At 37.7% G+C, this 57,671-nt stretch carries 50 protein-coding genes and 1 pseudogene (1 of these 51 cut by a window edge); 24 read left to right on the top strand and 27 right to left on the bottom strand.

Annotated features, from left to right (window positions below; genetic code table 11):
- Positions 1 to 722: the 3' portion of an ABC transporter substrate-binding protein gene (locus MMY79_RS07270; RefSeq protein ID WP_252612719.1), read on the top strand. 301 nt of this gene lie to the left of the window's left edge; the window shows 722 of its 1,023 coding nt (coding positions 302-1,023); its start codon lies beyond the left edge, outside the window; it ends in the stop codon at positions 720 to 722.
- Here the strand turns inward: MMY79_RS07270 and MMY79_RS07265 are convergent.
- The gene (locus MMY79_RS07265; RefSeq protein ID WP_252613469.1) at positions 715 to 801 is read right to left on the bottom strand and encodes a hypothetical protein; all 87 of its coding nucleotides are present in this window, start codon (positions 799 to 801) and stop codon (positions 715 to 717) included. The genes MMY79_RS07270 and MMY79_RS07265 overlap by 8 nt on opposite strands.
- Before the next feature lie 553 nt (positions 802 to 1,354).
- Between MMY79_RS07265 and sbnA the strand changes: the two genes are divergently transcribed.
- From sbnA to accC, 11 genes are all read left to right on the top strand, one after another.
- On the top strand, positions 1,355 to 2,359 hold the full coding sequence (gene sbnA, locus MMY79_RS07260; RefSeq protein ID WP_252612718.1) for a 2,3-diaminopropionate biosynthesis protein SbnA: 1,005 nt from the start codon (positions 1,355 to 1,357) through the stop codon (positions 2,357 to 2,359).
- A gap of 21 nt (positions 2,360 to 2,380) precedes the next feature.
- Positions 2,381 to 3,394, top strand: coding sequence for a 2,3-diaminopropionate biosynthesis protein SbnB (gene sbnB / locus MMY79_RS07255; RefSeq protein WP_252612717.1), 1,014 nt, complete (start codon positions 2,381 to 2,383; stop codon positions 3,392 to 3,394).
- A 71-nt stretch (positions 3,395 to 3,465) separates the two neighbouring features.
- Positions 3,466 to 5,106: an IucA/IucC family protein gene (locus MMY79_RS07250; RefSeq protein WP_252613466.1), complete on the top strand. Its 1,641-nt coding sequence runs from the start codon at positions 3,466 to 3,468 to the stop codon at positions 5,104 to 5,106.
- Positions 5,107 to 5,109: 3 nt separating this feature from the next.
- Positions 5,110 to 6,315: an MFS transporter gene (locus tag MMY79_RS07245; RefSeq protein WP_252612716.1), complete on the top strand. Its 1,206-nt coding sequence runs from the start codon at positions 5,110 to 5,112 to the stop codon at positions 6,313 to 6,315.
- Positions 6,312 to 9,839, top strand: a complete 3,528-nt coding sequence (locus tag MMY79_RS07240; protein ID WP_252612715.1) for an IucA/IucC family protein — start codon at positions 6,312 to 6,314, stop codon at positions 9,837 to 9,839. Before MMY79_RS07245 ends, MMY79_RS07240 begins: the two co-directional genes overlap by 4 nt.
- Positions 9,832 to 10,602 (top strand): aldolase/citrate lyase family protein, encoded by a 771-nt coding sequence (locus tag MMY79_RS07235; RefSeq protein WP_252612714.1) that lies wholly within the window; start codon positions 9,832 to 9,834, stop codon positions 10,600 to 10,602. Before MMY79_RS07240 ends, MMY79_RS07235 begins: the two co-directional genes overlap by 8 nt.
- Positions 10,603 to 10,754: 152 nt before the next feature.
- A complete protein-coding gene (locus tag MMY79_RS07230) occupies positions 10,755 to 12,992 on the top strand; it encodes a TonB-dependent receptor (protein WP_252612713.1) in 2,238 nt (745 codons plus the stop codon).
- A gap of 267 nt (positions 12,993 to 13,259) precedes the next feature.
- Positions 13,260 to 14,585 carry a Y-family DNA polymerase gene (locus MMY79_RS07225; protein ID WP_252612712.1) on the top strand — a complete coding sequence of 442 codons (1,326 nt, stop codon included), beginning with the start codon at positions 13,260 to 13,262 and terminating at the stop codon, positions 14,583 to 14,585.
- A gap of 235 nt (positions 14,586 to 14,820) precedes the next feature.
- Positions 14,821 to 15,276: a type II 3-dehydroquinate dehydratase gene (aroQ, locus tag MMY79_RS07220; RefSeq protein ID WP_252612711.1), complete on the top strand. Its 456-nt coding sequence runs from the start codon at positions 14,821 to 14,823 to the stop codon at positions 15,274 to 15,276.
- A 17-nt stretch (positions 15,277 to 15,293) separates the two neighbouring features.
- The gene (accB, locus tag MMY79_RS07215) at positions 15,294 to 15,713 is read left to right on the top strand and encodes an acetyl-CoA carboxylase biotin carboxyl carrier protein (RefSeq protein ID WP_252612710.1); all 420 of its coding nucleotides are present in this window, start codon (positions 15,294 to 15,296) and stop codon (positions 15,711 to 15,713) included.
- A 17-nt stretch (positions 15,714 to 15,730) separates the two neighbouring features.
- The gene (gene accC / locus MMY79_RS07210; RefSeq protein ID WP_252612709.1) at positions 15,731 to 17,101 is read left to right on the top strand and encodes an acetyl-CoA carboxylase biotin carboxylase subunit; all 1,371 of its coding nucleotides are present in this window, start codon (positions 15,731 to 15,733) and stop codon (positions 17,099 to 17,101) included.
- 47 nt (positions 17,102 to 17,148) lie between these two features.
- On the opposite strand, the gene MMY79_RS07205 is transcribed toward accC, so the two are convergent.
- The 7 genes from MMY79_RS07205 to MMY79_RS07175 all read right to left on the bottom strand — a co-directional run bounded on the left by MMY79_RS07205 (position 17,149) and on the right by MMY79_RS07175 (position 25,206).
- Entirely contained in the window at positions 17,149 to 17,652 is a 504-nt protein-coding gene (locus MMY79_RS07205) for a hypothetical protein (protein ID WP_034678047.1), read from the bottom strand.
- Positions 17,653 to 17,807: 155 nt separating this feature from the next.
- Positions 17,808 to 18,974, bottom strand: a complete 1,167-nt coding sequence (locus MMY79_RS07200) for an MFS transporter (protein WP_252612708.1) — start codon at positions 18,972 to 18,974, stop codon at positions 17,808 to 17,810.
- Positions 18,975 to 19,467: 493 nt separating this feature from the next.
- Positions 19,468 to 20,496, bottom strand: coding sequence for a spore coat U domain-containing protein (locus MMY79_RS07195; RefSeq protein WP_252612707.1), 1,029 nt, complete (start codon positions 20,494 to 20,496; stop codon positions 19,468 to 19,470).
- Complete coding sequence (locus MMY79_RS07190) at positions 20,487 to 22,895, bottom strand: fimbria/pilus outer membrane usher protein (protein WP_252613463.1); 2,409 nt, start codon at positions 22,893 to 22,895, stop codon at positions 20,487 to 20,489. Before MMY79_RS07190 ends, MMY79_RS07195 begins: the two co-directional genes overlap by 10 nt.
- 40 nt (positions 22,896 to 22,935) lie before the next feature.
- Positions 22,936 to 23,643 carry a fimbria/pilus periplasmic chaperone gene (locus tag MMY79_RS07185; RefSeq protein WP_252612706.1) on the bottom strand — a complete coding sequence of 236 codons (708 nt, stop codon included), beginning with the start codon at positions 23,641 to 23,643 and terminating at the stop codon, positions 22,936 to 22,938.
- Between the two features lie 82 nt (positions 23,644 to 23,725).
- The gene (locus tag MMY79_RS07180) at positions 23,726 to 24,253 is read right to left on the bottom strand and encodes a spore coat U domain-containing protein (protein WP_049836917.1); all 528 of its coding nucleotides are present in this window, start codon (positions 24,251 to 24,253) and stop codon (positions 23,726 to 23,728) included.
- Between the two features lie 521 nt (positions 24,254 to 24,774).
- Positions 24,775 to 25,206 carry a hypothetical protein gene (locus tag MMY79_RS07175; protein WP_252612705.1) on the bottom strand — a complete coding sequence of 144 codons (432 nt, stop codon included), beginning with the start codon at positions 25,204 to 25,206 and terminating at the stop codon, positions 24,775 to 24,777.
- Between the two features lie 421 nt (positions 25,207 to 25,627).
- Here MMY79_RS07175 and MMY79_RS07170 point away from each other — a divergent pair, with 421 nt between their 5' ends.
- From MMY79_RS07170 to MMY79_RS07160, 3 genes are all read left to right on the top strand, one after another.
- A complete protein-coding gene (locus MMY79_RS07170) occupies positions 25,628 to 27,301 on the top strand; it encodes an FMN-binding glutamate synthase family protein (protein WP_252612704.1) in 1,674 nt (557 codons plus the stop codon).
- A gap of 211 nt (positions 27,302 to 27,512) precedes the next feature.
- On the top strand, positions 27,513 to 28,568 hold the full coding sequence (locus MMY79_RS07165) for a linear amide C-N hydrolase (protein WP_252612703.1): 1,056 nt from the start codon (positions 27,513 to 27,515) through the stop codon (positions 28,566 to 28,568).
- 62 nt (positions 28,569 to 28,630) lie between these two features.
- Positions 28,631 to 29,125 carry a hypothetical protein gene (locus MMY79_RS07160; RefSeq protein WP_252612702.1) on the top strand — a complete coding sequence of 165 codons (495 nt, stop codon included), beginning with the start codon at positions 28,631 to 28,633 and terminating at the stop codon, positions 29,123 to 29,125.
- Between the two features lie 55 nt (positions 29,126 to 29,180).
- On the opposite strand, the gene MMY79_RS07155 is transcribed toward MMY79_RS07160, so the two are convergent.
- From MMY79_RS07155 to MMY79_RS07140, 4 genes are read right to left on the bottom strand one after another with little or no spacing between them, the layout of a single operon-like run.
- Positions 29,181 to 30,209 carry an alpha/beta hydrolase gene (locus MMY79_RS07155; RefSeq protein WP_004791742.1) on the bottom strand — a complete coding sequence of 343 codons (1,029 nt, stop codon included), beginning with the start codon at positions 30,207 to 30,209 and terminating at the stop codon, positions 29,181 to 29,183.
- On the bottom strand, positions 30,209 to 31,330 hold the full coding sequence (locus MMY79_RS07150; protein ID WP_252612701.1) for a YdcF family protein: 1,122 nt from the start codon (positions 31,328 to 31,330) through the stop codon (positions 30,209 to 30,211). The genes MMY79_RS07155 and MMY79_RS07150 overlap by 1 nt, the downstream gene beginning before the upstream one ends.
- 4 nt (positions 31,331 to 31,334) lie before the next feature.
- Positions 31,335 to 32,369 carry a UDP-N-acetylmuramate dehydrogenase gene (murB, locus tag MMY79_RS07145; RefSeq protein WP_252612700.1) on the bottom strand — a complete coding sequence of 345 codons (1,035 nt, stop codon included), beginning with the start codon at positions 32,367 to 32,369 and terminating at the stop codon, positions 31,335 to 31,337.
- Positions 32,370 to 32,388: 19 nt separating this feature from the next.
- Positions 32,389 to 32,892: a low molecular weight protein-tyrosine-phosphatase gene (locus tag MMY79_RS07140; RefSeq protein WP_252612699.1), complete on the bottom strand. Its 504-nt coding sequence runs from the start codon at positions 32,890 to 32,892 to the stop codon at positions 32,389 to 32,391.
- A 329-nt stretch (positions 32,893 to 33,221) separates the two neighbouring features.
- On the opposite strand from MMY79_RS07140, the pseudogene MMY79_RS07135 reads away from it, so the two are divergent.
- Positions 33,222 to 33,444: pseudogene (locus tag MMY79_RS07135) on the top strand (transcriptional regulator); the annotation flags it as partial.
- A 95-nt stretch (positions 33,445 to 33,539) separates the two neighbouring features.
- On the opposite strand, the gene MMY79_RS07130 reads toward MMY79_RS07135, so the two are convergent.
- On the bottom strand, positions 33,540 to 33,851 hold the full coding sequence (locus tag MMY79_RS07130; RefSeq protein ID WP_252613461.1) for a YcgJ family protein: 312 nt from the start codon (positions 33,849 to 33,851) through the stop codon (positions 33,540 to 33,542).
- A 349-nt stretch (positions 33,852 to 34,200) separates the two neighbouring features.
- On the opposite strand from MMY79_RS07130, the gene MMY79_RS07125 reads away from it, so the two are divergent.
- On the top strand, positions 34,201 to 35,358 hold the full coding sequence (locus tag MMY79_RS07125) for an iron-containing alcohol dehydrogenase (protein ID WP_252612698.1): 1,158 nt from the start codon (positions 34,201 to 34,203) through the stop codon (positions 35,356 to 35,358).
- Positions 35,358 to 35,792 carry a thioesterase family protein gene (locus MMY79_RS07120; RefSeq protein WP_252612697.1) on the top strand — a complete coding sequence of 145 codons (435 nt, stop codon included), beginning with the start codon at positions 35,358 to 35,360 and terminating at the stop codon, positions 35,790 to 35,792. The genes MMY79_RS07125 and MMY79_RS07120 overlap by 1 nt, the downstream gene beginning before the upstream one ends.
- 48 nt (positions 35,793 to 35,840) lie before the next feature.
- On the opposite strand, the gene MMY79_RS07115 is transcribed toward MMY79_RS07120, so the two are convergent.
- From MMY79_RS07115 to amvA, 6 genes are all read right to left on the bottom strand, one after another.
- The gene (locus MMY79_RS07115) at positions 35,841 to 38,069 is read right to left on the bottom strand and encodes a phosphocholine-specific phospholipase C (protein ID WP_252612696.1); all 2,229 of its coding nucleotides are present in this window, start codon (positions 38,067 to 38,069) and stop codon (positions 35,841 to 35,843) included.
- 26 nt (positions 38,070 to 38,095) lie between these two features.
- Complete coding sequence (locus MMY79_RS07110) at positions 38,096 to 38,248, bottom strand: hypothetical protein (RefSeq protein WP_252612695.1); 153 nt, start codon at positions 38,246 to 38,248, stop codon at positions 38,096 to 38,098.
- A gap of 145 nt (positions 38,249 to 38,393) precedes the next feature.
- Positions 38,394 to 40,451, bottom strand: coding sequence for a DNA polymerase III subunit gamma/tau (locus tag MMY79_RS07105; RefSeq protein WP_252612694.1), 2,058 nt, complete (start codon positions 40,449 to 40,451; stop codon positions 38,394 to 38,396).
- 123 nt (positions 40,452 to 40,574) lie between these two features.
- The gene (gene cpaB, locus MMY79_RS07100; RefSeq protein WP_252612693.1) at positions 40,575 to 41,207 is read right to left on the bottom strand and encodes a metalloprotease secretion chaperone CpaB; all 633 of its coding nucleotides are present in this window, start codon (positions 41,205 to 41,207) and stop codon (positions 40,575 to 40,577) included.
- A gap of 22 nt (positions 41,208 to 41,229) precedes the next feature.
- Positions 41,230 to 43,011 carry a metalloendopeptidase CpaA gene (gene cpaA, locus MMY79_RS07095; RefSeq protein WP_252612692.1) on the bottom strand — a complete coding sequence of 594 codons (1,782 nt, stop codon included), beginning with the start codon at positions 43,009 to 43,011 and terminating at the stop codon, positions 41,230 to 41,232.
- A 267-nt stretch (positions 43,012 to 43,278) separates the two neighbouring features.
- Positions 43,279 to 44,757 (bottom strand): multidrug efflux MFS transporter AmvA, encoded by a 1,479-nt coding sequence (amvA, locus tag MMY79_RS07090; RefSeq protein WP_252612691.1) that lies wholly within the window; start codon positions 44,755 to 44,757, stop codon positions 43,279 to 43,281.
- A gap of 125 nt (positions 44,758 to 44,882) precedes the next feature.
- On the opposite strand from amvA, the gene MMY79_RS07085 reads away from it, so the two are divergent.
- Positions 44,883 to 45,461, top strand: a complete 579-nt coding sequence (locus MMY79_RS07085) for a TetR family transcriptional regulator (RefSeq protein WP_252612690.1) — start codon at positions 44,883 to 44,885, stop codon at positions 45,459 to 45,461.
- 47 nt (positions 45,462 to 45,508) lie between these two features.
- Here MMY79_RS07085 and MMY79_RS07080 read toward each other — a convergent pair whose 3' ends face one another.
- The 3 genes from MMY79_RS07080 to MMY79_RS07070 all read right to left on the bottom strand — a co-directional run bounded on the left by MMY79_RS07080 (position 45,509) and on the right by MMY79_RS07070 (position 49,161).
- Positions 45,509 to 46,768 (bottom strand): serine hydrolase domain-containing protein, encoded by a 1,260-nt coding sequence (locus MMY79_RS07080; RefSeq protein ID WP_252612689.1) that lies wholly within the window; start codon positions 46,766 to 46,768, stop codon positions 45,509 to 45,511.
- Between the two features lie 71 nt (positions 46,769 to 46,839).
- Positions 46,840 to 47,694, bottom strand: a complete 855-nt coding sequence (locus tag MMY79_RS07075; protein ID WP_252612688.1) for a MaoC/PaaZ C-terminal domain-containing protein — start codon at positions 47,692 to 47,694, stop codon at positions 46,840 to 46,842.
- Between the two features lie 75 nt (positions 47,695 to 47,769).
- The gene (locus MMY79_RS07070) at positions 47,770 to 49,161 is read right to left on the bottom strand and encodes a 3-oxoacyl-ACP reductase (RefSeq protein ID WP_252612687.1); all 1,392 of its coding nucleotides are present in this window, start codon (positions 49,159 to 49,161) and stop codon (positions 47,770 to 47,772) included.
- Between the two features lie 235 nt (positions 49,162 to 49,396).
- Between MMY79_RS07070 and MMY79_RS07065 the strand changes: the two genes are divergently transcribed.
- Positions 49,397 to 50,968, top strand: a complete 1,572-nt coding sequence (locus MMY79_RS07065; protein ID WP_252612686.1) for an acetyl-CoA C-acetyltransferase — start codon at positions 49,397 to 49,399, stop codon at positions 50,966 to 50,968.
- 64 nt (positions 50,969 to 51,032) lie between these two features.
- On the opposite strand, the gene aceI is transcribed toward MMY79_RS07065, so the two are convergent.
- Positions 51,033 to 51,467: a chlorhexidine efflux PACE transporter AceI gene (gene aceI / locus MMY79_RS07060; protein WP_005073799.1), complete on the bottom strand. Its 435-nt coding sequence runs from the start codon at positions 51,465 to 51,467 to the stop codon at positions 51,033 to 51,035.
- A 90-nt stretch (positions 51,468 to 51,557) separates the two neighbouring features.
- Here aceI and MMY79_RS07055 point away from each other — a divergent pair, with 90 nt between their 5' ends.
- The 3 genes from MMY79_RS07055 (at position 51,558) to leuE (ending at position 54,295) form a co-directional block, all read left to right on the top strand.
- On the top strand, positions 51,558 to 52,451 hold the full coding sequence (locus MMY79_RS07055) for a LysR family transcriptional regulator (RefSeq protein ID WP_252612685.1): 894 nt from the start codon (positions 51,558 to 51,560) through the stop codon (positions 52,449 to 52,451).
- A 130-nt stretch (positions 52,452 to 52,581) separates the two neighbouring features.
- Positions 52,582 to 53,571, top strand: coding sequence for a transaldolase (tal, locus tag MMY79_RS07050; protein WP_252612684.1), 990 nt, complete (start codon positions 52,582 to 52,584; stop codon positions 53,569 to 53,571).
- Between the two features lie 73 nt (positions 53,572 to 53,644).
- The gene (leuE, locus tag MMY79_RS07045) at positions 53,645 to 54,295 is read left to right on the top strand and encodes a leucine efflux protein LeuE (protein WP_035366451.1); all 651 of its coding nucleotides are present in this window, start codon (positions 53,645 to 53,647) and stop codon (positions 54,293 to 54,295) included.
- Between the two features lie 52 nt (positions 54,296 to 54,347).
- Here the strand turns inward: leuE and MMY79_RS07040 are convergent, their stop codons facing one another.
- Positions 54,348 to 54,821 carry an Lrp/AsnC family transcriptional regulator gene (locus tag MMY79_RS07040; RefSeq protein ID WP_252612683.1) on the bottom strand — a complete coding sequence of 158 codons (474 nt, stop codon included), beginning with the start codon at positions 54,819 to 54,821 and terminating at the stop codon, positions 54,348 to 54,350.
- 186 nt (positions 54,822 to 55,007) lie between these two features.
- Between MMY79_RS07040 and MMY79_RS07035 the strand changes: the two genes are divergently transcribed.
- On the top strand, positions 55,008 to 56,183 hold the full coding sequence (locus MMY79_RS07035) for a benzoate/H(+) symporter BenE family transporter (RefSeq protein WP_252612682.1): 1,176 nt from the start codon (positions 55,008 to 55,010) through the stop codon (positions 56,181 to 56,183).
- A gap of 56 nt (positions 56,184 to 56,239) precedes the next feature.
- On the opposite strand, the gene MMY79_RS07030 is transcribed toward MMY79_RS07035, so the two are convergent.
- The 3 genes from MMY79_RS07030 to MMY79_RS07020 all read right to left on the bottom strand — a co-directional run bounded on the left by MMY79_RS07030 (position 56,240) and on the right by MMY79_RS07020 (position 57,520).
- Positions 56,240 to 56,683, bottom strand: a complete 444-nt coding sequence (locus MMY79_RS07030) for an RDD family protein (protein WP_252612681.1) — start codon at positions 56,681 to 56,683, stop codon at positions 56,240 to 56,242.
- A 260-nt stretch (positions 56,684 to 56,943) separates the two neighbouring features.
- Complete coding sequence (locus MMY79_RS07025; protein ID WP_107880888.1) at positions 56,944 to 57,117, bottom strand: hypothetical protein; 174 nt, start codon at positions 57,115 to 57,117, stop codon at positions 56,944 to 56,946.
- 175 nt (positions 57,118 to 57,292) lie between these two features.
- A complete protein-coding gene (locus tag MMY79_RS07020) occupies positions 57,293 to 57,520 on the bottom strand; it encodes a hypothetical protein (protein ID WP_016137809.1) in 228 nt (75 codons plus the stop codon).
- Positions 57,521 to 57,671 lie beyond the last annotated feature (151 nt).

Genomic DNA, 57,671 nt, shown 5'->3' with positions numbered 1-57,671 from the left:
TTACTCATCAACTGGCAATTCAAGAAAATGATACGGCTCAAATAACGGCTCAAAAAGTGACGAGCTATCTTGAACAAGGTCACTCCCTCTCTTTAGCACATGTGTTTAAGCACTCCATTCATCATTATTGTTTGAGAGAATGGTTAGCTTTAGCAAGTCCAGAACTCGCTCAATTGATTCAGTTAAAAACATTACCACCACCTTATATGGTTGAAGCACTCGATAAACATGTGATTGATGGTTTTTGTGTGGGCGAACCGTGGAATACTCAAGGTGAGCTTCTTGGTTTAAGTAAAATGATTTGCTCAAGCCAAAACATTATTCCACCTGTGGCTGACAAGGTTTTAGCTGTAACGCAGGAATGGGCTGAGCTGCATCCAGAAACGTTAGTTGCACTTACCGCTGCAATTATGAAAGCTCAGCAAGAATTGGGCGAGTTACACGACTTTGCTCCAATTTTAAAGTTATTGGTTGAGTTTGGAATTGTTCGTTTTCATTGCTCAGAAGAAGTGCATGTCGACAAATACTATATGATTCAGGATATTGTCCGTCATTTGGTAAAAGAAAGTGCACTTCCAAAAGTAGAAGACTTTTATTGGCTACTCGAGCAAATGCAAAAGTGGGATGAACTTCAACTCGACCAAGCAAAAATCACAAGCTTGGGAGCTCAATGTATTAATCTTGAGGCTTATGAAAAAGCAAAACAGCTTAGTTTTATCTAGTACTCCCTAAATAAAAAAAGCTGTCTTTTATAAAAAAGACAGCTTGAAAGACCCATAAGACAAAATGCGAAACACGCATTACTATATTTTCTGGACTAAATTAATCCATTGAGAATATAGCGCTTATAGAATTGATCATATCCATCTAAACTTATCATTTTCAGACATTTTCATATCAATAACTGCCACTTAATCAATTTCATTCAATCATCCTTAACATTTTAAACAAAGCTTCGAATATTGCTGTTTTTGTAAGCATTCAATAGGATCATAAATTCTACAAAATGTAGGCTGCATAAATAGGTTAGTCAGCACATATATTCCAATTTAGTTTTTAAAGTAATTCAGTCACAAGTTTTGATTTGCAAAAATGTATGCTTATTAAATTATTTTTTATAGGTGAAAAGTAATTTATTGCCTATCTACTTATATTTAAAACATTTATTAATTCATCACTCAATAAAATATAAATATTACGATTCAAATAATTACACAAAAAAAATTAGTGAAAATTCCTATAAGCCACTCCTCTTTTCCGTTACAAAGCGCAACAATCATGTCACAATTGGTAATAATAATTAAATTAATAATCATTATCATTCACGTTACATAAAAACCTGAGAAGATCTACCATGATCCATGAAAATATTCTCGACTGCATAGGTAAAACGCCACTATTACAACTATCAAGGCTATTCACGCATCAATCAATTTCTGTGATTGCGAAAATGGAATTGTTAAACCCAGGTGGAAGTATTAAAGACCGTCCAGCATTATTCATGCTACAGGAAGGTCTAAAATCTGGAGTAATTAATAAAGATAGTCATATCGTTGAAAGTTCTTCAGGAAACTTAGCGATTGCGCTTGCAATGGCATGCAAAATATATGGATTAAAATTTACTGCCGTTATTGATCCGAAAATTGCCTCAGCAAACTTACAAATGCTGAAGCTCTACAAAGCCAATATCGAGATGGTCTCTGAAAAAGACCAAAACGGTGGTTACTTAAAAACCAGAATTGACACTGTAAAACGGCTCTGCCAACAACTGCCAAATGCGGTCTGGATTAATCAATATGCAAATCCAAACAACTGGAAAAGCCACTATTTTGGTGAAGCAGAAGAAATCCTAAATCAAATTGATCGCAAGATTGATTACCTCGTGATCGGGGCAAGTACCTCCGGCACGATTATGGGTGTATCCCGCCGCCTTAAAGAAAAATTCCCAGAATTAAAAGTGATTGCTGTCGATATTGTCGGCTCTGTCTTATTTGGTGGTACGTCTGGTCCACGTGAAATTCCCGGTATTGGGGCAAGCACTGTTCCAGCTCTACTCTCCCCCGATGAAATTGATGATGTCATTTATGTGGATGACTATGAATCGGCACTCGGTTGCAGAGAACTTCTTGAACATGAAGGAATTTTTGCAGGCGGTTCGAGCGGCTCATCTATTTCAGCCATAAAAAAACTGATTCCAACCATTCCCGAAGGTTCATGCGTCTTAACGCTATTGCCTGATCGTGGCGACCGTTATTTAGATCTCGTTTATGAAGATGAATGGTTCGAAATGATCAAAAAGCGTCACTTTAATCGAAACATACGACGTCAAGAAAACCTTACTTTACAAAATGTTGTTTAACCTTCTCCTTAGGAAATATTCATGAGCAATTTGGCTACCCTTCGTTACCTGAGTCAATCAGATTTATTAAATCTTGGCGCAAATCATAGTAATTCATTTATTGAAGCTATTACTGAAGGTTTAACCCTGCATGCAAATAAACAGTTTGTACAACCCTTAAAACCTTATCTTCGCTGGCAAGGTGCAGACCATATTGCTGACCGTATTATTGCTATGCCTTGCTATTTAGGTGGCAATAACCCGATTGCTGGAATCAAATGGATTGGTTCAAGACAACACAACCCTAAAAAATTCAATATTCCACGTGCCAGCGCACTGATTGTTTTAAATGACTCAGAAACAAATTATCCAGTCGCAGTAATGGAAGGCAGCTTAATCAGTGCAATGCGAACTGCTGCAATTACGGGTGTTTCGATTAAGTATTTAGCAAAAAAAGACTTTTCAGATATTACTGTGATTGGTTGCGGACCAATTGCTCAAATGCAGATTAAGACTGTACTTGAACAATACACTCAAGTGAAAAAAATACATTTATTTGATGTAAATCCTGAAGCCGCTGAAAAACTCAAAGCATTATTCCTTTCCGAATATCCACATCTAGAAATTGAAATTCATGGCAGTGCCAAATCTGCAATTCAACAAGCCGATGTCCTCATTACCTGCACAGTTTCAGATAAGCCTTACATTCCATTTGAGTGGCTTAAAAAAGGCTGCTTTGTTTCAAATATTTCGATTATGGATATTGAGCCTGACGTCTTCTTAAAAGTTGACAAAGTTATTGTAGATGACTGGGATCAATCAAACCGAGAAAAGAAAGTCATCAATGTGCTGGTTGAAGATGGCTTATTCAGCCGTGAAAAACTACATGCTGAACTTGGTGACATCATTATTGGTCATAAAAACGGTCGTGAACACGAAGATGAAATCATTTTGCTCAACCCAATGGGCATGGCGATTGATGACATTGTCTGCGCTAAGTGGTTCTTCAATGCCGCACAAGAACAAAATATTGGCACGGTTCTACCGCTTTTATAAGAATAGGAATAACTAAAATGTTAGATCGGATTTACACAGCACAACTACAAAAAACGATAGATGCACTCTACATGGAGAATTATGGAGATTTTAAAGATCATATTTCCTATAAAAAGCCTTATTTGGCAATTACTCTCAATGATGAGTTGGAACTCTATTTCAGCTGTTTAAAAGTAGATGGTGTAAATCCTTTCTATATTACTCAACCCGAAGTTTTGCTTCATAACCTGTTGAGCAATACAACTTCTAAAATTTCTATTTCTGAAGTTTTTAACTATTTAACCCAAGCATCTTGGTGGCCTTCACCATATCATCAAAAAGCGATTGATTACTGGATCGACAACTTAGTAACGGCTGAAAAAATTCCTCAAATTTTACAGTCAGCCCTTTCATTTTCTTCGCCTTTAATGACCAGTGAATTGCTATCGCTGGTAGCTGATCGTCCATTTCATCCGTTCGCTCACTCAAAAGGTGAACTCGCACCGCTCACAACTCAAAAAGAAATTGAAGTGTATTGGTGGGCTTTTAAAAAAGATGACGTAATCAACAATATGGAGTCCATTCCTCATAAAGAGCTTCTGTTATCAGAAGTTGAGGATAAACATATTACTGAAAAAATGGCTGAGCTTTCAGATGACTACTTAGCCCTGCCTTTGCTAGAGACTCAACATCGCTATTTAAAGTTTGATGAAAATAAGTACGGCGGTATTGACCTAAACCATGTCACCACAATTGGTTTACCGACTTCTTCATTAAGAACTCTTATTCACAATGTAAACCCTACTCTGCACTTAAAACTCTCGACCAATGCCAAAACATTAGGTGCAATCCGCTCTATGCCAGGCCGTTATTTAATGAATGGTCATACGGCTTATGATTTTTTAAATGAAGTCATTAATGAAACTTCTTTATTAAAAAATCGCCTCTTTTTGAGTAATGAAACGCATTGGTGGGTGCTGGGTAAACAAGAGCCTATTGTAAAAAATTTAGGTGTAATCGGCTGCCAAGTCAGACATTTACCTGTTTTTTGCCAAGATCTAAACGTTACACCAATCACCATGTCAGCTTTAAGCTGTACGTATGTTGACCCTTGGGAAACTTTAGGCGTTGAAGGTGACAAATGGTCATTATTAAAAGACTTAAGTGTTCATTTTATTCAAACATTCTTAACCCTTTGGTCAAAAGGCATCATGCCTGAATGCCACGGGCAAAACACCATGGTGTGTTATGAAAACAATAAGTTTAAATGTTTTGTTTTACGTGACCACGATACCTTAAGAATATGCACCACAGCCATTGAAGAAAGTGGTTTTACACCTCCGGTTTATACCATCGATACCAGCACGCCAAACAATCTTATCTTTACTAAAAATGAAGACTTATTTAATTACTTCATTACCTTAGGGATTCAAATTAACCTCTACCCGATTGCTTTAGCTACTTTGAAATATACGGATCGTACAGAAAGCGATTTTTGGGAAATGGTTCAAGACATTATTCAAGGTTTTGTAGAAACCCAACCGATTTCAGAACAAACAAAATCACAAATTCAAACCTATCTTTTTGACAATAAGACTTGGCCATTCAAACAACTACTTACACCTTTACTTGCACAAGAAAGCGATTCAACAGGCATGCCAAGTAAAATCGGAACCACGCCAAACCCTTATCACAGCTTATCTGTTTCTAGCTATGAGACCATGGATATCTAAATCATGCGCTCATCTCGCCTAGATCATTTCATTATTTTGCTCTGTCAGTTTTTTTCCACTTTTGGGCTCATGGTGCTTATTCCGATCATGCCGCTTTATATGGAAAAACTGACGGCGCATATGAGTGCTCCTACTATCTGGGCAGGTTTGGCACTCGCAGCTCCCGCCATTGGTAGTTTATTTACTGCACCGATTGTGGGTCACCTATCCGACACATTCGGCCATAAAAAAGCCTTGTTACTGTCACTGGCTGGTTTCTGTATTTCAATACTGCTTATGGCCAGTGCCCAGCATTTATACCTATTTATTTTTGCGCGAATTTTACTCGGTTTTTGCGGTCTTTCAGTCATTTTAAATGCTTATGTTTCATATCTTTCCAATGAACAACAACGAGGTGCTGCTTTTGGGCAACTGCAAAGTAGTGTTGCACTAGCTTGTTTATGTGGTCCCGTGCTCGGCGGGATATTTATGGATCAATGGCGGGTTGAAGTATTACTCAACGCGACAGCATTTGTTGTGATAACACTCATTGTGATTGCGTCAATTGTATTAACCAATCCCGTTAAAAACAAAGTTTCAAAAACCAAAGAAAACTCTAAGCTTCCAGCTTTCTTTGATAAAACGATTTTTTCATGGTTAAGCGCTGGCATTTTGGTTCAAGCTGGCGGCTTTGGTTTAGTGTCTTGCTTCGTTTTATACATTAGTGAAATAAGCCAAAGCATTCATTCATCATTATCTACTGCAAGCTTAACCGGAACAATTCATGCGCTTTCATGGGGAGCCGCTTTTATTGCGGCAACCTATTGGGGGAAGCGAAATGATGATAAAGGAGATTCTTTTAATAACTTCGTTTATGCATCTTTAATTTGCGGTATCACGATTTTCGCATTGATATGGGTATCTAACCTCTGGCTGATTCTTGTATTAAGACTCATACAAGGTTTTTGCTTTGCAGCCCTTATTCCTTCGATCTTACACACAATTTCTCTAAAAGCTGGCACTCAAAGCCAAGGAAAAGTGATTGGCATTTCTAACAGTGCCTTTGTCTTAGGACAACTTATTGGCCCAATCACCATCACGCTCACTTACTCATTTTTCAATATTACTGCCGCATTAATCTGCACCTCACTATTTTTTATCGGTGCGGGATTAGTGGTGATTTTGAACAGATTCTTAATGGATACAATTTTAGAAGAGGCACAAGAATGAACTCAATTATTACAACAGATGCATGGTCTTATAAACTTTTCGAACAGTACCTGAATACTTTCTTTCGTGAACTCAAAGTGAATCTTGAAGAGCACATTATCCCCGCTCAAGACTCTCCTTTATTCACACTATATGCGGAGCGCCCAGACACCCTGTATTTTGCTTATACATTTAATGCATCTAACATGGTTATTTATGGCGCAGTTCAACACTTATCCACCACTGGTTATCACAGATATCAGCGTGGTTTTGTCCTGCAAAATTTAACCGATAATACGTTTGACTCACTAACAGACCCTAAAAAATTAGTGAAGTTCATTACAGATGAGTTGAATAGTCTATTTAAAGACAAAAACCAGAATAAGAATCTGTATTCCGATATTGCCAATAGTATCGAGAATACAAAATTCTTTTTAGAAAATAGACCCTCTCAAACAGGATCTAAAGCATTGAGTGGTTTTCAGGCAACCGAACAAGGGATGTTATATGGACACCCTTTTCATGTGACCTCTAAAGCCAATTTAGGTTTTTCTAAAGAAGACATGAAAAAGTATAGCCCTGAGCTAGGCGCAAGTTTCCAACTCCACTACTTCGCGGTTCATTCTTCTTTAATCGAAAAGCTGGTCAGCGAGACCGAACCTTCTCACCATATTGAAAATGAAGTTTTAGAAACGGCAAAAGAGCATTTGCAAGAGAACTTCATAAACTATGAGCTCATGCCAACCCACCCTTGGCAAGCTAATTTCTTACTTCAACATCCATCTTTAAAGAAACATTTAGACAGCCAAGATGTGATCTATCTAGGTGCATTAGGTCAAACGGTATGGCCAACCTCATCCGTTCGCACGGTATGGTTACCTCAATCGAACCTTTTCTTAAAACTCTCTATTGATGTGCGAATTACCAGTTTCATTCGTAATAATCCAATGGATGAAATGGAACGTGCCATTGATGCGAGCAAAATCATTATCAATCACAAGATTAATGAGCAATATCCTGACCTTGTGATTCTGCCAGAATTAGAGGCAAAAACAGTCAAAATTCCTGAGCTTGAAAGTTCATTTGGCATTATTTATAGAGCTGGGCTAACTCCTGATGTATTAGAAAATACCAGAATGCTGGGCGGCTTAGTTGAAGAAAACGAAAACCATGAGATTCCTCTCTTCAGTTTTATTCAACAAGCAGCGCCTAACCAAAATCTACAATCGAACGATGCCAAAGACTTCATTACTTTTTGGTGGAAGCAGTACGTTAAAGTTTCACTCATTCCATTAATTGAATTGTTTGCAAACAAAGGCATTAGCGTAGAAGCACACATGCAAAACAGTTTAATGGAGTTCAAAAATGGCTATCCACATCGCCTTATTCTTCGAGATATGGAAGGCATTAGCATAGTTCCAGAAATGATAGAAGATGACTCATCTATTTCTGAAGATAGTACTGTTTGGTTCTCTCAAAAAGATGCATGGACGTTTTTAAAATATTACCTCGTGATCAATCACATTGCTCATCTCATTAGTGCAATTGCACGAGTTACGGCAATTGAAGAATCTGAACTTTGGCAAGCCACCCGCCTTACACTCACACAAGAAAACTTTACTGCCAAAGGCCAGCAGTACTGCGATTTATTAATTAATTCACTCACATTACCAATCAAGGCAAATATGTTAAATACGCTCTACCACAGTGGTGGCAATCCAATCTGGATTGAAGTTGAAAACCCTATTTATAAATATCGCGGCGCAGAAGCACTTTGCCCTCTTCAACCAACTCAACAAACCAATTATAAAACCCTCGCGGAAAATCGCGTGATGGGTCAATTATTAGAAGCACTCATTTTTGAAAATACATTTAAATACGAATTTTCTAAAGGTCAGATCAAATTCTATATTTCCGATACCGTTTTTTATACCTGCGCGGCTAAACAACATTTTAGTTTTAAACGAATTAAGTTAAATCCTTCGAGCTTAGTCCGTTCTGATATTACATTAGACGCGGAAACTCACCCTAACTTAAAAACACTACTTGCCGATCTAAAAAATATTATTGAAGCAGACCCAGTTAAATGGCAAAACTTTAATGATGAGCTCAATTTAACTTACGTTAAACATGCGCAGACTTTGAGCCAAGCGCCTGCTCAACCTTTAAGAAATTTGCCTTACTTAGAACAAGAAGCACGGATTACCAACGCACATTTATATCATCCGAGTTTTAAATCTCGTATTGGCTTCGATTTAAAAGAAAATCAAAAATATGCCCCTGAGCTTTCTGAAGGTTTTACGGTTCAATGGGTGGCAACTCACAATAGTTTATGCAAACTGGTTTTAAGTGAAACGATTAACTTAGAACAGCTTTATAAACAGCATTTTTCAGAAAAAGATCTACAAGCCATTAATGATCAATTAAAAGAGCAAAATGTAGATTTTAAAGATTATATCCTCACTCCAATTCACCCATGGCAGTGGGATAAAATTATTGAATTATATTATCAAGATGCAATCAGCAACCAACTGATCATCCCGTTAGATATTGAAGGTCCGACTTATTTACCACAGCAGTCGATTCGAACCTTATCAAATATTAGCGATATCTCGGCACTTTCTCTCAAGTTGGCAATGAACTTAGTCAATACCTCGACCTCTCGTGTATTAGCACCACACACCGTTCAAAATGCGGCAAAAATGAGCGACTGGCTTTATAACATTGTTGAACAAGACCATATTTTAGAAAAACAGCGCAAGCCTGTTATTTTAAGAGAGATTGGCGGTCTTTCGGTTAACCAGCAGATTGCTTTGCCTGTTCAATACGGCGCACTTGCCTGCATTTGGCGCGAAAGTATTTACAGCTACTTAAAAGATGGCGAATCGGCCACTCCAGTAACGGGCTTAATGCAACTCGATACTGACCAAAAACCTCTCATTGATGAGTGGATTCAAGAGTACGGTATTGAGTTCTGGTTAGAAAAGTTACTCACCAATGCTTATTTACCTATCATGCATATTTTATGGTGCCACGGCCTCGCTTTAGAGTCACATGCACAAAACATGGTTCTGATTCATAAAAATGGCTTACCCGTTAAAGCGGCCTTGAAAGATTTCCACGATGGAATTCGTTTTAGTCGTCATCTTTTACGCGAGCCAAATCTTTTACCTAACTTGCAAGATGCACCAAAAGAGCATGCCAAAATTAATCCGAACTCTTTCTTAGAAACCCACTCTCCAAATGAGTTAAGAGACTTCACGCAAGATGCACTTTGGTTTGTAAATTTGGCCGAGTTAGCAATTTTCTTAAATGAACATTATGACTTCGATGAAATCAAATTCTGGACCATGTTAAGAAGCATCATCAATCAACACAAAGAAGCTCACCCAGAGTTTGCCGAGCGATATGAATTGTTTAACTTTACAGATGACACCATTGATATTGAACAGCTCGCAAGCCGCCGTTTCCTTCCAGAAATTCGCTTAAGAGTACAAACTACACCGAACCCGCTCAGCCTCATTAAGGAAATTGAATATGAATAAGCATTCGATTTCTTTTAAGAAACGAATAGCAAATAGTGAGACGCTCTACGGAATATTTTGTTCCGTAGCTTCTCCAATTAATGTTGAACAAATGGCACTTGCGGGCTACGACTTTATTATTATCGACTTGGAGCATACTTTATTTAGTACGTCTCAAGTCGAGACCATGATTTTAGCCGCTAGAGCCATGAGCCTCGATGTCTTTGTGAGAGTACCGTTAAACGCTAACCACCTAGTTCTACCTCTGCTCGATGCAGGGGTAACGGGTATTGTGTTTCCGCGTATTGAAAATGCTAATCAGGCACAAGAGGCTGTGAACTATTGTCATTATATGCCGCTTGGTCAAAGAGGACTGAATTCAACAAGGTTAAATCGATATGGCATGGATGATTTAGCTAGTTTTGTTGAACAAGCGGCAAACGAGACAGTTGTCATTGCTATGATTGAAAGCTTAGCAGGACTAGAACAACTTGATGAAATTTTAAAAGTTGACGGGATTGATATTATTCTTGAAGGTGCTGCCGACCTTTCCCAATCTATGGGAATGCCATGGCAAACCAGCCATCCAAAGGTGAAAGAAAAAGTCCAAGAGATGTATGTAAAGACTAAAAATAGCCAAAAGCAGTTCTGTGCTATTCCCCGACAACCTGAAGATATTACTGCCTGGAAACAACAGTCTGTTCAGCTTTTTGTACTCGGTGATGATCGAAGCATTATTCGCCGTGCCCATCAAAATCACCTAAATGCTTTTAAAGAAATCTGATTACCGTTCAATCTTAGGGGAATAAATACCTATTCCCCTAATTCATTGAATAAATTTTAAATATATTATTTTTCAGAAATTAATAGTATTGTTAATTACAATGATTCTCATTTATAATTCGGTCAATTTAAAATCACTCTCAGGGCGAGAAAATGGGAAATAAGATAAAAAGTAATAAGCTTTTTACGAGGAAGTCTGAAGTTAAAAATATCATTCCACTTCTTTCACTTGGTGGGGCCATTATTCTTTCAAACTCGGCATTTGCTGCTTCACCTACTGAAGCCACAGACACAGAAAAGAAACCTGAAGCACTCCCTACAATTACAATCACTGCTTCACGTGCAGATGAACTCTCTACCTCTGCTAAGCAAGTCACCAAGTTAGATGAAAAACAAATTGAACTTTTAAGAAATGGTTCATCTGGAAGTATTGCAACTGTTTTAGCAAAAGCTGTACCGGGACTTTCGGACTCAAGCCGAACCATTACCGATTATGGTCAAACCTTACGTGGTCGTAATGCCCTCATCTTGGTCGATGGCGTGCCGATGAACCTTACACGCGATACATCACGTGGACTTTCAGCAATTGACCCTGAAAGTATTGCGAACATTGAAGTGATTCGCGGCAGTAACGCAATTTATGGCGGTGGCGCTGCGGGGGGTATTATTTCAATTACCACAAAAGCTGCGGGTGGTGAACCTACTGCAAAAACCGTCATTGGACTACAAACGCCTTTAACGAATTTCCGTTCTGATGCTTTGGGTGGAGATATTCATCAATATTTCACAGGCAGCTTTAATGCCTTTGATTATGCATTCGACTTTGGTTATCAACGTATTGGTAGCCCATACGATGCAAGTGGTGACCGTGTTGCACCCGAACCAAGTCAGGGCGACCTTTATGATTCTGATGGTTACAGCGTAGGCGGTAAACTGGGTTACCATATTGATGACAATCAATATCTACAATTTGCTGCAAACTACTATAATGCCGAGCAAGACTCAGATTATGCATCTGACCCAAGTGTTAAAAAAGCTCCTGCAGGAACTGTACCAGCGAAAGCCATTAAAGGTTTAAAGCTCAAAGACCAAAATAAAAATGAAAACCAGATATACAATTTAACCTATACCAATAAAGACTTATTAGGTAATAAGGTTGATGCTCAAATTTATTACCGCGACTTCTTTACCCGTTTTTCACCATTTGATGCCCGTGGAAATGCGAACCGCGGCAAACAAGTTGACCAGATTTATCAAGAAAATAACGTACTCGGTAGCCGCTTAACTGTGACCACACCGCTTGAGTTTTTAGGCGATACCTCATTGGTTTGGGGTGGCGACTTCAGCCGTGAAAAAAGCGAAATGCCTTTAGATATTTTTGACCCACAAATTTATGATCAATCAGGTGGTCTAGAATTTGTAAAAACTGGCAAGCTCATTTATTTACCCGAACTCACCACACAAAGTGTTGGTGGCTTTGTACAGTTAAAACACCGCTTTAATGATCAATGGTCAGCAGAAGCTGGGACACGCTATGAAGACAGTTATGCTCAAATTGATAGCTTTGTTCCATTATCACAATTAGGCAAAACTAACCCTTACACTGTTCCGGGCGGAAAAGTGAAAGCTGATGCATGGTTATACAATGCTAATGTGACTTTCTCTCCAAATGATCAAAACTCGATTTACGCATCGTTTAACCAAGGTTTCCAGTTACCTGATGTCGGTTTGATTATCCGTAATGCTGGTGAAGGTTTTAACCTTGGGTCATCATTCTTAGAGCCAGTAAAAGTTGATAACTATGAACTCGGCTGGAAAGGAAACTTCAATAACTTCTCATCAAGCTTAGCTGTATTCCACTCAACTTCTGACCTTGGTGCTGTGCAATCTTTTAACAATGGTTTAGTACTGGCTAGAACCAAAGAGAAAGTAACTGGTGTAGAAGCAACTCTTGATTATCTTGACGATGCAAATGTTTGGGGAACTGGCGGTAGTGTTACGTGGATGAAAGGTCGTGAAAAACCTCAAAACGGTTCTGAACAAGACATGACAGGTTTCCGTATTCCACCATTAAAACTCACAGCTTACGTTTCTTATAGCCCAACAGAAACTTGGACCAACCGCCTACAAGCAACTTACTTCGGCTCAGAAGATTACCGCTTAAATGGTGTAAATGGTTTTGGCCGCTACGATGTAAAATCATATACAACAGCAGATTTAATTAGTAGCTTTGCACTTAACAAAAAAGACACTGTAACGATTGGTTTAGAGAATATGTTTAACCGCAAGTACTATCCTCTCTATAGTCAATTATTAAGAACGAGTGATAACACCAGCCACTTAGTCGCAAATGGTGCAACACTTAAAGTGACTTATAGTCATAAGTGGTAATCAAAACCGACATAAAATATGTCACAAAAAAGGAGATCAACGCGATCTCCTTTTTTATTAAAAAATATTAAAGCTTTATCTTCTTTTCTTTATTGGCTAAAAGCAGGCTGTCGGAACTCCCCTAGCTTTCTTACAGAATTTTTGTTAACTTGATTTTGTTACGTATTCAAAATACACTGCTTTCTAGCCAATACTCCTCATTAGAGTGTTAATGAAAGCCAACACTAATATGTAGTTTTACCAATATTTCTAATGGGGCAAATCATAATGGAAATCTCACACCGCGAAATTTACGCGCTTGTAGACATTAATAACTGTTATGTCAGTTGTGAGCGACTATTTAACCCCCAACTTATTGGCGTGCCAGTTGTCGTACTTTCTAATAATGATGGATGTGTTGTATCACGCAGTGAAGAAGCAAAAAATTTGGGTATAAAGATGGCAATTCCATGGTACCAAATTGAAGAAGATGCTCTCCAAGCAGGCGTACATGTCTATTCAAGTAACTACACTTTATATGCCGAAATGTCTCGTCGCTTTTTTTCGGTTTTAGGTGAATTCTTCTCACCTGATGATTTAGAAGCTTATTCTATTGATGAATGCTTTATCCGTCTGACCCCTTATCTTCAATCTCTAGATATTCATTCTTATTGCGCTAAAGTGGTAGACACCCTAGAGGAATGGTTAAGCTTACCTTGTTGTATTGGCATCGGATATTCAAAAACTCAAGCCAAGTTAGCCAACCACTATGCTAAAAAAATTAAAAGCTTCAATAGAATTTGTAATTTCACCACTTTAGATCCCCTACTGCTTGAAGACCTCATGCAACAAACTTCCGTTAAAGAAGTATGGGGAATTGGCTATCAATTGGTCAAACAATTACGAAGCTATGAAATTTATTCATGCTTAGACTTAACTTTTGCCAATGAACACCATCTCGCAAAAGCTTTCTCTGTGGTTATGGCACGCACTATTCGTGAGCTAAAAGGCCAATCCTGCATCCAACTTGATGATCCTGCCATATTAACAAAACGAATTTTAGCATCACGAAGTTTCGCTCAAGCTTTATCCAGCATTGAGATTATTAAACAAGCGCTCATCTTTCATCTCAATCGCGCTCATCGACGTTTAATGAAACAAGAACAGCTGTGTGCTTGTATTCAAGTTATGCTTTATGAGAAAACAGACAAACCACCTTATAAAAAAGCATCATCTCAAGCGATTGGCTTAATGTATGCAACAGATGACCTATGCATATTAACTAAAGCAGCAATGCAACAAATTGATGTTTTATATAAAGAAAATAAAAGATACATTAAAATTGGAGTTTTATTTTGTGGTTTGCATGCCCGTCAACATCACATTGATGATTTATGGCAACCTCTTGAGTTAATTCAGCAAAGACAACAACTCATGAAAACGCTAAGTACAGTTCGCAATCGATTCGGTAGTCACTATTTACAAGTGGGCTATCATTCGAGTAGTCCATCTTGGCATATGAAACAATGTCACCGTTCAAAAAACTATCTAACCAGATGGAATGAGTTGCTCGTAATTGGAGAAAATTCTACAGCCGTTACACAAAATACATGAACTGTTTTTGTCAATTCAGTTTAAAATAAGCTTCATTAAATTACTTGAAATTTTGTCATTTTTTAACATTGCTAAATCATCGCAAAATTTACAATATATAAGCCGAATTTGGTGTACCATTTCTGCGACAATTAAAACAAATTATAAAAAAATTGTAGAAACATATGCCATAATAAGCAAACTTTGCAGACATCTTGCAAAGAGTATTTGCAACTTTAGAGCTGGAGCAATCTGAATGAGTTCGACCATTTTGGTGATTCATGGACCGAATTTGAATTTGCTGGGAAAACGCGAACCAGAAGTATATGGTCATCTTACCTTAGGTGATATTAACCAACAACTCGTTACCCAAGCTCAAAACGCTTCAATTACATTAGATACTTTTCAAAGCAATTGGGAAGGTGCCATTGTTGACCGTATTCATCAGGCACAAACCGAAGGCGTAAAACTTATTATTATTAACCCTGCGGCCCTCACCCATACTTCCGTTGCTCTACGCGATGCCCTACTTGGCGTTGCCATTCCATTTATTGAAGTACATTTGTCGAATGTCCATGCAAGAGAAGCATTCAGACATCACTCATATTTATCCGATAAAGCAATTGGCGTGATTTGTGGTCTCGGTGCAAAAGGCTATAGCTTTGCACTCGATTACGCTATTGAAAAAATTCAACCATCTAACCCAAACTAGTTTAGGAATAGTCGCCCATGGATATCCGCAAAATTAAGAAACTCATCGATTTAATGATTGAGTCTGACTTGCAAGCGATTGAAGTTAAAGAAGGTGATCAATCAATCGCTTTAACTCGCCGTAGCCCAGTCGTTGCTGCGGCTGGTGTAGCACTTCCGGCAGCTCCTGTTGCAGTAGCACCAGTTGCAAAAACACCACGTGGAGCAGTTGAAACTTCTCCAATGGTTGGCGTGTTCTACGCTGCTCCAAGCCCAGGCGAAGCACCATTTGTTAAAGTAGGTCAAACTGTATCTGCTGGTGAAACTTTGGGTATTATTGAAGCAATGAAAATCATGAACCCAATTGAAGCAACTCAAAGTGGCGTGGTTGAAGAAATTTTAGTGAAAAATGGCGATGTAATCCAATTCGGTCAACCTTTATTCCGTTATCGCGCGTAATTACCTCGGGGACGTCTATGTTGCAAAAAGTTTTAATTGCAAACCGTGGTGAAATCGCTTTACGAATTACCCGGGCTTGCAAAACATTAGGAATCAAGACTGTTGGTATCTATTCAGATGCCGATAAGGACTTGATGCATTTACGTTTTGTTGATGAAGCAGTATGTATTGGTCCCGGTGCAAGTAGTGATAGCTATTTAAATATCCCGGCAATTATTACTGCTGCAGAAATTACCGGTGCCGATGCTATTCATCCCGGCTATGGCTTTCTTTCAGAAAATGCTGAATTTGCTGAAATTGTAGAAAGTTCAGGTTTTACTTTTATTGGCCCTCGTCCAGAGCATATTCGCCTTATGGGGAATAAAGTTTCTGCGATTGTTGCCATGAAAAAAGCTGGTGTACCTACGGTACCTGGTTGCGACCATGCTGTAACCATCCACAATGCCTTGGCAGAAGCTAAAGAAATCGGTTTCCCGCTTATTGTTAAAGCGGCATCTGGTGGCGGTGGACGCGGTATGCGTATTGTTGAGCGTGTAGATACACTACTTGAATCAGTTCAAGCAGCGCAGCGCGATGCAGAAATGTGGTTTGGCGATGATACGGTTTACATGGAGCGTTTTTTACAGAAACCTCGCCATGTCGAAGTTCAAATTCTTGGTGATGGTAATGGTCATGCGATTCATTTATATGACCGTGACTGTTCATTACAACGTCGTCACCAAAAAGTGCTAGAAGAAGCGCCTGCACCAAATCTACCAGAACAAGCTCGAGCTGATATTCTAGAAGCATGTGTTCACGCATGTCAGTTAATGCAATATCGTGGTGCTGGTACGTTTGAGTTTTTATTTGAAGACGGTGAATTCTTCTTTATCGAAATGAACACTCGTGTTCAGGTAGAGCACCCTGTTACTGAAATGGTTACTGGTGTTGACATTATTGAACAACAACTACGTATCGCAGGCGGCCTAGGACTAGAGCTTCAACAAGAAGACATCAAAGTTAATGGTCATGCAATCGAATGTCGTATCAATGCTGAAGATCCAACAACTTTCTTACCTTCACCAGGTAAAATTGAAAGTTTCTATGCGCCAGGCGGTGCTGGTATTCGTTTAGATTCTCATATCTATCCAGAATATAGCATTCCACCCTACTATGACTCTATGATTGCTAAACTGATTTCTCATGGTAAAGACCGTGAAACATCACTTGCACGTATGCGTCAAGCGTTAGATGAAATGATCCTTACAGGAATTAAAACCAACATTCCTCTTCATAAAGATCTCATTTTGCAAGATAAGAGCTTCTGTTCTCAAGCAATGGACATCCATTACCTTGAAAAGCACTTGTTAAAGCAATTGGAAGAAAAGAAGAAAGCTGAAACTGCATAATAAAAAAAGCCTCTTATAAGTAAGAGGCTTTTTTTAGATCTATTACTTTATGGTAGGACTCTACGTAAAGTCGCAAAACACTTCTCACCCTTAGCAGTGGAACAGAAGTTGATAGTATGATCATTTTTCCACTGTACAAAATACTGAGAAACATCACCTGTTTGATCTTGTTTCTGACCTGAACAATCCACTTTATTATTATCAAATTTAATTTGCATCACTAAAGCAGCTAACTGCTCTTTAGGATCATCGGATGGTTGATATTCATATAAGCCATATGACCATTCTTGACCACTTTTGATCACAACATCATTACTACTACGGAAGTTATAATATTCCACACATTTCTTATTATTTGGAATTTCCATTCCCCATAATCCCATAATTTCAGGACGCGTAACAATACGTATAGCATTAGGATTACTTGCAGTCCGAACAGGTTGTTCAGCTGGCTGTTGAGTAGCCGTTTCCGCCACAGCTAAACCAGAACAAGCCCACAATAATCCAATAATATAAATATTTTTCATAGATTTATTAATCATTAAACGCATGAAGTTAAGTTAGCATATTTTTTGACAAAATCACTGCTCCATAACCATATAAAAACAATATTTTTCAACTGTAACGTGCTACAACAAGTCATTAAACAATTTTATATTTACTTGCATTTTTCAATATAAATTCTTTGTTTTACATTATCTCATGCTTATGCCGTTGAAGAATCAACTTGTTTAGGAAGCCACATTACAAAGCATAAACCCATGAGTACAACCATACTGGCGCACATAAAAATGAGCTCACCAGAAAGAATTTTCCAGAAATGCCCAGCAAGAACACTACCAGAAGCCACACCTAACCCCCACATGGTACTGTAAAGAGCTTGTCCACGCCCTTGTTGTCCAGCAGAGAAATTTTGAAAAATAACTCGCATCGCGATTAAGTGAAATAAACCAAAACTAAAAGCATGCAAACACTGCGCAAAAAGTTGGCCAACAAAGTAATGCGAAAATAGTCCAACAAGCATCCAACGTATGCTCGTCACTAGCAAGCACACAATTACTAAACTACGCCATGAAAACCGTTGAAAGATCTTTGGCGCAATTGAAAACATAAAAATTTCTGCAAAAATCCCTACAGCCCATAAAAATCCAATTTCAGTCGTACTAAAATTCAAAGATTTCAGAAAGTTGCTATAAAAACTATAAAAAGGCGCATGTGAAAAAAGTAAAATAAATTCAATTGTAAAAAATGCAGCTACTATCGGGCGTTTAAGTACAGGAAGTAAAGGCTCTAAATGCTTTTGTGAAGTTGGCGCACCATCCGGTTCTCGAATAGTGAAAGACCAAATAAATGCCAATGAAGCAATAATTAATAATAGAATTGGGAGCATTGAAATAGGTACTATTTCCAGAAGTGCACCAATAACAAAAACACCGACAATAAATCCAACAGATCCCCACTTACGAATTTTGCCATAAAGTTTAGCTTTTTGATCACCCAACCAAAATAAAGTAACCCCTTCAAATTGAGCTAAAATAGCATTTTGGAAGAAGCTAAAAATAAGCATGAGTAAAGCTATGGATTGAAACGTATTTGGCACTATAAAAATAGCTAACCATATACATGATTCCATCCAAGTCGCCAACCGCACTAATAGCATTCTCTTACCAGATTTGTCAGCTATCCATCCCCAAACTAAAGGCGCAAAAAAACGAGTTACAATCGCAATTGATGATAAAACACCTATTTCCTGATAATTAAACCCTTGATCTTGAAGATATAAATTCCAATAAGGCATGAACGTACCAACAATGGAATAGTAAAAAAAGTAGAATCCGCCGAGTCTAGTTTGGATTGTAAGTGGTTGGAACAAGTTATAAACCTTAGTATTTTCAATAGGTTAAAATTAGAGATAGTTATATATTCAAAACATCCCAACCCCACAATTTTAACACTTTGTTTTCCAATACAAATAACTAAATTATGAATAACCAGCGTCGCCTCTAAAAGCTTTTTTTATTGATAAGAAAGATTAAATGAAGATAAGACAACTGTAATTTAATTTGTACAATCTGTTAACTTGTGTAAAAATACATTTAATATTCATAAGGTATTTATTCATCAGATGTTTTTTCTTATTTTTTTAATTTGTCTTTTTCTATTTTTACTTATTCTAAAACAACATTACCGTTGATCACCTTTTTACATCTATTTAGAACAATTAAAAATCAAATTTATAGCTAGTACTCTTTAGAGCTAGATGTTTCAAATCAAATTTGGCTTAAATATCAAATATCAAACTCAAGACTATTCACATGAGCAACCTAATATAAAAAACAGACTCAATATCAATTTCCAATAGATTATTAATAAGTTACTGTAACAACTATCGTATCTGAGTAATTACCAGGTGTCGTTGAAATAGCTGTACCCTGCGGAATTTTTCCATAGACATTTGTACTTTGGGCATTACCAGAGCCTGTTTTAGAAACACCTCCAGAACCTCCAACCGTGGTTACACCACCAGTAGTGTCCCATACTGTAGTATAAGTCGAGTTCTGATATAGCTGATAAGGGATATATTGACTACTACCATTTGTCATACGTCTAAAGCCGCCAGCAATACGGCTATTTCCATCGCCCAAATAAATGCTATATGAGGTTCCATTGTTGCACGTCGTATTCACGGCACCTTGCGCGGTATAATCACGACTCGTCGTACCAATATCATTGATATTGCCAAAATCTACATTTGATGTTGAATCCAATTGGCACAAACTCGGCATAACATAATTAGCAGTGATAGTGGCATTGCCTGAGTCCCATCCTCCACCACTATTTCCTTCACAGACAGTACTAGAGCTTGCTTGCATGTCCCAAAAAAGCTGAACCGTGCCCGTATATGTCCCTTTAGGATAGGCAATAAGAGATCCTGTGCGAGCTGGGACTTTTACATTTACTGAGTAACTAATAATATTATTTGAAGAGACCGTTCTCACTGGACCATACCAAACATTGGAGGATTGATTCGTGGTAGAAGAACCTGCCCCACCTACAATTGCAGTGACTGTATAAGGTAATGAAACACTGTTATTGGTGTTTGTTGTTCCCGTAAATACCGTTTTCATACACATATAAGCTGAAATTTCAGGAGTAGTACGCCCCCCAAGACAGCTAATCGTGCCAGAAAAGTTTATGTTTGCATCACTATTAATGGTAGCAGCCGTGTAGGTATACGTACTATTAGTGGTTCCAGTTACCGTACAAGCCGCATGTGCTGAACTAAAAAATGCATATAATATAAAAAACAGAACAATCGCTAAAATATACTTTATGGCCAATGAAAACTTTTTACTCTTCATCCAAAAACTATGACTCACAGTAGTTATCGACATACATAAGGCCCCAATTTTTTAGCACTGTATTGCTTATTTTCATACACAAAATTAACTTGGCATGAGCCATGATCCAGAAGATCCACTTCAAGTTTGTTTTGTTTTAACAGGTTTGGAATAAATACTTCACCATCGTAGCCAACCACCCCATTTTGTTGCCCATTAATGCGAACCGTATAACCTGGTAATAAAGGAGAGTTACTCGAGTCAACAAGTTTCACTAATCCTGAAATGACCTGATGAGCGCCGAAGTCAATCAAAGTCCCTTGGCGGTAACCTACAAATGCTGTTTGGTTAGTGGATTTAACATCCCACTCTAAAGGTAAATATGATGGATCTAGATAGATATGATGAAGCTGATAGGGTCTTAAATTTGCAATTAAGAATCGACCAGTTCCATCAGTTGCTCCTAAATTTACCCCACCATTTAAAATTTGGCTTTGTGGCCCAGCATTGGTCACAACTGCATAGCCGTCTCCAATTTCATTAGCCGCAAACACTCGTCCTGCTGCCGCAACCAATGAACCTGTCGCTGAAAGTGCAATCTGATCGTTATCCCCAATTCGGTTGTATCGACCTGTCAGATAAGCCGCCCGAGCACGGTAAGAAGCATAGGCCGATGCATTGTTTTGATTCGCATCTTGATCACGCTCAACATAGCCCCCCCATCCAAATGCACCGATTTGTGGATCGCTAAATCCATTTATTTCTTGTCTATACGTTGTTTTACCACTTTCATTAGACACACTCGTAATCGCATTGACTCGGCTAGATGGTGTATAGCGCATTGCAAAGTAAATGCCATAGTCTTTTTGGTTTTCATAATCTTTATATGCCGAGGTATAAAAGCCCCAGTTCTTGTTCAAACTTCCACTTAAATTGGCAGACACTAACTTGTAAGAGTTGTCGCTATATTTAATCTGGTTATAGCCCAGATAAACGCCATAGCCTGCATAAAAATTATAGTTAATTCCTGCCCTAAAAATCTCATCTGCCAGTGCACTGTAGCTTAAATAATTTTTGGATTCATCATCAGATTGATTATCTTTTAAATAGCGAATTTGAGACACACGGGCAAGGTCAAAGTAATTATCAAATACTTTGCGGTAACTGGTATTAAACGAAATATTTTTGCTAATACGCCCTTCTAATCCAAGCAAAGCAGAATAACCGTTTTCATCTTTATACTGGCTCGCTGCGATGTCAGCATTAATCACCCCAAAACCAAACAGATTCTTGGCAAAACCAGTGCCGAGGTTCGATAAACCATCTGTTGAAGCCTCTGCACCACCACTTAAGGTCAGCGAGTTGCTGTAACCGTATCGAATCGCACCCGAAGCAAAAGTGGCATCATCGTAATCGTTTGAATAAAGTCCATAGTTATAGCGTGGAACCCCGACATCTACTGAAAATTCATTAATGCCTTTTGCCAGAATTTTTGATGAAAAATAGTAAGCCTGTTTGGTCACACTCTGTTGACCTGTTGCATCGGTAGTCACAAGGGTAACTTCATTTCCTGAAATAAACGGAAGCTGTTTAATGTCAAATGGACCTGAAGGCACCAGTCCTGAATAAATCTTTTGCTGGTTAACGTATAAATCTAAAGTTGAAGGAAGTGCAGCTGAGCCGGAAAATTGTGGGAGTGCTGAGGTGACAATATCACCTCGTTGAGTATAAGCACTTGACCACTGGAAACCAGCCAGACGTACACTATTCCCCCAGTCCGAACTATTGGAGATGAAATCCCCTAAGGTATATATCCTGATCTTTTCAGGGTCTACGTACTGCCACTTACTCTCCAAGCGCACCCATTTTTCATGGCTATAACTCGTTTCATTACTGCCGCTGTATAAAACACCTGAAGAAAAATTACCGATTGCGCTGTTAAAGATTCCTTCTGCTGAACCTGAGAAAACATTCTCGTCATTGGTTATGGTGTTATACAAACTATAGTTCAGAATAGCCGCGTTTAAGGGCTTCATTTTGAGTAAATGAGGGCTGGTGATCTGCTGGCCATTTAAGTCAACTGAATAATCCGTCAACATGCTCGACGGAACTTGTAAATTTAGAGCCTGCTCATTCTCTAAATATTTAAACCGGATTCCTTTTAGCTCATCAATACACACCCATTGGCTATCAGGAATCTGCTCATCCATTTTCACTCTTAAAACTTTTAAGTCACGAGCTCGAATAGATAGCTTTCTATCTTGATCTTGGCGAACCGAAATCAAATCTGTTGAAATATTCGAGTTAATAGAAATCTTTAAGAAAAGCTGCGTGTACGCCTTATCAGAAATGAATACCTGATGAGAAGAATTTGTAACTTCCGGAATACTTGGTAAAGCAACATTGGTGTTGTCTTGCAATGATTCAGCAAAAGCATGAACCGGCAAGTACATAACACATAAGGCACTTACGAGATATTTCATGGGTGCCTCTTTAAAGAGATGTTTGCTTACCGTTAATATTTAATGAAATATTATATTTATGATCCGCTTGAAATTTAAAATCAGGACTAATATTAAAATTTCTTGCTTTGCCTGCAAGAATATAACCATTCACAGTATTTACTTTAATGGGATAACTTTTATTTGCTGTTGTATCAACAAGCGTTAAATTACTTAAAAGTGCATGTCGATTGCCAATATTATTAATTATAAGAGAGGAATTATTTTGCTCTTGTTGTATTGACCAAGTAAGTTTAGTAATTGCATCTTTATTGACTACAAATAGGGGCAATGACGAACGTAGTAGTACGTTAACCCCTTGATCCGCTTTACGGTTATCAATCGGTTTTGGTAGCTCATCAATAATTATGCGATAGGTTTGTTCACCAGAAACTGGTGCTGGATTAATTCTAACTACACGTAAATTATAAGAATCATTAGGTTGTAATTTTAAAAATGGTGGGCTAACTGCGATCTCATCTGTAGGTATTAATTGATCTTGCCCAGCATTTTGGCGCCATTCAAATACACGCACCTGCAAATCGCTGCTTTCATTTGACTGGTTATATAAGCTAATTGAGGATGCCGCTTGATCATTTAAGATTTCAACACTTACAGGCGAAAGACGAATTGATGCAGCATTCAGTATACTAGGCAAAAATACCAATAAACTTGTAATAACAAAGATATTTTTTCTCATGATTTGCCCAGAATTACTTTCTCAAATTAGACTAGCTCTTGGAATCAAGAGCTAGCAATAACACAATAAAACTTATTAAAAATTAATAAGTCACTGTTACAGTCACAGTGTCAACATAGCTACCAGCACTTGGCAAAGTTGAGCCAGCAGGAATACGACCGTACACGTTAACTGTTTGTGGTGCGCCAGTACCAGTACCGCTATATGCAGTTGTTGCAATACCAATTGCTGTTGCACGGTTAGTGTCAGAGAAGAGGTTATAAGGGATAAATTCGTTGCTTGTTGCGCCACCAATCATACGACGTTGAGTCGTTTGAGCATTTTTGCCGGCATCGAAAGCCAAAGTCCATGGCACAGTGTTGTTACATAAAACTTTAATTGCAGTACCACCTGTCGTTGTGGTGTCTGCATCTACGTTGCTCGCAAGAGAGCTTAAAGTACCAAAGTCTAAAACTGCGTTAGCTGTTGTACCTGTAGCTGAAGTGTTCAATACACAACTATTTGTAATTGTTGCTTTAACAGTCAAAGTGCCTGTTGCTGTTGCAGCATTTGCGGCATTGATAGACATTAAACCCAAAGTAATTACTGATAAAATGAGAGACTTTTTCATGGTTAAAAACCTTTTTACATTACGCCAATAAAATTAATAGATGTAAAAACTAGCCTTCCCCATCACAATCACTAGCTTTTCTGATTGTTTTTTCAAAGCATTATTTTTTTACTCTACTTACGGCGCATAATACAAAAAAACAACAAAAACACTAACATAAGTTTCATTTTAAATATCAATTAATAATTCAACTTCTGATGAATTTCTCAATTATAAAAATTTTTATGGTTTATCACGCTTTTTATATCGATTTTCGATACTTTTATCTAACTTTTGTTAGTTTTACTAAAAAAATTATAGATTTTCATTAGTTAAAGTTTACCATCACTTTGAGTATTTTATTATTTTTTAATATTTGGTAAAAAAATAATGAACAAAAAGTAAGCTAATGATTATTCTATATATTTTAAATGAATAAGAAAATAATTTTTTATGAATAAGAAATCTAAGTAACTTAGAGATAGTTCTAGGATTTCAGTAATTGAGCACAACTTTCCTCTACGAGAAGAAGTAGTATTAGCTTAACTATTTCTAAAAATTAAATGAAAAATCAAGCCAATAAAACCACCGACCATAGCAAAACTCAACTGTATATAGGCTTTACCATACCAAGCTAACTCCCTGAATTGATAATCTGCACTTTGCGACCCAATGACTAAAATATTTTTAATGTCCCAACTATGAAATCCTTTAGGTCTTTCTGCAAAAAAATCTAGGATAGGCGTAAACCCAAAAACAAATAAAATACCGAGTAAGGGATAAACGATAGATCCAGGAAATATAGGATTATTCTTTCTTTCCATAGAGTCAAATATTATAGTTGCAGCAACTAATATACTTTGTACTAGAGCGACTTTTTTGAAAGTATCTAGATCAAAACCTAGATAAAACATTAAGGTTAAGAAAAAAACTTCTGTGAGAAAAACGGAGCAGATTAATAGTTTCCAATTCATTTCAGTCCTTAAATGATTTTTTAGAATCTTATATAGTTGTAGTAATGTCTATTAAAAATATTATTTCAATTTATTTATATTAGCAAAAAACAATTAAATAGCACAGTACCAATTAAATCAAAAATCATACCAATGAAAAATTTATTATTAACTAAATCTAAATTTAATTAATCTACATACGTTTTAGAAAATCATTCAATAAAATATAATAATTAAATATTTCATAATTTATCTCACTCCAAAAGCCTTCACATTAAAAATGTATTTATATATTTAAATACTTCCTTTAAAAATATTTCTAAATTGAGTGAACCTTTGAATGGCTCTTTGTTTTCTCTTAAAACTAACAATTCCATACTTGTAGTTTCACTTGCTTATTGGCAAGGTATGTACCAGTAAAACATTAGGAATTTGTTCCAATATGGCGAGTCCAGCACAAATCATTCGACATAAATTTCTCAATACATTTTTTTCGCGCCATTCTCTCTGGTTCTTATGTATTTTTACTGCACTGAGCATCACCTGGTTTCGAACCGTATACACCCCTCATAGTATCTATTATTTTATTTCTGATACTCTCCTTAACGGGTTATGGGTGCTTACAGGTGCACTAAGTTTATTAGGCCTTTACGATGTTTTGCAGAATAAACATTCAATTCTAAGAAACTACCCAATTATGGGGCATTTTCGTTTTTTGTTTGAAGATATACGCCCAGAAATTCGCCAATACTTTATTGAAGCGGATCAAGATGCCCTACCTTTTTCGCGTATGCAAAGAAGTCTAGTTTATCAACGTGCTAAAAATGAAAATGCAGATAAACCATTTGGTTCAATCATTGACGTTTATCAAGAAAATTATCGATTCATTGTCCATTCAATAAGCCCTTGCCCACCAGCAGATCCAAAGAGCTTTCGTATTCAGGTAGGTAATGCACAATGCCTTCAACCGTATAGTGCATCAATTATGAACATCTCTGCCATGAGTTTTGGTAGTTTAAGTGCCAATGCAATTCGTGCCTTAAATAAAGGTGCACAGTTAGGTGGTTTCTATCATGATACTGGCGAAGGTAGTTTAAGTCCTTATCATCTGGAAAATGGTGGTGATATTGTTTGGCAAATTGCCAGTGGTTATTTTGGCTGCCGTACCTTAGATGGCAAATTTGACGAACAGAAGTTTGCCAAGCAATCTCAATTGCCACAGATCAAGATGATTGAGCTGAAGCTTTCGCAAGGTGCAAAACCAGGCCATGGTGGTATTTTACCTAAACATAAAATTACCGCAGAAATTGCGCAAATCCGTGGTGTTTCTCGCGATCATGACTGTATTTCTCCGGCAAAGCATTCTAGTTTTTCGACCCCTATTGAAATGATGCATTTCTTACAAAAATTGCGCACATTATCTGGTGGTAAACCAGTTGGTTTTAAACTTTGTATTGGTCAACCTTGGCAGTTCATGAGTATTGTTAAAGCAATGCTAGAAACAAAAATTGTTCCTGACTTTATTGTCGTTGATGGCTCTGAAGGTGGTACAGGTGCAGCACCAATTGAGTTTAGCGACAATATTGGTACTCCATTACGTGAGGGTTTACGTTTTGTTCATAACACCCTTGTTGGTGCAGGACTAAGAGATCAAGTTAAGATTGGTGCGAGTGGTAAAATCATTAGTGCCTTCGATATTGCCAGTACTTTTGCGCTCGGTGCAGATTGGGTTAATTCAGCACGTGGCTTCATGTTTGCTGTTGGATGTATTCAGGCACAAAGCTGTCACACTAACCAGTGCCCTGTAGGTGTTGCAACCCAAGATAAAGACCGTCAAAAAGCAATTGATGTACCAACTAAATCAGAACGCGTATTTAATTTTCATAAAAATACATTGCATGCATTATCAGAAATGATTGCTGCGGCTGGTTTACGTCACCCTTCAGATATTAAAGCTCACCATTTGGCTCAGCGAGTAAATGACCGTGAAATTAAGAACTATGCTCAATTGCATTTTTTCTTAAAAGAAGGCGAACTTTTACAGTCTGAACTTAATAATGACGATGATAATTTTTATTATCGAATGTGGAATATGGCGGATCCTAATCACTTTTAATTTATATTAAATTGATATGTTGAGCATTACATTTATCGTGTGATGCTCTTCTATATTTAAAACGAATATGTGATTTTTTTCTTAAATTTCATTCCCCTTTTAATTTGTCTTTAATAGATTTTTCACCTAATATAAAAGTATAAATAACGTACACATTTTAATTTTATTTAATAAAAATTTTTTAATGCTTATAACAAGAAGGTATCTCATCATGTTGAAAAAAACATTCATCTCTTCTTTTGTCGCACTAGCTGTAGGTTTAAGTAGCTATGCTGTTGCTTGTACACGTGCCGTATATTTAGGCAATAACCAACATATTATTACTGCTCGCTCAATGGACTGGAAAGTTGATACGGGTACAAATTTATGGATTATGCCAAACGGGGTTAGTCGTGATGGTAGTGCAGGCTCCAACTCAATAAAATGGACGTCGAAATATGGAAGCGTAATTGCCACAGGCTATGAAGTTTCAACAACAGATGGAATGAATGAAGCTGGCTTGGTTGCTAATATTTTATGGTTAGTGGAGTCTCAATATCCAGATGTGAAAAAAACGGATAAGCCTTTACTCAGTATTGCGGCATGGGCTCAATATGTACTCGATAATTTCGCAACTGTCGATGAAGCCGTCAAAGCATTAGAAAAAGAACCTTATACGATTGTTACCGATAATGTCCCTGGCGAATCGAGGCTCACTACTCTGCATTTATCTATTTCTGACAAAACAGGTGATAGCGCAATTATTGAATATATTGACGGGAAACAAGTGATTCATCATAGCCGCAGCTATCAAGTCATGACTAACTCGCCTACTTTCGATAAGCAACTCGCACTTGCCGAATATTGGAAACAAATTGGTGAAACAATCATGCTCCCCGGTACAAACCGAGCATCTGATCGCTTTGCACGTGCATCTTTTTACATTAATGCAATTCCTAAAAATGATGATAGTAAACAGGCTCAAGCCTCTGTATTTAGTGTCATTCGAAATGCGTCTGTTCCCTATGGACTCAATACGCAAGAAGAACCGAATATATCTTCAACTCGCTGGCGAACTGTGGCCGATCATAAACAGATGCTTTACTTTTTCGAGTCAGCACTATCACCAAATGTATTTTGGGTTGATTTGAAAAAGATTAATTTTAAAGATGGTAAAACGCGTAGACTAGATTTAGGCCCTGATCAAAGCCATATCTATGCAGGTGATGCCACTTCTTCTTTTAAAATTGCAAAACCATTTGTATTTTTAAGCCCATCTATGCGTTAATTTATGTCAAAATTTACTGCACTTAACATAAATAATATTAAGCATACTCTCTTGGAATTTATATGATGAAGAAATCTCTACTCTTATTAGGTTCATGTCTACTTACAGCAGCTTGTAGTACTACACAGGTTAGTACAACAGCTCCTAAAGAGGTAAAGACAGCGGGTCAGCTAAACTGCTCACCAACTGAACTATGTCCTAGCTTACTCGTGAAATGGAACGAGAATCAAAAAGATCAGCTTCGTGTAGACGTTCATTTAAGTAGTAGTTATAACTTTTATGATATTAACGAGTTAACATTTGATATTGATGGGAAACGATTTAATTATCAACCTGCTCAATCAACTGAAAAAACCAATGTGAGCCGATTAGTTCCTAAACATTCTACAACGTTCTTTGTTATTCCAAGCAAATTCTTGCAAGAGTTTAAAAATGCTCAAAATGTGAATGTGTTGATAAAAACGGATAAAGGCACAATCGAACGCAATATGTATAGTCCACAAAAGCAGTCTTCGGTTTATAAAAACTTTATGCAGCTTTATCAAAATTCGAAATAAAGTACAAAGATGAAGTCATGCATCTATCCAATTTTTTGGATAGATGCATTATTTTTTAATAATAAAAATGTTTTGGCTTCGCATGTAAAAATGCTGGAATCAACCCTGTTAAAGCTGCACGTATATCTGCACGCTCATTAATTAATTGATGAGACCCTTCTTCTAGCATTAATAGCGTTTGCAGCCTAAATTTGCGACGAATAAACTCAATGTTGTACCGCCAATCAACTGTCTGATCGAGAGCACCTTGTGCAAGCCAGACGGGAATGCGACAAGCAGGCCGCTCTTCCATTTCTTGCATCCATTTAGACATTGCCAAAATCCAGTCCATTCCCATCATTCGGGGCTGCAATGGATCTTTTAAACGAATAAAACGTAAAAATTCAGGATTATGATTATTACGTCTAAAGTGTCTTGGTACTTGGCGCTTAATACGGCGAATAATGCCCAATCCAACTGGGTTATGCCACCATGCTGTTTTTGCAGGACGAATCAAAGGAGAAAGTAGTAAAACTCTATCTACAATCGGATCTTGGCGTTTTTCAGCATATTCTAATAAGTGATGCATCCAAATTGCACCACCCGTACTTTGTCCAATTCCTACCCAAGGTTTTGGTAACTGATCTGCATGTTTTACATATTGATAAACAGCCATCAAAACTTGTTGATAGTGATCAAAATTTTGAATACTTGCTGGTGAGCCATTGCTTAAACCATGCCCTGGTAAGTCATAGGTAATGACACTAAAACCTTGTTCAAGAATTTCACGAATAATGGGCTGATAAATACCACTATGCTCAAGATAGCCATGTAATAAGCAGACGGTACCTTGTATTTTTTCTACTTTAGGCTTGAAAACTTGCACATGTAATCGGAACAAAGGCATTTGAACATAGCCCTGCCAATGATCACATTCAAGTAAATGCAAACCATACAACTTACGGTAAGCCAATAAATCTCGAGAGGGTTCTTCTAATGTATTTAAATTAAGTGGACTTAGAACCTGTGGCGTAAGATCACGGTTAGGAACCGGCAAATCTAATTGTTTTAATACGGCAGGATTGAGAAACGGGATATCTGACATTAAGGTACCTCTCGACAATCACTTGAACCAAACAACATGTCGCGAATTGTCGCAAGTAATTCATAATTTGCACGACGGCTATGATCGTAATTTTGCACACTTGGTTGCCAGCGTGTCAGTGGTGTTGGCATTGGAGCCACAACAGGAATGGTTTCAATACCATTCAAAGCAAATAATCGACGAGTACGCGGCATATGGTATTCATCTGTAACCAACATGACCGTCGGTGCTCCACCCTTTTTCTGAAGCAATAGAGAGCTAAAACGTGTATTTTCACAAGTATTCATACTACGTTTTTCTAGTAGCTTTGCATCTACACCGCGCTCTTTTAACCAAGCTTGCATATAAGGTGCTTCAACCCCGCTCAGTACAATAGGAAGCTGATTTTGTTTTTCAACTTCTAAGGTTTTTTCTAGTCTCAATCGTGTATAGCCATTAACGACAATATCTTTTCCATTTTTATCAAGAGTCAAACCACCGCCTAAAACAACAATTGCATAAGGTTGTGATAACTTTTTAGCTGGAGCTGGTAAAGGATTTTTACGAACATATTCGATCTTTTGTTCAGGTTCGCTAACAGCTTTTTGATGTTCTGGAACAACAGGTTTTCTTGCTAAAAACTCGGTATATTGCTCTGTAAGAGCCTTATTTTCTGAACTATTAATAAACAGTGCTTCATCAATAGGGCTACTTGCTTCATCAGCAGCATCAATTTCTGAGTTTTTCACTACTAAAGGAACCGTTACAGAAGCGGCTGCCTCTGAATCTTGTTCCTTTTCTTCTAAAATAATAATTTGCTGCAAAGCCTTATAGTTTTCTTGAAGATAGGTCAGATCTGTTGTCTTTTTTTCACGTAATGCTTTTTCAGTCAGCTTTAAATAGGCTTGACGAGCAATCCATAGATTTGAACCCGGCTCTAAATTATCATGTTCACTTAATGCAGCCTGTCTCTGGCTTTCAGCGGCAACTTGATTCACATCAACAGGTACAAAATAATTAAGCCCAGCTACAATTAATTTTGAATAGAACGGCGAATATAAAAAAACCACGAAACAGCCTAATAGTACAAATAGCACGGTGACTACTTGTACTAAACGTACCATTAAGTGTACTTTTGGCATAAAACTATTCCGTATGATTTTCAATTAAACCTAAACTGTTATAAAGCACAGGCTCTGGTTCTAACATAATATGGAAACGCTGATCAACATCATGTTGTACAGCCTGATAAGTTTTCTTTACATCAGTAAGAGATGCATTGGCATAATTCACCAAAACTAATGCCTGTTTATGAAACATCCCCACCATATCGAGTTGCTTCCCTTTCCAACCCGCCTGATCGATTAACCATCCTGCTGCAATTTTAACGTTTCCACTAGCTTGGGGATAATGTGGAATTGTTGAGAATTGTGTGATTAAACGTTCAAATTCTTGAGGAGTAACAATCGGATTTTTAAAGAAACTACCTACATTTGGATACTCTTTTGGATCAGGGAGTTTACTTTGACGAATATGGATCACTTGATTTTGTAAGTTCTCAGCAGTCTGATTGTCTCCAACTGCTTGCTTCAAATCGCCATAGTTAAGCTTTAAATGTGGTTGTTTAAGTAATTTAAAAGTGACATGCGTAATAATGTAACGGTTTGGGTCATCTTTAAAAATACTATGACGATAGGCGAAATGGCAGTCAGCCGCTAAAATTGTCTGAGTTTGTTTTAATTTACGATCATATACTTGTACCGACTCAATAAACTCACCCACTTCTACTCCATAAGCACCAATATTTTGAACGGGTGAAGCACCCACTAACCCAGGAATAAGCGCTAGATTCTGCAAACCAAACCAATTTTGCTGAGTGCTATATAAAACAAAATCGTGCCAGACTTGGCCCGCACCCACTTTAACCCGAACGAAATCATGATCATTTGATAAAACTTCAATTCCTTGAATATCAAGATGGATCACTAAAGCATTGATCTGCTGCGGCAACAACATGTTACTACCGCCCGATAATACAAGTACATTTAGCTGATTCTGTTCAGCAAAATCCAAAGCTTCTTCAATATCCTGAATATTACTGACTTTTGTGTAATGTGAAGCTGTTACATCTAAACTTAATGTATTGAATGGCTTAAGCTGTACCTGATTCTGAATTTGCATTGTGTTGAAAAACCTATTCTTAAACATTCAATTGTTTTTTTAAAATATTAATCCACGCCAAACTACTAGACTCGCATTGGTCAAGTACGCGCTCGAAGCCATCAGCACCGCCATAATAGGGATCAGGTAAGGCTTGCTGCGGATATTCAGGATCATACTCACTCATTAAAGCTACTTTTGCACGAATTTGATGAGTACCAAACTGAGAAACCGCGCTTTGTAGCATGTCATGAATATCATCAAAGTTTTGGTGATCCATTGCCAAAATCAAATCAAACTCTAAAAAGTCCTGTGTTGAAAGCTGCCTTGCACGTAAAGACGACAAGTCATAACCTCTTTTTTTAGCGTGCAACTGACTACGCTGATCAGGTGCTTTATTTGGATGATAATTGCTCGTTCCAGCTGAATCGACAACGATATTGAGTTGATACGCATCACAATAATGTCTAAAAACCACTTCAGCCGTGGGAGAACGGCAAATGTTTCCTAAACAGACGCATAACACCTTATATTGTGTTTCCATTAGAAACTACTTCCAAACATTTGAATTAAATAGAAATAAATATGGAGCATGTAAAACCCTGACCAAACTATAAATTATAGTCAGAATCGGATTGACCATTGTGACGTGTTGCATTTTGTCAAAACTCACATGGCTTGAAAAGGAAAATAATGTTTATCAATAGATTAAAAGTTGATAAATCAGTCGACAAAGTAGCTGATCTTCTAATTTTCAAGAAAATAAGAAAGCCCTCTGAAGAGAGCTTTTACATCAAAGCAGACACTCGCCTTATTAATCATATGAGCTTTACATCTTAAAACAGGTTAACAAATACTTAACTTTCAACTTATGATTTTCTAGAAAATACAGGTATATCAAAACAGATTTTATCTAATCGTCTAAAACACCTTATCCAATTTGAAATATTTGAACTATCCATTTATAAGGAAGTTGGTGCGTAAGAACGTATTAAAGCAGATAAAGATGTCGTTAAAGTTTTTAATAAGAATACAGACGATGAAATTAAAGCTTGTTGACTCATCTAATCAAGTCTTAGATCTTAATAATCTGTAACTGAAACTTATTCCTCACAGAAATAAGGAATAACTTTTTATTTAGATATAAAAAAGCCCAAATATTATGGGCCTTTAAGTAAAATGAAGACAAAATCATTTATTTTTAAAAAGTTTATCAGTCATAGTTCTATCAATCTTGCTACGATGCCCATTCTCAAAATATCGATCAACGTGACATAGTTTTGTTTTGGTATCACAGAACACACCATTTGAGAGTGTAAATGCCGAGGTATCAAAACTGCCTTGAGAGAATGCTCTGTTGGCTTTGTGAGTTCCTAAATATTTGGCTGTAAGTTTTTTAGATACACCCTTCCTATCAGCACAAATATATTTGTCACAAATTACACCCTTTTTAGGTGAATAGACGCTAGAGCTAGTTTTAGCGATTGCTACAGGACTCAGCATCAAACACGTACATCCAATAAGACCAAGTAAAGTTTTAGAAATTTTCACTTTTTGAACCGAATAAAATTATAAATTGTTAAGACATTATATGAATTAGCAGCCTTCAGGAAAATCTACTGAACAGTATAAATAACAAAAAGCCCACCTTCCGATGATCTTTTAAATTACTTGCATGATCACTGTCTATCATCTGAGCCTGACCACATGAAAGTAGAGCTTTTCTCATATAACACGCAACATAATCGCCTCAGAACTACTTTATTTTAAGGTGTCTTATGCTAAGTTATTTGAAGATTGAATCTTATAGAACCATTCGACAATAATTTTCAAAAATAAGGAAATAATGTATATGAGCCATTTTCAATTTCAAACCGTTCCAAATATCATCTCTGGCTTAGGCTCTATACAAGAATTACAAAATGTTTTGTCTTCAAAAGCTTACCGGAAGTTATTACTGGTCACTGATGCGGGCATGATTAAAAATCAATTACACCTGCCTATTCTTCAAATTTTAAATACGCTCAATATTGAATATGTCATTTATGCAGATGTACAAGCTGACCCACCAGAACAAGTCGTTTTAGATGCAGCCAATTATGCAAAACAGCAAAATGTAGATGCCATTATTGGTTTTGGTGGTGGCAGTTCTTTAGATGTTGCAAAAGTAATCGCCTTACTCGCCCACCCCAACCAAACTCAAAGTTTGCAAGAGATGTACGGCGTAAACCAAGTAACAACAGCTCGCCTACCACTTATTTTAATTCCAACGACGGCCGGTACAGGTTCTGAAGTAACGCCTATTTCAATTGTGACTACTGGTGAGACAACAAAAATGGGGATTGTCTCTCCGGTACTATACGCCGATACAGCAATTCTTGATGCTACTTTTACTCAAAATCTTCCAGCACATATTACTGCCGCAACAGGTATTGATGCGATGGTGCATGCGATTGAGGCATATACCTCTAAACACAAGAAGAATATTTACACCGATATTTTAGCTAAGAATGCTTTGAAGCTACTAAACCATAACTTACCGAAAGTTCTTAAAGATGGTAATGATTTAGAAGCACGTCAAAACATGCTTTTTGGTTCAATGCTCGCGGGTCAAGCATTTGCTAACTCACCTGTTGCTGCTGTACATGCTTTAGCTTACCCACTGGGCGGTCATTTTCATTTATCACATGGGCATACCAATGCCTTAGTTTTGGTTGAAGTATTAAAATTTAATGCACCCAATGCAAAAAAACTCTATGCAGAACTTATGCAATGGCTCGACCCATACAGTAATGGCAGCACTGATGGTTTATGTGATCTGTTTATTGACCACATACAGAACCACTTAGACCGTAGTGGCTTGACCTTAAAACTTAGAGATTTGGGTATTGATGAGTCCAGCTTACCTAGACTTGCTCAAGATGCCATGTTGCAAACTCGCTTGCTACAAAATAACCCACGTGACATGACAGAAGCCGCTGCTTTGGCAATTTATCAGGCGATTCATTAATGACTAAACCAGTTTTAAAAACTCGCAATCAATTTAAGTTCTTTTTAGATATTCAAACGCGTTGGGCAGATAACGATATTTACGGCCATGTGAATAATGTGACTTACTATAGCTACTTCGATACAGCAGCGAATGCATTGCTTATTCAAAAAACAGGTTTTGATATTCATGAAGCAAAATCAATTGGCTTAGTGGTTGATTCAGCATGTAGCTTTTTACAAGAGTTATCATTTCCAGAAATTATTCAGGTGGGCGTCGCAATTGGTAAAATCGGTACGACTTCTCTACGTTATGAATTGGCGATCTTTAAACAAGGTCAAGATCAAGCCTCAGCTCAAGGACATTTTGTGCATGTGTTTGTAGATCGCGAAACGCGTAAAACCGTACCCATTTCTGAGTCAGTTCGTGAAGCTTTAAAAAGTTATTTATTATAAAAAATGGGGCAAAAAGAAAATGATTTGTTCTTTTTGCCCCACCTAAACTTACATCATTGCAGGATCACTAAAGGAGTCTTCACCCGTTTCAACTCGGCCCGCAAAACGTCGGTAATAATATGGATCACTCTGACTGGTGATTTCAAAATCGTACCAATGCCCTACGTCAGCTAAAGCCCAATGTTGCTTAACGACTTGTCCCGCTTTTACGGTAAATTGTAACGGCGCATCTTGTCGATATGCACAAGGTTTTACTGTCAATATTGCATCCTTGGTTCCTTCATTCATGAGTTCTACGTATACATCACTATTGGCAATGTCATAGCACACTCGAATTTCAGGTTTAACGCCACTATCAACAATACGTTGAGTATCACCTTTAAAGTGACGATGATAGCCATTTGGACCAAGTACCCATAGGTCATAACGACCTAGGTTATCTTTTAAAGCATCCCATTCATCATCTAAAGTTTTATTCGGCTCGACAATATAACGCTTTGGAATAAGGTCTAGGTTAAGTTTGTCATATACATGAAAAACCGCTGCCTGTTTCCCCGTATTAGAGAATATCAATTGCACTTTGCCATCCGCTTTACAGCGTGCGCTGGTGTGCAATTCGTAAGGTAGCGCACGCGACAGACGTATGCCACTTTGCTGAATCGGTAACTTAATATCCGTTGGTACAGGCACAGCTGGTAGAGCTTCCTGATTTTCTCTTAACTCATCTGCCTGCAAACGTGTCTGTTTACCATTGAGCTGAGGTAAAACATCTGCATTTGGTGTTTTAAAGTTAAATGCACTGGTTAAATCACCACACACTGCACGGCGATATGGACTGATATTCGGCTCTTTTACACCGAAACGTTTTTCTAAAAACATGAGGACGGAAGTATGGTCAAAAACTTGCGAGTTCACCCAGCCACCACGGCTCCATGGGGAAATCACATATAACGGAACACGAGGACCCGGACCATAAACTCGTCCATCATGTGTAGGTTGAGAATGACTTCCCTCAGGTGCAGCATGGTCAAAATATTCATCCTGCATATCAGCACTGCTTAATGTCGATTTACCAGCATACTGACCATTTGCAAGTCGTGATGGCGCAGATGGTGACGGTACATGGTCAAAGTAACCATCATTTTCATCGAAATTGATAATGAGTGCTGTTTTACTCCAAACCTCTGGCACAGCAGTTAAAGCATCAATAATTTCTTGAATAAACCATGCCCCTTGGACAGGGCTAGAAGGATCTGGATGTTCACAATAAATTGATGGCGCATTAATCCAAGACACTTGCGGTAACTTACCTTCACGAATGTCGCGTTTAAAAGCATCGAGATATTCTTCAGGTTTATTGCCCGGCAATGTATTTGCAATGCCTTTATAAAGTGGATTTTTGGCATTATCGGTCGCAGCATCATAGGCTTTGTACGGTAGTTTTTGACCTGTATCAGCGTACGGTTTGTTTGGTTCACCACCGCTTGCAACAGGATAACCAGATGCAATATTAGCTTTTCTGAATGTCCGAAATGCCCCAAGCATGTTATCGCCCCATTCATCTGGCATATTTTGATAACAAATCCAGTTTACCCCTGCTTCTTCTAAACGCTCAGCATAAGTCTTCCACGTGTAACCGCGATCTGCCGTAGCTGGATTACCATCAATCCAGTCCCACTCATTGTTTACAAATGAACGCTTGGTCGGTGTCGCCCCATTGGTACCCGTTAAATGAAAAGAGCGGTTTGCATCTGTTCCAGTGTGCATAGAGCAATGGTAGGCATCACAAATCGTAAAGGCATTCGCAAGTGCAAACTGATATGGAATTTCTTTTTCTTTAAAATAACCCATGGATATATCAGTTTTATGGGCTGGCCAATTCGCCATACGCCCATTGTCCCAAGCCAGCTGACTGTCATTCCACGTATGCGGTGTCCCATCTGCACGCTGCGCATTATTGGCTGTACCATCTAAATGGAAAGGCGTTAAAACTTGCCCATTACTTCTAAGTTGCTCCCAGACACGGCGGCCACTTGGTAGAGGAATTGTAAAACGGTCAGCAAAACCTCGAACACCTTTTAACGTTCCGAAATAATGGTCAAAAGATCGGTTTTCCTGCATTAAAATAATAACGTGTTCGACATCCTGAATGGTGCCAGTTTTATTGTTTGCAGGAATTGCTAAAGCTTTTTGAATACTAGATGGGAAAGCTGCCAATGCCGCAGCACCAAAACCCATATTTAAAGAATAATTTAAAAATTTACGACGTGTAATCATGATCAGGTTCTTTTTATTATTTAAGTTTATGGAGCACAGCGCATTACAGGCTTTTTACCTGTTTCTGGTGCATTCGAGTTATCATTTGATGAGTCGTTACAACCACTCAGCAGAATCGCGCCGATTAATAAGAAATATGAGTATTTAAAAGAAGTTATTCCAGTGCATTGCCTTTTCATTGCTGTATACAATCCATTTAAAATCTAAAATGGCTAACATAGAAAAGTACAATGACAGTGACATGACCTGAATATTTCAATCCAGTGAAAAATATGAAAATTCTATTATTTTCATATTCTGCACCAGATTAAAACTTAGATGAATTTAAGGCTTTAATTGAATGTTCTGAAGTTCAGCATCAAAAGTTTCTATAAGGCTTTTAATGACTGGCTGCTGTTGTAATAACTCAGCCGCTCTATGAAAGGCTTTTTCTTTACGCGCACTTTGAATGATATATGGTGTAGATGTATTTAAAGCACCGTATTCAACTGTAAATTGAGTATTCGGCCATTGCTCATTTAATGCATCAATAAGGCCTTGCTGTAATTGGGTCAGCATATTTTCATATTCTTGGGGAATATGGAAAATAGTATTGCCACCAATTTCACCAGTCATCACACCATGCTGCGCAAGTTCTTGAACAGCTGGAGAAAGCTGACTATTTCTAAACCAATATTCCCACTTTTCAAGTGACCACTCACCTTCCAAGACTTGAGGAGCCAGCTTCAAGATATCTTGAGGCATCAGCTGCCCGTTATCAGTTTCGCTAGACTCTTTCACAACTGCAACTGTTTCAACTCTTACTTCGGCTTGCACAAATGACTGTTGTTCAATAACTGATTCAGAAACCAAATTATCAGTAACAGGTGTAAGTGTATCTTGGGCAAGTGAAAAATCAGCACTAGGCGTTTCAAATAAACCCATAGGCTCAGCAGTCAAAGCTAGTTCAGGTTCAATATTTCTGGCTTGGGTTTCCGACTGAAAGTGTACTGACTTTTGTTCTGGTAACGGAATGAAATCTTCCTCCAAAACATTACTTGTCTCTTGAACAGGCGCTGACTCAAAGCCAATCAACTCATGATGATTTGGGTCAAATACCATTAAATCCTGATTAGACCGAGGTTCAGGTTCAGGTTCAGGTTCAGGTTCAACCATAGCGGCTTGACTAATAACTTCAACTGGCTGAACAGCACTTACAGAAGTAATCTCCTGAGCTGTTTGCTGAGCCTGTTGACTTAAACCCACTACTGCTTGTCCATTTTGCTGAACAGGCTCAGACACCAAAATTTCATTAGGTGCTAAAGGACGGAATGCCAACAAGCGTAAAACACACATTTCAAAACCTTGCTCTTGCGTCACGGCAAGTTGCAAGTCTGAGCGGCCTTTACATGCAATTTGGTAATAAAGCTGCAAATCTTGAGCAGAAATCAGCTTAGACAGTTGCATAATTTTGCGATTGATTTCTTCGCTATATTTCAAACTCAAATCAGGTAGATATTGCAAAATTGCCAATTCATGCATGGTCGAGACCAACTGATCAAGCACAAGTGAAACATCTAGTGCTTGATGTCTAAATTGCAATAAAAGCTGACTAACTTTCTCACGTTGGTTTTGATGAATTGCTAAAATCAAATCATAAATAATAGTGCGGTCGATTAAACCGAGCATTTCTTTAACATCTTGGTGATGTACCGAGCCTTGACCATAAGCAATGGCTTGGTCCGTTAAAGATAATGCATCACGCAATGAACCTTGAGCAGATTCAGCAATTTGCCAAATTGCATCTTGATCAGCAGTAATCTGTTCTTTTTCAAGAATAGCGCCAAGGTGCTTGGTAATTTCATCGACGGCTAAAGGTCGTAGCGTAAATTGCAAACAACGTGAAATGACCGTAATCGGTAGTTTTTGTGGATCAGTAGTTGCAAACAGAAACTTAACGTGTTCTGGTGGTTCTTCGAGTGTTTTTAATAACGCATTAAAAGAATGCGTAGAAAGCATATGTACTTCGTCAATCAGGTAAACTTTAAAACGGCCTTGCGTTGGCGCATAAGGAACGTTGTCTAAAAGTTCACGCGTATCTTCTACTTTTGTTCTTGAAGCAGCATCAATTTCAATCAGGTCAATAAAACGACCTTCATTTACTGCCTTACACGTTGCACAGACTTCACACGGCGTAGAAGTCACCCCCGTTTCGCAGTTCAAACACTTGGCCAAAATACGTGCAATTGTAGTTTTACCTACACCACGCGTTCCTGTAAATAAATAAGCATGGTGTAGACGACCGCGTTCCAATGCACTACTTAATGCACGAGAAACATGGTTTTGCCCCACTAACTCATTGAAATTACGTGGACGGTATTTTCTAGCAAGTACTTGATACATGTATGCTCCTTTTTACAGGCATAAGCATACTTTGTTTTTAAAAGAGTGTGAACGCATAAAGCTCATATCCGTACAGATAAACTGCGAACTGACTTCTTTTCTCTACCAGAACCATTTATTTGTCTAAGGATGATCATGATGTAGCTCTTGATCGTTAACTCCCTCATCCATGGTCTGTACCAGCCCCACACCATCCTTAATTTCAGCCGAATAATTTCCTTTCTCGGTAAAAATCTGCATGATCGTATAATGGTCTTTCTGACTCTGAGTAATGGTAAAGAAATTCTGGTTTGGATCGCCCTGATCAAATTTACCAGTCCACCGAACAATATCTTGGTCAATAGGTTCAATCTCTACAATTTTGCCCGTGCGATTAATGCCATATTCCAACATTTGAAACTTAACCGTATCACCCACTTTTTTGAGTTCAATCACATTTGGATCATACTTAATCACCATGCCTTGTCCATTTTTAGCCAATGGAAAATTAACATTAGAAGGCAGCTGATTTTTCTCTATCTCATTAAAAACAATTTGTTGTTTGGACAACCTTTCTTTCTCTGATGAACTCAAATTCAGCGTATTTTGACGAGCAAAACCATTCTGATTATCTAGCACTTTTGGCCCAGACTCTTGCCGACTTTCTAAAGACGACGTTAATGCAGAAGAGCTTTGCTGTGAAAAAGCAAACCAGATTAAAACTGCTAACGCCACACAAGCGATAGCAGTTCCTATTAACAATTTATTTTTCTTCATTATTTACAGCTAAAAATAGAGATTAGTTATATAGAGAAATTTTCTGTGCGTTCAGGTTAATGACGCTGACAGCATCAATCTTCCCTTCTTCACCTAAACGTACACCATATTTAGGGTTATACAGATACGGACTAGAGTAAAAATTAATATTATTACCGCCCATTGCAGTACTTCCTAACGGATGAGCAAAGCCTGAACCAATATTGCTTGAACCATTATGGTACAGGCCAAGATTGTGCCCAACTTCATGACGCATCGCCGCGAAAGAACAACCTGCAATATCATTTGCACCAATCATGTTATATGCAGAAGCATTAATCCAGGCCCAACCACAGCCACCGTCACCAGGTTCATTACCTTGATAATAAACACCGTCTGCCAATACGCGTTTACGCTCATTTTGTACCGTTGTGTCATCTCGGCCACTAGAGATTGCTTCTTTTAAAGTACTAGCAGGGATTTTATAAGTTAAATAGCCCACATCTCTTAAGTAAAAGCGTGCATTTGAATTTTCAGCGGTTAAATTTATTAGATTTACGCCTTCAATCATTCTAAGTTTTGCAGCGCTCTCTCCTAAAATTGAATTTACTTCAGGGCTAGAAACTAACAACATATCAATTGTATAACTATCTACTGTCCAGCCTTGAGCGGTGTAAATAAAACGGCGATTTTCACCATTTTTAATTGCTGTCGACAAACCATTAGCCGCATTAATCAAAGTGTCTGCCGACGCATTCGAGACAATAACCACCTTATCCCCGACTTGAGCTTGAGCTGGTAGTTGCAAGGTTGGCTGCCAATTTGATGTAGACAATTTCACCTTTAAAGTGGGCTGAGTCATATTCGGTAAAGTTGCAGGGATTGTTGCCGTTGAATCAATTACCTTTGTAGGTGAAGAAATCAGCTGCCAATATCCTTTGTCACTTACATACATAAACTCATATTGATCGCCTGTTTTAAGCGTTAAAGTCGCTTGGCTATTAATATTTGTATTATTAATTTTTGCAGACCAAGTCGCTGTAGACTTGATAATAATTCTATCTCGATCACTTGCAGTCGCAGGTAGAGTGAAATTGGAAACCCAATTTCCATCTCCAAATGAAACTTCCGTTAGCGGGCTACTTACCGCGGCTAAAGATGTTCCGATTTGCTGAACATTTAGCTTCTGAGGTTTTATATATTCTGGAACCCATTTTCCTAAAGCAGAATAATATTTAAACCAATATTCAGATCCATTTTTTAATGTAAAACTGCTCGGGAATAGTAAATTTTTTTTATCAATCTCTGAGTTTGCACTTGCTGTAGAAACAATCTGTACAGTTGTCCCGTCACGCACATCACTTGGTAATGCAATGGTTTGTGCCCATTTGTCATTTTGAATAAGTACTTTTTGAATTGATGCAGTTGTTAATGGAACGACTTCATAAGTCGCACCATTAGTAGGACTCACTGTCGCTAACTGAGCGATCCATTTATTTTGACTGCTATTAAAGATGAATTGATAAATATCTCCACTATTTATCTTCAACACTTCTAACGGAATATTCGTATTAGAAGTATCTAAATAACTGCTATAGGCTGCACTAGAGCGAACTGTAATCTTGTCCGAATTATTAGCGCTTGCTGGTAAAGAGAGATTTTTTACCCAATTCCCATTTGCTAAAGAAAATTCTAAATCTGAATAACCAGATGGAATTGATCCACTATTATTATTCTGATTTGGTGAAAGTACAGTTGCGGCATATACAAGTGAAGATGCAACAATTGCTCCAATAATGAGTGATGTTTTTAATTTAAAATTCACAGCGGCCTCTTTTATTTGTTTTTAGATTTTTCGTGTAGCAGATTAACAAACCATTTTTTTACAGTCAATTTTTGATCAATTCATTTTTTATTAAATTTCAATTACATGAACACTGAATCATTTTGAAATAAAAATATGAAACCTATTAAAAAATAGTTTATTTATGAGAATTAAATAACCAATTTTCGATATGAAGAAAATATTAAAAAAGATATTTAAGGATAAAAAGAAAAACTGCCTCTCTTTTTATCCTTTATTTTGAATTTCTTAATTTACTTTCTTTGGAAAGCTAAACCAGACAAATACAGTTAAAAGGAAGAAACAAATAGCTGAGATGGTAAGCACCCAACTATGCGCATAACTAAAAGCTTGCTGAGCAACTGCAATTAATTGCCCTCCCAAAGGGCTTTCAAGGTTAGAAGCTAATTGCATTGTTTCACCAATCGAGACACTCGCTTTTTCAATTAAGTTCAACGGAAGCTCTGCTGGTAAAATAATTGAGCGGCTATAGAACCAAGACAACATTAATCCAAAAATAGCGACACCTAAACCAGCCCCAAGCTCATAGGCCATACCTTCAATCGCACCTGCTGCACTTGCTTTTTGAGGCGGTACAGATGACATAATGGCAGCAGTTGAAGCCAGTAAGGCAATTTCAATGCTAAAGCCTAAAAAGACCATACACGTCCACGCTAAGAAGTGATCGGTCGAGAAGTTAAGCTGGGCAAGCCCCCATAAACTAAATCCACTTATTAAAATACCAACAGTAGATACAAGTCTAAGTCCCCATTTATTTAAACAGATTCCAGCTAATGGGCCACCCAAACTAATCGCGATCATGAATGGAATAATAAACATGGCTGCCTGTAATGGTGAAAACCCATGTACAAACTGCAACTCTTGAGACAAGAGTAATTCAAACCCAACCAGAGCAATCATAGAAACAACGGCCATAACAATACTGGTAGAAATCACTGGATGTTTAAACAATTCCAGATCAATCATTGGTGTCGTACTTCTTTTTTGGCTTCGAATGAAGTGGATTAATGTGCTTATACCCACCACAAACATCACGACCGTGAGCACCGAAAAGTTGTACATAGCTGATTTAATCGAATAGATGAGGCTTAGAATCGCTACAACCAAAATTAAAGCTTGCCCTAAGTTAATTGGCTGATCAGTTTTCTCTTGTTGTTTCGGAATGATCATTGCGATCATGACCAGAACGACTAAAATAATCGGGATATTGATGAGGAATACTGCTCCCCAATGGAAGTGTTCCAGTACAAAACCACCAACTAATGGACCAAAAGCTGCTCCACCGCCACCCACTGTAGACCAAAGACCAAGTGCAAAATTCCTCTGCTTTTCTTCAGCAAAGGCATTACGAATACCTGATAACGTGGCAGGAATAAGCATCGCTGCCCCTAGACCTAAAACAGCACGCGAAGCTATTAAAGCATAAGCTGTTGGAGAAAAAGCCGCAGCTAAGGAACCGACTCCAAAAATTGCAGTTCCAATAAATAATAATTTTTTAAAGCCAATACGATCACCGAGTGCACCCATCGGTAAAATCAAACCCGCCATAATCAGTGAATAAATATCAATGACCCATAAAAGCTGATTGGCAGTTAAATTCAATGCTGCACTTAAAGATGGTGTTGCAACATGCATCACTGTTGCATCAATCGTAACTGGTAAATATATAAGGACGATAATTGTCAGGATTAACCATTTTTTTTGCATAACGCTCTTCAATATCCAAAACTTGGACATATGTTCAAATCATGGTTATTATATACACAATTGGACACTTGTCCAACTTTTAGTTTTAATGTAATTTGTGTCGAATTCAGTCAGGTGAAAGAAACATGGCCTATCTTAATCGCGATCAACGCAGAGAAATGATTCTGCAAGCAGCCATGCAAGTTGCTTTGGCTGAAGGTTTTACAGCCATGACTGTACGCCGAATCGCAACAGAAGCACAAACATCAACAGGACAAGTTCACCACCACTTTTCTTCGGCCTCTCATTTAAAAGCTGAAGCTTTTTTAAAGCTCATGGAACAACTTGATGAAATTGAACAAACCCTAAAAACGACCAGCCAATTTCAAAGGCTATTTATCTTATTAGGTGCAGAAAACATAGATAGACTTCAGCCCTATTTACGCTTATGGAATGAAGCAGAACTCTTAATTGAACAAGATGTTGAAATACAAAAGGCTTATAACCTTGCTATGCAGAATTGGCATCAAACAATTGTGCAAGCCATTGAATGCGGTAAAAAAGAAGGTGAATTTAAAAATATATCTAATTCAACAGACATAGCTTGGCGACTCATTGCCTTTGTGTGCGGATTAGAAGGTATTTATCAACTTGGTCTACAAGGTTTAGCTGAAGAAGACTTTAAGCGTCATACTGAAGCAATTATTCGCCTAGAATTATTATAAATATAGAAGCTGGCATTAATTAGAATACCAGCTTTAAAACACTAAAATTAGAACCAGCCTTTACGGCCTTTTAAAATTTGGTCAGTGCAACGTAAGGCTTCTTGAGTCAGTCCCCACAAACGGTAATCACCTGTGATTGAACCAATTTGAAAGTTATGAGTATAGGCAAAACTCAGATCACGTTCAGGATCGCACCACGCTCCTGAACCATTGTAACCAATATGTCCAAAGCCATTTTTAGCGCGTTTACCCATAGTAATAATGCGGTGATATCCTAAGCGCCAATTCATCGGAATTGGCATGACACGATCACGTGCATAACTTTGAATAGTACTGAGCTCTTTAAATATTTCTGGGCGAATAAGCTGCTGTCCATCCCATTCACCGTGATTTGCCAGCATTGCATAAATTTTAGCAAGACTATTTGCAGTAAACGTACCGTTCGCCGCTGGAATGACTGCTTGCAATCCTTCATCACTAAAGAAACTAAAATGCTTCATTCCTTTTGGAATCATGGCATCCTGAAAATCTTGTGGGTCTTGCCCCGTCCACGTAATCATTTTTTCAGAAAGTGAACTCTTGCGTGCTTGAGGTTTTTTGGGTTTTTCAACTTGTGTAGACGCTGTTTTTTCAGGTTTCGGTTGAATAATTAAACGTGCTACACGGTCTAGCTCACTTGCAGGCGTACCAAAATAAGCGCCGTCTAACTGTAACGGCTCAACGAGATATTTTTGCATGAGCAGATCTAAAGATTGACCAGTTGCTTTTTCAAGTACTCCACCGACAAGCCAACCAAATGTTAAAGCTTGATAAGCATTGCCCTCTCCTGCAAGAAATCTAGGCTTAGTCGCTGCAATCACATTTAACATATGAGACCAGTCGAGCATTTCTCTTGCACTTTCGATAATATTTCGAACATCAAACATGCCGCTTTGATGGCTTAGGACATGACGTAAAGTCATTTGCTCTTTTCCATTTTGAGCAAACTCAGGCCAATAAGTCGCAATCGGTTTGTCGTATTCTAAAAAACCTTCACTTACTAAAATATGCGCTAAAGTTGCAAGTACACCTTTACCTGTAGAGTAGCAAACTGCCAAAGTTTCAGGTTGCCAAGCTTCATTTTGTGATTTTAGACCGGTGTAGATATCTACAACTTTCTGGCCTCTAAAATAAACCGCTAATGCAGCTCCACCTTGTCCTGTTCTAGCATCTTGAAGACGGCTAAATTGGTGGGCTAAATCAATAAAACGTTCATCTAAAATACCGTGATAGTTATGGGTATCGGCCAGTAAAATCTCTTTAATCACATGAAGTTCCTTGCATTTTTTGTTATTTTGCTCAAAAGCAGCCCAAACATCTGTTCAGGCTGCTGATATTTTTATAATGCTTTTACAGTTCCTGCAACATGCGGTTTTTGTGATTTTGCATTACGAATCAAGAAATCAGTCTTTTTATCTGCATTGGCAGTTAAAAACTCAACTTTTGACGGTAAGAACATTGGTAGCTTAAACCACACATCTGCTTCATAAGCATTTGGTAATTCAAGGTTCGCTAGTGCTTTAGCTTTACTCCACATGCCATGTGCAATTGCTTGCTTAAAGCCAAAAGCTTTTGCAGTAATAGCATGAATATGAATTAAGTTAAAATCTCCAGATACTTTCGCATAACGGCGACCTGTGTTTTCTAAAATATCCCACTCTGCCTTTGGAACATAAGCTGGTGCTTGTTCTTCTTTGGCTTTCTCACCCACTCTTTTCTCAACTTTTTGGCGAGATAAATAAGTCGTTAAGCCTTCCATCACCACTTCATTGCCAACTTTAGCCGTGGTAATAAAGTCAAACTGAACACCTTTATCATGCGGTTTTAGTTCCCCAAATTTACATGACAGAGTGAGTTTTTCAGTTACCCCAATTGCTCTGGTTTGTTTAATCTGGTTACGGATATGAACTAAACCTAAAATTGGAAATGGAAAGGCTTCTGCCGTCATCATGTGCATTTGCAAACTTTGAGAAAGCACCGCCAAATAAATTGCGGGTACAAAACCATTATTTTGAAAGCCACATACTTCGTTATAAGCTTTAAGATGGCTCTGATCAATTTCTAGTGTATCTACCACATATTCAACTTGCGGTAAGATTTTTGGACCTTTCGGCTTTTTAAAAATTAAACCTTGCACCACTTTTGGGTAAGCCAATGCCGCTTTTGGTAGCTGGCTAAAATGACGAGTATTCATACCTAACCTTTTATAATTTATAGATTCTTGAATAAAAAAGGGATGCACAAGCACCCCCTTTTTAGCTAAAAGTGCTTAAGCGCCCAACAAGCTTTGACCACACACTCGTACAACATTACCATTTACACCTGTAGAAGCAGTTGATGCAAACCATGCAATTGTTTCTGCTACATCAACAGGTAAACCACCTTGTTGCATTGAGTTCATACGGCGACCAGCTTCACGGATTGCAAATGGAATTGCAGCAGTCATTTGAGTTTCGATAAAGCCTGGTGCTACTGCATTAATGGTAATACCATTTTTTAAGATCGGTGCAGTAAATTTAACGAGACCAATCACACCTGCTTTCGATGCAGCATAGTTTGTTTGACCAAGGTTACCAGCAATACCACTAATTGATGATACACAAACAATACGGCCGTTTGCATTTAGACCATCGTTTTCTAACAAGTAGTCATTTACACGTTCAGCAGCAGACAAGTTAATGTTAATTACCAAGTCCCAAAGCTCAGGCTTCATGTTTGCCAAAGTTTTGTCACGAGTAATACCCGCATTATGAACAATAATATCTAAACCACCTTGTTTTGCAGCAGCAGTTTTAATTTTTTCGCCGGCATCAGCAGCAGTAATATCAATTGCCAATGTAGAACCACCAATGTCAGCAGCTACACGGTCAAGATCAGCTTGTTGTTGTGGTACGTCTAAACAAATAACATGAGCGCCATCACGTGCAAGCACATGTGCAATTGCTTCACCAATACCACGGCTCGCACCTGTTACCAACGCAGTTTTACCAGCAAGTGGTTTTGCCCAATCAGCATCAATCACATCTGCTTTAAAAACACGGACAACTTGACCAGACACATAAGCTGAACGTGGAGAAAGCAAGAAACGTAAAGTTGATTCAAGGTTTGCAGCAGCGCCTTCATCAACATAGACAACTTGAGCAGTAATACCCTTTTTAAATTCTTTACCTACAGATTTGATAAATCCTTCAAGTGCACGCTGAGCGATCGCCTGTTTTACAGTTTTTGCAGTTTCAGGAGTTGTACCAATGACAATAACACGACCAGAAGTCGCAACTTGACGTGCAATCGGGTTAAAGAATTTATAAAGTTCGTTTAACTGTTCTGAGTTTTGAATACCAGAAGCATCAAATACAACTGCTTTGAATTTTGATTCTTTGTCGCCTGCATTGAATGGGCGTAAATTTAAACCAACTTTTGCAGCTTCTTGCTGTAATGCAACATTATTGCCTACATAGCTGTCAGCATGAATATTGCTAAGTACTTGTGCAATCGCACCAGACAATACACTTGATGGCGCTGCGCCAACCAATACTGCACCATTTACTACTGGCTGAGCACTTTCAAAACGCTCTAATGCAACTGGTGATGGTAAACCCAGATTTTTAACAACGAATTTACCAATAGGAGATTGTGTAAATGCTTGGTATTGATCAGTCATGATTATTATCTCTCAAAGAAATGAATTTTCTACGACAGGCTTCATTATGTTATGAGATGGACAGAAACAATATGAAATCAGTCGTTCATTAGAGTTACTCCAAATCATACTTGAGTTCATGTTTGGATGTCTTGACCTGAATGCTATCTACAATGTCATTCTAGTCAATACAGGTCTATTTGAATTGTGTTAATGTAGCTCATAAGAATATCGTTAATATGCTTGGAAAAGCCTTATGAGCAAGACAACTCAAGAAAATCCAGCAGTCGAGAATTCTGCTGAGGAAAAAGTGTCAAATACATCAAAGCCGGCTTCTAACACGGCTAAGCGTAACAGCACAACTCCTAAAGCAGCAACTAATACTCCAAAAACGACACGTACTCGTTCAACGACTGCACCTGCACGTAGCCCTCGTAATAAGAGCGCGGCTACAGCAACCCCATCTACATCTTCTAATAATGTAGCTGCAGCACCAAAAGCAACAAAAACCAAAACTTCTGTTCAACAGGATAAAACCATGAGCCAAAACACTGTTCGCCGCGTTGCAATTATTGGTGGCAACCGTATTCCATTTGCACGTTCAAATACTGCTTATTTTAAAGCGTCTAATTCTGACATGCTGACAGCAGCATTGAATGGTTTGGTTGAGCGCTTTAACTTACAAGGTAAGCGTATTGGTGAAGTCGTTGCGGGTGCTGTTTTAAAACATAGTCGTGACTTCAACATGACTCGTGAAGTTGTATTGAGCACAGATCTTGCTCCTGAAACTCCGGCTTATGACATTCAAATTGCTTGTGGTACAGGCTTACAAGCAGCTTTTGTTGTTGCAAACAAAATTGCACTTGGTCAAATCGACGTAGGTATTGCAGGTGGTGTAGATACAACTTCTGACGCGCCGATTGCTGTAGGTGATGGCTTACGTAAAGTTTTACTTGAGCTCAATGTTGCTAAGACTGGTAAAGACCGTCTTAAAGCATTAACAAAAATTGATTTTAAAAAGCTTCTTGATGCGCCAAGCAATGGTGAACCACGTACTGGCCTTTCAATGGGTGAGCACCAAGCAATTACTGCTTTAGAATGGGGTATTACTCGCGAAGCGCAAGACGAATTAGCTGCAAGCAGCCATCAAAAACTTGCTGCTGCTTATGAACGTGGTTTCTTTGATGACTTAATCACTCCATTCTTAGGTCTTAACCGTGACAACAACTTACGTGCAGACAGCACAGTTGAAAAACTTGCTAAATTGAAACCAGTTTTCGGTAAAGGCGAAACTGCAACAATGACAGCAGGTAACTCAACTCCGCTAACTGACGGTGCTTCTGTTGTATTGCTTGCTTCTGAAGAATGGGCAAAAGAAAACGGTCATGAAGTTTTAGCTTATCTTTCTTTCTCTGAAACAGCGGCTGTGGACTTCATTGGTAAAAATGGCCCTAAAGAAGGCTTATTGATGGCTCCTGCTTATGCAGTACCTCGTATGCTTAAACGTGCAAACCTTAAACTTCAAGATTTCGATTTCTACGAAATTCATGAAGCATTTGCATCTCAAGTATTGTCTACATTGAAAGCTTGGGAAGATGAAAAATTCTGTAAAGAACGTGTTGGTTTAGATGCACCTTTGGGTTCAATTGACCGCTCTAAACTGAACGTAAATGGTTCATCTTTGGGTGCAGGCCATCCATTTGCTGCTACTGGTGGTCGTATCTTGGCAACTGCTGCTAAATTGATTAATCAAAAAGGTTCAGGCCGTGCATTAATCTCTATCTGTACAGCAGGTGGTGAAGGTGTGGTTGCGATTGTAGAAAAATAATTTCTATATCGACCTAAAAATAAGCACCCATTTGGGTGCTTATTTCATTTCTATATATAGTGAATTAATGAAGTGATGCAGCTTTAGCATCTGGGAAAAATTTATCTTCGATATGGTCATAACACCACTGGAAAATAAAGGTATAAACCAAAATACATAAAGTTAAACCAATATCTAAAATAAGTGCATCAATGACACTCATCTGAAGCATATATGCAATCATCGGTACTGTTGCAATCAACAAACCACCTTCAAAACCAATCGCATGTAAAATCCGCACAGGGATCGTTCTTTCCCAATTATATTTATGCTCTACTTTTTCGAAATAGTGGTTAAAAATCATATTCCAGAAAACTGAAACAACTGCCATAAACACACCGAGTGTTCCGGTTACGTCCATTGGCATATCAAAAATAAAACTTAATGCAATCGCAATGATGACCAATAAAATTCCTTCATAACTGATTGCATGAATGAGCCTTCTCTTGGAAATCAACATTTTTAAATACTCAATAATAACTTGGATAATGTGCATTTTATTTTTATAATATTGATTAATCCAATCAGGTTCTTTCAGTTTTTTTGACAGATGAATATTAATCAAGAACAACTACTCATGTTTCAAGCCGTGATTGAAACAGGATCCTTTTCAGCAGCAGCACGTAAACTTGGAAAAGTTCCGTCGGCTGTAAGCATGTCTATTGCCAACTTAGAAATTGATCTGGATTTAACTTTATTTGACCGTAAGGGCCGTGAACCCGTCCCTACTGACGAAGCACGGGTGTTATACGAAAAGACATCTCAACTTTTAATTGAGATGAATCAATGGAAACAACATGCTCACGCATTAAGTACAGGGTTAGAAGCTAATTTAACTCTTGTGATTGTCTCTGAACTTTTACACACCAATTGGACTGACTATATTTGTCTTTTAGAAAGTCGTTTCCCTGACCTACAAATTAATATTGTGTCTGCCCCTCAAGAAGATGCACTTCAAATGTTACTAGATGGATCTGCCCAACTTGCACTGATGTTTGAACGCGAACACCTAGATAACAGAGAGCAATTTGTAGAACTTAAACGTGAGGCTTTAATTCCAGTTATTTCAAATGGCCATCCCCTCGCAAACCAAAATCAGGTTTCTTATGAACAAATCCTTACTACACGACAAATTGTAGTTGCAAGCCGAGATGAGACTTTAAAACCTGAATTGCTATTTTCGAAACATTACTGGCGTACAGACAACCATCACTCTGCTTGTTTAATGATTTTACGCAATTTAGGTTGGGGCGTTCTTCCTCAAGAAATGTTTAAAGAAAATCCTGAACTAAAAAATAAACTTAAAGTATTGGATTTATTAGATTTCACTCCAAGATTTGAATACTACGTCGATTTAGTCTGGAGTCGTGAAAGTGAGCTCGGCGCTGCCGCTAGATTTCTGATTGAATATATCCGTAAACAGCGAATGCAACAGGCACCTTAAAATTATTTCAATTGAGATGCAGAACCTAAACGTTTTTCTTTGAAATATAACAATTGATATATCGACAGCATGAATAGACTTTGTGCTATAAAGAAAACATAAGATTTATTACTGAAGATGTTGAATATCAATGACTCATACAGCACTTGACCAATTAAAAACATTAACGACCGTTGTTGCCGACAGTAGCGACCTTGATGCAATTCGTAAATTCCGTCCATTAGACGCAACGACAAACCCTTCATTGATTACGGCAGCAGCAGAACAACCAGAAAGTAAAGAGCTTATTGAAGATGCTTATTATCAAGCCAAAGAAGAAGGCTATAGTAACGATGAGTTAATCGAAAGAACCATTGATATTTTGACTGTAAAATTTGGCGTAGAAATTTTAAAACTCATTGAAGGCCGTGTTTCTACAGAAGTTGATGCTGCACTTTCATATAACACTGAAGCAACCATTCAAAAAGCACATGAACTATGTGAACTTTACAAAGGTTATGGTATTGATCAGTCGCGTATTCTGATTAAAATCGCGTCAACTTGGGAAGGTATTCAAGCTGCTAAAGTACTCGAAGCTGAAGGAATTGCTTGTAACCTCACTCTCCTTTTCGGTTTACATCAAGCTCAAGCTTGTGCAGATGCAAAAGTAACTTTAATTTCACCATTCGTGGGTCGTATTTTAGACTGGTACAAAAAAGCTGAAGGTGTAGATGCTTACCCAATCGAAAAAGACCCAGGTGTGGTTTCAGTTAAAAAAATCTATACCTACTACAAACAACAAAATATTCCAACTCAAGTGATGGGTGCGAGCTTCCGTAGCATCGATCAAGTTCTTGGACTTGCAGGATGTGATTTGCTAACGATCTCTCCTGGTCTACTTTCCCAGCTTGAGCAAGATACACGTACAGTTGATGCAGCTCTTGATGCGACTAAATCAAAGCAAGCAGATGCTATTATTAGACCCGCTCAAGATGAACAAACTTTTAAAGATGAACTTAATCATGACTTAATGGCATTCCAACTTTTACAAGGTGGTGTTGATGGCTTTATTAAAGCCCGTGACCAATTAAGTTTCTTATTACGCCAATCTTTTGGAATTGATGCGGAAATTAAACCTTAAAAAACTGCACTTTTCATACAAAATCACCGATTTTTGTTATTATGGCAAAAATCGGTTTTTTATTGGGTTTCTCGTGTTCGGCATAACAGATCTAACAACATATATTATTGGTACATTCCTAATTGTGTTATTGCCAGGGCCCAACTCTCTTTATGTGATGTCAATTGCTTCACGTTACGGCATTAAAACCGGCTATATGGGCGCATTAGGTATTTTTACCGGCGATCTCATTTTAATGCTGTGTACCGTACTAGGAGCTGCTTCTTTACTTAAAGCATTTCCATGGGTATTTGTTATTCTTAAATTAACAGGGGCACTTTACCTATCTTATTTAGGCTTTAAACTCTTACAAGGTAGTATTCAACGCTGGAAACAACGTAATCAGCCTCAACCTGAAATGGCTGATTTACCCACTTTAGATAAAATTCACCCTTATAAAACAGCATTAAGTATTAGTTTACTCAACCCTAAAGCGATTTTATTTTTCCTATCTTTCTTTGTTCAATTTGTTGAACCTGACTATGCCTACCCCGCTCTAAGCTTTTTAATTTTAGCGGTTATTTTACAGGTAATTAGTTTTAGCTATTTAACTGCATTAATCTTCTCTGGAATTAAACTTTCAGCATTTTTTAAACAAAACCATAAAATTGCAGCCAGTAGTATTTTTCTAGTCGGAATTCTATTCTTTGGATTCGGTCTAAAACTAGCAACTTCAACGATCTAATCATCTTTACACTATGCGTTTTTACGCTATAAAGTTAAAACATGATGAGCTGTTAAAATGCCAACATGCCATCAGTTTTAACTTCATTGAGTACAAAAAATGTTCTTACTTGTCTTACCCCAGGTAAGGCAATAATTTTTTCACTATGGAACCGGTTAAAGGCCGCTAAATCTTTGACTCGAATTTTTAGGAAATAATCGACCTCTCCCGCCACCAGATAACACTCTAAAACATTTTCTAAATCACCTGATGCTTGTTCAAATGCCTGAAAACTGTCTGGAGTTGAGCGGTCTAAAACCACACCAATGAGTACTACCGTATCACGCTGTACCATGCTTGGATTAATCCGAGCACGCACATCTAGAATTGCACCAATTTTAAAAAGACGCTGTGTGTGATTCCAGCAAGACGAGGTACTGATACCCACAAGTTTGGCCAGCTCCGCATTACTTAAACGTCCATTTTCTTGTAAAGCACGCATAATTTTAAGTTCAAGCGCTGTCAAATTTTCAGTCTGCTCATCCATAAAATAATATCCCAAATTTTGTGTTATTTATGGAAGAAATAATATCATTATTAGATATTCTAAAAATATTATTTCGATTTTAAATCAAAAATAGAAAGCACCTTCTTTAAAAAAATTGTTAGATTTAGCGAGCTGAAAGCAAAGGCAGAAACATATTAATTTTTCAGGGATTTAGAACATTTAGCTATGCAAAAGATTCTTCAAGATTTTTCGATTCCAGCAGTATTTGCGGGCTTTATTACTTTTTTAATAGGTATTAGTGTTTCGGCCATTTTAGTCATTCAGGCTGCACAAGCTTTAGGTGCTTCACCCGAACAAATTACTTCTTGGTTTTGGGCTTTAGGTCTAGGAATTGGCCTATCAGGACTTATCCTTTCTTGGAAATTTAAATATCCTGTAGCAACAGCATGGTCAACCGCAGGCCTTGCTTTAATTATGGCAACCGGCAGTGGCTATAGCTTAAATGAAGCGATTGGTGCTTTTTTAATTGGTGGTTTACTGACTGCTATTTTAGGCTTTTCAGGCGTATTTCAAAAAGCGCTTTCATATATTCCGCAAAGCTTAACCAGTGCCATGCTGGCAGGTGTTTTACTCAAATTTGGTATTTCCTTATTCGCCAGTTTGCAAAATGATTGGGAATTCGTTTTATCTTTACTTGTCATTTATGTAATTACAAAAAAATTATGGCCGCGTTATAGCATTGTATTTACGGCCCTTGCTGGTATTGCTCTATGTCCTGTTTTTTTAGAGTTTCATATACCTACACTTCAGTGGTCTTTGGCTAAACCTGTTTGGATTAGTCCAGAATTTAGCTGGTCAGCACTTTTAGGATTAGCTCTGCCTCTTTTTGTGATTAGCATGGCTTCGCAATATTTACCTGGAATTGCCATGATCAAAAGTTATGGCTACAAACCAAACGTCAATCAGTTAATTGGCTGGACAGGTTTAACTCAAGTTGTGCTTGCACCTTTTGGCTGTTATAGCGTCAATATTGCTGCGATTAGTGCTGCTGTAAGCTTAGATGATCAAGTCCACCCAGATCCAAGTAAACGCTATATCGCGGGCATGAGCTGTGGCTTTTTCTACATTTTAATGGGTTTGTTTGCGGCAACCCTGACAAGTTTACTGATGTCTTTTCCACATATCTTTATTGTAGCTTTAGCTGGCATTGCATTATTTGGTACGATCAGCCACAACATTGCACTTGCCTTTGGACCAGTTGAAGACCGCGAAGCTGCATTATTTACCTTTTTATGCAGTGCTTCAGGCATTCAATTTTTCGGTATTGGCTCAGCCTTTTGGGGACTTATTGTCGGTCTTATTGTATTTATAGTTCTTAAATTTAAAATCAAAAAAAGTTAATAAAAAAAGCGTTCATAGCCCCTTTTCCAATGCTATGAACGCTTTTAGTCTTATTTTTACAGCTCTCTTACTACCACTGATTTTGCCATTTTGTCATGCCAACCTTGTTTTTTAGCATCAAATGCGACCCAAAAAAGACCAATACCAAATACTAAAATTGACGGAATATAGCCAACATATCGAATAATACTCTGCATAAATGTTAGCTTATTGCCGGTTTTTTCATCTAGAACTTTTAATCGCATCAATCGTTTACCCGGAGTACCTGCAAAATACAGCCAACATAAAACTGAATACAATAAAGGAAATGCATAGTTCACGATCAAATCGAACCAATAATTTTGTGGCTTAGTACTTAAACCTGTGGCAAAGACTAAGTCATAATCCCCCTGATAAAAAATCCATGCCGCAGGAATAACGGCCAAAAAAAGAATAAGAGTATCAATGATCATTGCACCAAATCTTAACCAGAATCCTGCATACTCATACTTATAAGTCATGCTCACCTCGCTTTGTTCTTGTTTAATAGCTAAAAACGCTTTTACAATTTTACTTTCATCCTAAATGAAACTTTTTTATTTTTAAACACTTAAATAAATTTAAAATATTCTACTTTTATATTTTATTGTAATAATTTTGATCAAAAAAACGTTATTCCATCAACATTCATCATAAAAACTAATATTTTTAGAACTGAATTTTCCGTTTCAGTTCTATTTAAACAGTTTATAGTAAATTAAAATATGAACTCATATTACATTTATTTCCAAAATAAAATATCTAATTTAAACTCTTTTTTTAATAATAATGCTGCAAATAATAGAGCTAATCCAATAACAATTAAAAAAACACTTAAAGTGACTAATCCATAAACAATAGCTACACTGCCTAATATAGCTAAAACATAAAATATAATTACACTGAATGTCGGCATTTCAATTTATTCCACTACTTAAAATAAAAGCAATTTATTCTATCGAGTTTATAAACGATTGCTGTTTTCAAATGTTGGCTACACTATTAATTTGTATCATCATACAATAATCATGTTATTAAACTTATTTAGTGTTACTTTACTTTAATAACAAGTGATGTAGTTCACATATTTTTTATTTAATTTCAAAGTAATGTTTTTCAGTGACAAGTTTAATTTTTAGATTTTTATATAAGCGTTCTTTTGAGTCTTCAAGTGAAGGAACAACTTTTTCTGCAAATTTATCTTCGGTCATCAGTCTGGCATAGGTTTTATAACCAATAACTAACTTTTCGGGTTCTTTACCTGTTTGACTAAACTCTTCAATGAGTTTATTGACTTTCTTTGCTGTTAAATCAGCCATCTTCCTCACTCTCCCCTTAATTTATTATTTTGTTATACGTTTTCTATATGACAGAAATATGAACGGTAATTTTTTGTAATTTTCATGTAAAAATTATCGGTTATTTATCAATAATGCTTAACCACCATCAAAAACGATCTAAAAATAAACA

This window comes from Acinetobacter sp. XS-4 (assembly GCF_023920705.1).
Lineage (GTDB): Bacteria > Pseudomonadota > Gammaproteobacteria > Pseudomonadales > Moraxellaceae > Acinetobacter.
Note: the sequence above shows the minus strand (reverse complement) of the source record. Positions and strands in the feature narration are given on the sequence as shown.

Excerpts from the sequence above, each read along its gene's own strand:
- MMY79_RS07265 (WP_252613469.1), bottom strand. The coding sequence starts at position 801 with ATGCGTGTTTCGCATTTTGTCTTATGGGTCTTTCAAGCTGTCTTTTTT.
- sbnA (WP_252612718.1), top strand. The coding sequence starts at position 1,355 with ATGATCCATGAAAATATTCTCGACTGCATAGGTAAAACGCCACTATTA.
- sbnB (WP_252612717.1), top strand. The coding sequence starts at position 2,381 with ATGAGCAATTTGGCTACCCTTCGTTACCTGAGTCAATCAGATTTATTA.
- MMY79_RS07250 (WP_252613466.1), top strand. The coding sequence starts at position 3,466 with ATGGAGAATTATGGAGATTTTAAAGATCATATTTCCTATAAAAAGCCT.
- MMY79_RS07245 (WP_252612716.1), top strand. The coding sequence starts at position 5,110 with ATGCGCTCATCTCGCCTAGATCATTTCATTATTTTGCTCTGTCAGTTT.
- MMY79_RS07240 (WP_252612715.1), top strand. The coding sequence starts at position 6,312 with ATGAACTCAATTATTACAACAGATGCATGGTCTTATAAACTTTTCGAA.
- MMY79_RS07235 (WP_252612714.1), top strand. The coding sequence starts at position 9,832 with ATGAATAAGCATTCGATTTCTTTTAAGAAACGAATAGCAAATAGTGAG.
- MMY79_RS07230 (WP_252612713.1), top strand. The coding sequence starts at position 10,755 with ATGGGAAATAAGATAAAAAGTAATAAGCTTTTTACGAGGAAGTCTGAA.
- MMY79_RS07225 (WP_252612712.1), top strand. The coding sequence starts at position 13,260 with ATGGAAATCTCACACCGCGAAATTTACGCGCTTGTAGACATTAATAAC.
- aroQ (WP_252612711.1), top strand. The coding sequence starts at position 14,821 with ATGAGTTCGACCATTTTGGTGATTCATGGACCGAATTTGAATTTGCTG.
- accB (WP_252612710.1), top strand. The coding sequence starts at position 15,294 with ATGGATATCCGCAAAATTAAGAAACTCATCGATTTAATGATTGAGTCT.
- accC (WP_252612709.1), top strand. The coding sequence starts at position 15,731 with ATGTTGCAAAAAGTTTTAATTGCAAACCGTGGTGAAATCGCTTTACGA.
- MMY79_RS07205 (WP_034678047.1), bottom strand. The coding sequence starts at position 17,652 with ATGCGTTTAATGATTAATAAATCTATGAAAAATATTTATATTATTGGA.
- MMY79_RS07195 (WP_252612707.1), bottom strand. The coding sequence starts at position 20,496 with ATGTCGATAACTACTGTGAGTCATAGTTTTTGGATGAAGAGTAAAAAG.
- MMY79_RS07190 (WP_252613463.1), bottom strand. The coding sequence starts at position 22,895 with ATGTACTTGCCGGTTCATGCTTTTGCTGAATCATTGCAAGACAACACC.
- MMY79_RS07185 (WP_252612706.1), bottom strand. The coding sequence starts at position 23,643 with ATGAGAAAAAATATCTTTGTTATTACAAGTTTATTGGTATTTTTGCCT.
- MMY79_RS07180 (WP_049836917.1), bottom strand. The coding sequence starts at position 24,253 with ATGAAAAAGTCTCTCATTTTATCAGTAATTACTTTGGGTTTAATGTCT.
- MMY79_RS07175 (WP_252612705.1), bottom strand. The coding sequence starts at position 25,206 with ATGAATTGGAAACTATTAATCTGCTCCGTTTTTCTCACAGAAGTTTTT.
- MMY79_RS07170 (WP_252612704.1), top strand. The coding sequence starts at position 25,628 with ATGGCGAGTCCAGCACAAATCATTCGACATAAATTTCTCAATACATTT.
- MMY79_RS07165 (WP_252612703.1), top strand. The coding sequence starts at position 27,513 with ATGTTGAAAAAAACATTCATCTCTTCTTTTGTCGCACTAGCTGTAGGT.
- MMY79_RS07160 (WP_252612702.1), top strand. The coding sequence starts at position 28,631 with ATGATGAAGAAATCTCTACTCTTATTAGGTTCATGTCTACTTACAGCA.
- MMY79_RS07155 (WP_004791742.1), bottom strand. The coding sequence starts at position 30,209 with ATGTCAGATATCCCGTTTCTCAATCCTGCCGTATTAAAACAATTAGAT.
- MMY79_RS07150 (WP_252612701.1), bottom strand. The coding sequence starts at position 31,330 with ATGCCAAAAGTACACTTAATGGTACGTTTAGTACAAGTAGTCACCGTG.
- murB (WP_252612700.1), bottom strand. The coding sequence starts at position 32,369 with ATGCAAATTCAGAATCAGGTACAGCTTAAGCCATTCAATACATTAAGT.
- MMY79_RS07140 (WP_252612699.1), bottom strand. The coding sequence starts at position 32,892 with ATGGAAACACAATATAAGGTGTTATGCGTCTGTTTAGGAAACATTTGC.
- MMY79_RS07130 (WP_252613461.1), bottom strand. The coding sequence starts at position 33,851 with ATGCTGAGTCCTGTAGCAATCGCTAAAACTAGCTCTAGCGTCTATTCA.
- MMY79_RS07125 (WP_252612698.1), top strand. The coding sequence starts at position 34,201 with ATGAGCCATTTTCAATTTCAAACCGTTCCAAATATCATCTCTGGCTTA.
- MMY79_RS07120 (WP_252612697.1), top strand. The coding sequence starts at position 35,358 with ATGACTAAACCAGTTTTAAAAACTCGCAATCAATTTAAGTTCTTTTTA.
- MMY79_RS07115 (WP_252612696.1), bottom strand. The coding sequence starts at position 38,069 with ATGATTACACGTCGTAAATTTTTAAATTATTCTTTAAATATGGGTTTT.
- MMY79_RS07110 (WP_252612695.1), bottom strand. The coding sequence starts at position 38,248 with ATGAAAAGGCAATGCACTGGAATAACTTCTTTTAAATACTCATATTTC.
- MMY79_RS07105 (WP_252612694.1), bottom strand. The coding sequence starts at position 40,451 with ATGTATCAAGTACTTGCTAGAAAATACCGTCCACGTAATTTCAATGAG.
- cpaB (WP_252612693.1), bottom strand. The coding sequence starts at position 41,207 with ATGAAGAAAAATAAATTGTTAATAGGAACTGCTATCGCTTGTGTGGCG.
- amvA (WP_252612691.1), bottom strand. The coding sequence starts at position 44,757 with ATGCAAAAAAAATGGTTAATCCTGACAATTATCGTCCTTATATATTTA.
- MMY79_RS07085 (WP_252612690.1), top strand. The coding sequence starts at position 44,883 with ATGGCCTATCTTAATCGCGATCAACGCAGAGAAATGATTCTGCAAGCA.
- MMY79_RS07075 (WP_252612688.1), bottom strand. The coding sequence starts at position 47,694 with ATGAATACTCGTCATTTTAGCCAGCTACCAAAAGCGGCATTGGCTTAC.
- MMY79_RS07070 (WP_252612687.1), bottom strand. The coding sequence starts at position 49,161 with ATGACTGATCAATACCAAGCATTTACACAATCTCCTATTGGTAAATTC.
- MMY79_RS07065 (WP_252612686.1), top strand. The coding sequence starts at position 49,397 with ATGAGCAAGACAACTCAAGAAAATCCAGCAGTCGAGAATTCTGCTGAG.
- aceI (WP_005073799.1), bottom strand. The coding sequence starts at position 51,467 with ATGTTGATTTCCAAGAGAAGGCTCATTCATGCAATCAGTTATGAAGGA.
- MMY79_RS07055 (WP_252612685.1), top strand. The coding sequence starts at position 51,558 with ATGAATATTAATCAAGAACAACTACTCATGTTTCAAGCCGTGATTGAA.
- tal (WP_252612684.1), top strand. The coding sequence starts at position 52,582 with ATGACTCATACAGCACTTGACCAATTAAAAACATTAACGACCGTTGTT.
- MMY79_RS07040 (WP_252612683.1), bottom strand. The coding sequence starts at position 54,821 with ATGGATGAGCAGACTGAAAATTTGACAGCGCTTGAACTTAAAATTATG.
- MMY79_RS07035 (WP_252612682.1), top strand. The coding sequence starts at position 55,008 with ATGCAAAAGATTCTTCAAGATTTTTCGATTCCAGCAGTATTTGCGGGC.
- MMY79_RS07030 (WP_252612681.1), bottom strand. The coding sequence starts at position 56,683 with ATGACTTATAAGTATGAGTATGCAGGATTCTGGTTAAGATTTGGTGCA.
- MMY79_RS07025 (WP_107880888.1), bottom strand. The coding sequence starts at position 57,117 with ATGCCGACATTCAGTGTAATTATATTTTATGTTTTAGCTATATTAGGC.
- MMY79_RS07020 (WP_016137809.1), bottom strand. The coding sequence starts at position 57,520 with ATGGCTGATTTAACAGCAAAGAAAGTCAATAAACTCATTGAAGAGTTT.